At 62.0% G+C, this 57,671-nt stretch carries 45 protein-coding genes and 1 pseudogene (1 of these 46 running past the window's edge); 13 read left to right on the forward strand and 33 right to left on the reverse strand.

Translation table 11 applies throughout. The features are described from left to right. From gltB to hemE, 3 genes are all read left to right on the forward strand, one after another. Window positions 1-2,759, forward strand: the 3' portion of a protein-coding gene (gltB, locus tag ACP7CZ_RS09055) for a glutamate synthase large subunit (RefSeq protein WP_294183916.1). 1,687 nt of this gene lie to the left of the window's left edge; only the last 2,759 of its 4,446 coding nucleotides appear in the window; its start codon lies beyond the left edge, outside the window; its stop codon occupies window positions 2,757-2,759. A 32-nt stretch (window positions 2,760-2,791) separates the two neighbouring features. Then, window positions 2,792-4,210: an FAD-dependent oxidoreductase gene (locus tag ACP7CZ_RS09060; RefSeq protein ID WP_046070563.1), complete on the forward strand. Its 1,419-nt coding sequence runs from the start codon at window positions 2,792-2,794 to the stop codon at window positions 4,208-4,210. Between the two features lie 195 nt (window positions 4,211-4,405). Next, window positions 4,406-5,473, forward strand: a complete 1,068-nt coding sequence (gene hemE, locus ACP7CZ_RS09065; RefSeq protein WP_003187922.1) for a uroporphyrinogen decarboxylase — start codon at window positions 4,406-4,408, stop codon at window positions 5,471-5,473. A gap of 115 nt (window positions 5,474-5,588) precedes the next feature. Here the strand turns inward: hemE and ACP7CZ_RS09070 are convergent, their stop codons facing one another. Next, entirely contained in the window at window positions 5,589-6,806 is a 1,218-nt protein-coding gene (locus tag ACP7CZ_RS09070; RefSeq protein WP_426174206.1) for an MFS transporter, read from the reverse strand. Window positions 6,807-6,987: 181 nt separating this feature from the next. On the opposite strand from ACP7CZ_RS09070, the gene ACP7CZ_RS09075 reads away from it, so the two are divergent. Next, window positions 6,988-7,881: a LysR family transcriptional regulator gene (locus ACP7CZ_RS09075; RefSeq protein WP_089042096.1), complete on the forward strand. Its 894-nt coding sequence runs from the start codon at window positions 6,988-6,990 to the stop codon at window positions 7,879-7,881. Window positions 7,882-7,982: 101 nt separating this feature from the next. Here the strand turns inward: ACP7CZ_RS09075 and ACP7CZ_RS09080 are convergent, their stop codons facing one another. The 20 genes from ACP7CZ_RS09080 to ACP7CZ_RS09175 form a co-directional block, all read right to left on the reverse strand. After that, window positions 7,983-8,402, reverse strand: a complete 420-nt coding sequence (locus ACP7CZ_RS09080; protein ID WP_003187927.1) for a hypothetical protein — start codon at window positions 8,400-8,402, stop codon at window positions 7,983-7,985. Between the two features lie 26 nt (window positions 8,403-8,428). Beyond that, window positions 8,429-9,655: a beta-ketoacyl-ACP synthase gene (locus ACP7CZ_RS09085; RefSeq protein ID WP_032893933.1), complete on the reverse strand. Its 1,227-nt coding sequence runs from the start codon at window positions 9,653-9,655 to the stop codon at window positions 8,429-8,431. Then, complete coding sequence (gene fabG, locus ACP7CZ_RS09090; protein WP_200583270.1) at window positions 9,655-10,383, reverse strand: 3-oxoacyl-ACP reductase FabG; 729 nt, start codon at window positions 10,381-10,383, stop codon at window positions 9,655-9,657. Before fabG ends, ACP7CZ_RS09085 begins: the two co-directional genes overlap by 1 nt. Then, complete coding sequence (locus tag ACP7CZ_RS09095; RefSeq protein WP_054896211.1) at window positions 10,380-10,841, reverse strand: hotdog family protein; 462 nt, start codon at window positions 10,839-10,841, stop codon at window positions 10,380-10,382. The genes fabG and ACP7CZ_RS09095 overlap by 4 nt, the downstream gene beginning before the upstream one ends. Next, on the reverse strand, window positions 10,838-12,004 hold the full coding sequence (locus tag ACP7CZ_RS09100; protein WP_127880484.1) for a beta-ketoacyl-[acyl-carrier-protein] synthase family protein: 1,167 nt from the start codon (window positions 12,002-12,004) through the stop codon (window positions 10,838-10,840). The genes ACP7CZ_RS09095 and ACP7CZ_RS09100 overlap by 4 nt, the downstream gene beginning before the upstream one ends. Continuing rightward, window positions 12,001-12,483, reverse strand: coding sequence for a hypothetical protein (locus ACP7CZ_RS09105; RefSeq protein ID WP_034125586.1), 483 nt, complete (start codon window positions 12,481-12,483; stop codon window positions 12,001-12,003). Before ACP7CZ_RS09105 ends, ACP7CZ_RS09100 begins: the two co-directional genes overlap by 4 nt. Beyond that, window positions 12,480-13,229, reverse strand: a complete 750-nt coding sequence (locus ACP7CZ_RS09110) for a class I SAM-dependent methyltransferase (protein WP_014716593.1) — start codon at window positions 13,227-13,229, stop codon at window positions 12,480-12,482. The genes ACP7CZ_RS09105 and ACP7CZ_RS09110 overlap by 4 nt, the downstream gene beginning before the upstream one ends. Continuing rightward, window positions 13,226-14,473, reverse strand: coding sequence for an NAD(P)/FAD-dependent oxidoreductase (locus ACP7CZ_RS09115; RefSeq protein WP_034125588.1), 1,248 nt, complete (start codon window positions 14,471-14,473; stop codon window positions 13,226-13,228). Before ACP7CZ_RS09115 ends, ACP7CZ_RS09110 begins: the two co-directional genes overlap by 4 nt. Before the next feature lie 33 nt (window positions 14,474-14,506). Further along, window positions 14,507-16,837 carry an MMPL family transporter gene (locus ACP7CZ_RS09120; protein ID WP_294154233.1) on the reverse strand — a complete coding sequence of 777 codons (2,331 nt, stop codon included), beginning with the start codon at window positions 16,835-16,837 and terminating at the stop codon, window positions 14,507-14,509. Further along, window positions 16,809-17,492 (reverse strand): outer membrane lipoprotein carrier protein LolA, encoded by a 684-nt coding sequence (locus tag ACP7CZ_RS09125; protein WP_052199929.1) that lies wholly within the window; start codon window positions 17,490-17,492, stop codon window positions 16,809-16,811. The genes ACP7CZ_RS09120 and ACP7CZ_RS09125 overlap by 29 nt, the downstream gene beginning before the upstream one ends. Beyond that, on the reverse strand, window positions 17,489-17,914 hold the full coding sequence (locus tag ACP7CZ_RS09130) for an acyl-CoA thioesterase (protein ID WP_034125591.1): 426 nt from the start codon (window positions 17,912-17,914) through the stop codon (window positions 17,489-17,491). Before ACP7CZ_RS09130 ends, ACP7CZ_RS09125 begins: the two co-directional genes overlap by 4 nt. Beyond that, the gene (locus ACP7CZ_RS09135) at window positions 17,907-19,448 is read right to left on the reverse strand and encodes an HAL/PAL/TAL family ammonia-lyase (RefSeq protein ID WP_032893923.1); all 1,542 of its coding nucleotides are present in this window, start codon (window positions 19,446-19,448) and stop codon (window positions 17,907-17,909) included. The genes ACP7CZ_RS09130 and ACP7CZ_RS09135 overlap by 8 nt, the downstream gene beginning before the upstream one ends. Continuing rightward, window positions 19,432-20,367, reverse strand: coding sequence for a glycosyl transferase (locus ACP7CZ_RS09140; protein ID WP_054896220.1), 936 nt, complete (start codon window positions 20,365-20,367; stop codon window positions 19,432-19,434). Before ACP7CZ_RS09140 ends, ACP7CZ_RS09135 begins: the two co-directional genes overlap by 17 nt. Next, complete coding sequence (locus ACP7CZ_RS09145; RefSeq protein ID WP_072445835.1) at window positions 20,364-21,098, reverse strand: glycosyltransferase family 2 protein; 735 nt, start codon at window positions 21,096-21,098, stop codon at window positions 20,364-20,366. The genes ACP7CZ_RS09140 and ACP7CZ_RS09145 overlap by 4 nt, the downstream gene beginning before the upstream one ends. A gap of 161 nt (window positions 21,099-21,259) precedes the next feature. After that, window positions 21,260-22,930, reverse strand: a complete 1,671-nt coding sequence (locus tag ACP7CZ_RS09150) for an AMP-binding protein (protein ID WP_294362360.1) — start codon at window positions 22,928-22,930, stop codon at window positions 21,260-21,262. Continuing rightward, complete coding sequence (locus tag ACP7CZ_RS09155) at window positions 22,927-23,472, reverse strand: membrane protein (RefSeq protein WP_034125596.1); 546 nt, start codon at window positions 23,470-23,472, stop codon at window positions 22,927-22,929. Before ACP7CZ_RS09155 ends, ACP7CZ_RS09150 begins: the two co-directional genes overlap by 4 nt. Continuing rightward, window positions 23,469-23,723, reverse strand: a complete 255-nt coding sequence (locus ACP7CZ_RS09160) for an acyl carrier protein (protein WP_003187949.1) — start codon at window positions 23,721-23,723, stop codon at window positions 23,469-23,471. The genes ACP7CZ_RS09155 and ACP7CZ_RS09160 overlap by 4 nt, the downstream gene beginning before the upstream one ends. 9 nt (window positions 23,724-23,732) lie before the next feature. Beyond that, complete coding sequence (locus tag ACP7CZ_RS09165; RefSeq protein ID WP_034125597.1) at window positions 23,733-24,002, reverse strand: phosphopantetheine-binding protein; 270 nt, start codon at window positions 24,000-24,002, stop codon at window positions 23,733-23,735. Then, window positions 23,980-24,792, reverse strand: coding sequence for a lysophospholipid acyltransferase family protein (locus ACP7CZ_RS09170; RefSeq protein WP_294148379.1), 813 nt, complete (start codon window positions 24,790-24,792; stop codon window positions 23,980-23,982). Before ACP7CZ_RS09170 ends, ACP7CZ_RS09165 begins: the two co-directional genes overlap by 23 nt. Beyond that, window positions 24,768-25,487: a beta-ketoacyl synthase chain length factor gene (locus ACP7CZ_RS09175; protein WP_294148377.1), complete on the reverse strand. Its 720-nt coding sequence runs from the start codon at window positions 25,485-25,487 to the stop codon at window positions 24,768-24,770. Before ACP7CZ_RS09175 ends, ACP7CZ_RS09170 begins: the two co-directional genes overlap by 25 nt. Before the next feature lie 316 nt (window positions 25,488-25,803). On the opposite strand from ACP7CZ_RS09175, the gene ACP7CZ_RS09180 reads away from it, so the two are divergent. Beyond that, window positions 25,804-26,574, forward strand: coding sequence for a ParA family protein (locus tag ACP7CZ_RS09180; RefSeq protein ID WP_014716606.1), 771 nt, complete (start codon window positions 25,804-25,806; stop codon window positions 26,572-26,574). 205 nt (window positions 26,575-26,779) lie between these two features. Here the strand turns inward: ACP7CZ_RS09180 and trxC are convergent, their stop codons facing one another. Then, entirely contained in the window at window positions 26,780-27,214 is a 435-nt protein-coding gene (gene trxC / locus ACP7CZ_RS09185; protein ID WP_034125600.1) for a thioredoxin TrxC, read from the reverse strand. A 217-nt stretch (window positions 27,215-27,431) separates the two neighbouring features. Here trxC and ACP7CZ_RS09190 point away from each other — a divergent pair, with 217 nt between their 5' ends. Together ACP7CZ_RS09190 and ACP7CZ_RS09195 are read left to right on the forward strand one after the other, a co-directional pair. Beyond that, a complete protein-coding gene (locus ACP7CZ_RS09190) occupies window positions 27,432-27,728 on the forward strand; it encodes a type II toxin-antitoxin system HigB family toxin (RefSeq protein ID WP_426174119.1) in 297 nt (98 codons plus the stop codon). Further along, window positions 27,725-28,126, forward strand: coding sequence for a helix-turn-helix domain-containing protein (locus tag ACP7CZ_RS09195; RefSeq protein ID WP_034125602.1), 402 nt, complete (start codon window positions 27,725-27,727; stop codon window positions 28,124-28,126). Before ACP7CZ_RS09190 ends, ACP7CZ_RS09195 begins: the two co-directional genes overlap by 4 nt. 4 nt (window positions 28,127-28,130) lie before the next feature. On the opposite strand, the gene selO is transcribed toward ACP7CZ_RS09195, so the two are convergent. The 5 genes and pseudogenes from selO to ACP7CZ_RS09220 all read right to left on the reverse strand — a co-directional run. After that, window positions 28,131-29,594 (reverse strand): protein adenylyltransferase SelO, encoded by a 1,464-nt coding sequence (gene selO / locus ACP7CZ_RS09200; RefSeq protein ID WP_294148364.1) that lies wholly within the window; start codon window positions 29,592-29,594, stop codon window positions 28,131-28,133. 48 nt (window positions 29,595-29,642) lie between these two features. Beyond that, window positions 29,643-33,026, reverse strand: coding sequence for a mechanosensitive channel MscK (gene mscK, locus ACP7CZ_RS09205; RefSeq protein WP_054896228.1), 3,384 nt, complete (start codon window positions 33,024-33,026; stop codon window positions 29,643-29,645). Window positions 33,027-33,075: 49 nt separating this feature from the next. Then, complete coding sequence (locus tag ACP7CZ_RS09210; RefSeq protein WP_057975415.1) at window positions 33,076-34,818, reverse strand: potassium/proton antiporter; 1,743 nt, start codon at window positions 34,816-34,818, stop codon at window positions 33,076-33,078. 242 nt (window positions 34,819-35,060) lie between these two features. Then, window positions 35,061-35,933 (reverse strand): methyl-accepting chemotaxis protein, encoded by an 873-nt coding sequence (locus ACP7CZ_RS09215; RefSeq protein WP_370694794.1) that lies wholly within the window; start codon window positions 35,931-35,933, stop codon window positions 35,061-35,063. 30 nt (window positions 35,934-35,963) lie between these two features. After that, window positions 35,964-36,686, reverse strand: a pseudogene (locus ACP7CZ_RS09220) (MCP four helix bundle domain-containing protein); the annotation flags it as partial. Between the two features lie 277 nt (window positions 36,687-36,963). On the opposite strand from ACP7CZ_RS09220, the gene ACP7CZ_RS09225 reads away from it, so the two are divergent. Further along, the gene (locus ACP7CZ_RS09225; protein WP_003187970.1) at window positions 36,964-37,194 is read left to right on the forward strand and encodes a hypothetical protein; all 231 of its coding nucleotides are present in this window, start codon (window positions 36,964-36,966) and stop codon (window positions 37,192-37,194) included. Beyond that, on the forward strand, window positions 37,191-37,484 hold the full coding sequence (locus ACP7CZ_RS09230) for a cell division protein ZapA (RefSeq protein WP_003187971.1): 294 nt from the start codon (window positions 37,191-37,193) through the stop codon (window positions 37,482-37,484). Before ACP7CZ_RS09225 ends, ACP7CZ_RS09230 begins: the two co-directional genes overlap by 4 nt. On the opposite strand, the gene ACP7CZ_RS09235 is transcribed toward ACP7CZ_RS09230, so the two are convergent. Both ACP7CZ_RS09235 and putA read right to left on the reverse strand, forming a co-directional pair. Beyond that, the gene (locus ACP7CZ_RS09235; protein ID WP_198790491.1) at window positions 37,481-39,283 is read right to left on the reverse strand and encodes an acyl-CoA dehydrogenase; all 1,803 of its coding nucleotides are present in this window, start codon (window positions 39,281-39,283) and stop codon (window positions 37,481-37,483) included. The two genes, ACP7CZ_RS09230 and ACP7CZ_RS09235, sit on opposite strands and share 4 nt — an antisense overlap. A gap of 241 nt (window positions 39,284-39,524) precedes the next feature. Then, complete coding sequence (gene putA, locus ACP7CZ_RS09240) at window positions 39,525-43,478, reverse strand: trifunctional transcriptional regulator/proline dehydrogenase/L-glutamate gamma-semialdehyde dehydrogenase (protein ID WP_280089421.1); 3,954 nt, start codon at window positions 43,476-43,478, stop codon at window positions 39,525-39,527. Between the two features lie 461 nt (window positions 43,479-43,939). Between putA and putP the strand changes: the two genes are divergently transcribed. From putP to ACP7CZ_RS09260, 4 genes are all read left to right on the forward strand, one after another. Next, window positions 43,940-45,424, forward strand: a complete 1,485-nt coding sequence (gene putP / locus ACP7CZ_RS09245; RefSeq protein WP_034125609.1) for a sodium/proline symporter PutP — start codon at window positions 43,940-43,942, stop codon at window positions 45,422-45,424. Window positions 45,425-45,641: 217 nt separating this feature from the next. Beyond that, a complete protein-coding gene (locus ACP7CZ_RS09250; RefSeq protein WP_294148346.1) occupies window positions 45,642-47,663 on the forward strand; it encodes a type VI secretion system tip protein VgrG in 2,022 nt (673 codons plus the stop codon). Further along, on the forward strand, window positions 47,663-48,388 hold the full coding sequence (locus tag ACP7CZ_RS09255; protein ID WP_057975419.1) for a DUF4123 domain-containing protein: 726 nt from the start codon (window positions 47,663-47,665) through the stop codon (window positions 48,386-48,388). The genes ACP7CZ_RS09250 and ACP7CZ_RS09255 overlap by 1 nt, the downstream gene beginning before the upstream one ends. 97 nt (window positions 48,389-48,485) lie before the next feature. Beyond that, the gene (locus ACP7CZ_RS09260; protein ID WP_259038855.1) at window positions 48,486-49,322 is read left to right on the forward strand and encodes a 23S rRNA (adenine(2030)-N(6))-methyltransferase RlmJ; all 837 of its coding nucleotides are present in this window, start codon (window positions 48,486-48,488) and stop codon (window positions 49,320-49,322) included. Between the two features lie 127 nt (window positions 49,323-49,449). Here ACP7CZ_RS09260 and msrA read toward each other — a convergent pair whose 3' ends face one another. The 4 genes from msrA to aceE form a co-directional block, all read right to left on the reverse strand. Next, window positions 49,450-50,097 carry a peptide-methionine (S)-S-oxide reductase MsrA gene (gene msrA / locus ACP7CZ_RS09265; protein WP_014716620.1) on the reverse strand — a complete coding sequence of 216 codons (648 nt, stop codon included), beginning with the start codon at window positions 50,095-50,097 and terminating at the stop codon, window positions 49,450-49,452. 72 nt (window positions 50,098-50,169) lie between these two features. Continuing rightward, window positions 50,170-52,863 (reverse strand): putative bifunctional diguanylate cyclase/phosphodiesterase, encoded by a 2,694-nt coding sequence (locus ACP7CZ_RS09270; protein ID WP_034125612.1) that lies wholly within the window; start codon window positions 52,861-52,863, stop codon window positions 50,170-50,172. Between the two features lie 416 nt (window positions 52,864-53,279). Continuing rightward, window positions 53,280-54,926: a dihydrolipoyllysine-residue acetyltransferase gene (gene aceF, locus ACP7CZ_RS09275; RefSeq protein ID WP_054918893.1), complete on the reverse strand. Its 1,647-nt coding sequence runs from the start codon at window positions 54,924-54,926 to the stop codon at window positions 53,280-53,282. 11 nt (window positions 54,927-54,937) lie between these two features. Next, complete coding sequence (aceE, locus tag ACP7CZ_RS09280) at window positions 54,938-57,583, reverse strand: pyruvate dehydrogenase (acetyl-transferring), homodimeric type (protein WP_003187985.1); 2,646 nt, start codon at window positions 57,581-57,583, stop codon at window positions 54,938-54,940. Window positions 57,584-57,671: the final 88 nt, after the last annotated feature.

Below are 57,671 nucleotides of genomic sequence, written 5' to 3' on the forward strand. Positions count from 1 at the left end.
GCTCGCTGATGACCCTGGAGCGTCCGGGCTTCGATCGCCAGATCATCGACCTGAACTACGATGAGAGCCTGGGCCTTGAAGCCGCAGTGCGTAACGTTGCTGACCAGGCTGAAGAAGCCGTGCGTGCCGGTCGTACCCAGATCGTACTCACCGACCGCCACATTGCGCCTGGCAAGTTGCCGATCCACGCGTCCCTGGCGACCGGTGCGGTGCACCACCGCCTGACCGAAAAAGGCCTGCGCTGCGACTCCAACATCCTCGTGGAAACCGCCACCGCCCGCGACCCGCATCACTTTGCGGTGCTGATCGGTTTCGGCGCCTCGGCGGTGTACCCGTTCCTCGCGTACGAAGTGCTGGGTGACCTGATCCGTACCGGTGAAGTGCTGGGCGACCTCTATGAGGTGTTCAAGAACTACCGCAAGGGAATCACCAAGGGCCTGCTGAAGATCCTGTCGAAGATGGGCATCTCCACGGTCACCTCGTACCGTGGTGCTCAGTTGTTCGAAGCCATCGGCTTGTCCGAAGAAGTCTGCGAGCTGAGTTTCCGTGGCGTACCGAGCCGCATCAAGGGTGCGCGTTTCGTCGACATCGAAGCCGAGCAAAAAGCCCTGGCCTTGGAGGCCTGGAGCGCGCGCAAGCCGATCCAGCAAGGTGGCCTGCTCAAGTTCGTGCACGGTGGCGAATACCATGCCTACAACCCGGACGTGGTCAACACCCTGCAAGCCGCTGTGCAGCAGGGCGACTACGCCAAGTTCAAGGAATACACGAGCCTGGTGGACAACCGCCCGGTGTCGATGATCCGCGATCTGTTCAAGGTGAAAACTCTGGACACGCCGATGGACATCGCCGAAGTCGAGCCGCTGGAGTCGATCCTCAAGCGCTTCGACTCCGCCGGTATTTCCCTGGGCGCCTTGTCGCCGGAAGCTCACGAAGCCCTGGCCGAGGCCATGAACCGCCTGGGTGCGCGTTCCAACTCCGGCGAAGGCGGTGAAGACCCGGCGCGCTACGGCACGCTCAAAAGCTCGAAGATCAAGCAGGTGGCCACCGGCCGTTTCGGGGTGACCCCGGAGTACCTGGTGAATGCCGAGGTGCTGCAGATCAAGGTGGCCCAAGGCGCCAAGCCGGGTGAGGGTGGTCAATTGCCAGGCGGTAAGGTAAACGGTTTGATCGCCAAGCTGCGCTATGCGGTGCCGGGCGTGACGTTGATCTCGCCACCGCCGCACCACGACATTTACTCGATTGAAGACTTGTCGCAGCTGATTTTCGACTTGAAACAAGTCAACCCCCACGCCCTGGTCTCGGTGAAACTGGTGGCAGAAGCCGGCGTCGGCACCATCGCCGCCGGTGTGGCCAAGGCCTATGCCGACCTGATCACCATCTCCGGCTACGACGGCGGCACCGGCGCTTCGCCGCTGACCTCGATCAAGTACGCCGGTGCACCGTGGGAACTCGGCCTGGCCGAAACCCACCAGACCCTGCGCGGCAACGACCTGCGCGGCAAGGTGCGAGTACAGACCGACGGCGGCCTGAAAACCGGCCTCGATGTGATCAAGGCCGCGATCCTCGGCGCCGAAAGTTTTGGCTTCGGTACTGCGCCCATGATCGCCCTGGGCTGCAAATACCTGCGCATCTGCCACCTGAACAACTGCGCCACCGGCGTGGCGACTCAGAACGAGAAACTGCGCAAGGATCACTACATCGGCACCGTCGACATGGTGGTGAATTTCTTCACCTACGTCGCCGAAGAAACCCGTGAGTGGCTGGCCAAATTGGGCGTGCGTTCGCTGGAAGAGCTGATCGGTCGCACCGACCTGTTGGACATCCTCGAAGGCCAGACCGCCAAGCAACAACATCTGGACCTCACGCCGCTGTTGGGCAGCGATCACATCCCGGCAGACAAGCCACAATTCTGCCAGGTGGACCGCAACCCACCGTTCGACAAAGGCCTGCTGGCCGAGAAAATGGTCGAAATGGCCGGCTCCTCGATCAACGACGCCAGCGGTGGCGAGTTCGCCCTGGATATCTGCAACTGCGACCGTTCCATCGGCGCACGCATCTCCGGCGAAATCGCACGCAAGCACGGCAACCAGGGCATGGCGAAAGCGCCGATCACCTTCCGCTTCAAGGGCACTGCGGGCCAGAGCTTCGGCGTGTGGAACGCCGGCGGCCTGCACATGTACCTGGAAGGCGACGCCAACGACTACGTGGGCAAGGGCATGACTGGCGGTAAACTGGTCATCGTTCCACCGGCTGGCAGCGTGTACAAGACCCAGGACAGTGCCATCATCGGCAACACCTGCCTGTACGGCGCCACCGGTGGCAAGCTGTTTGCCGCAGGTACTGCCGGTGAGCGTTTCGCCGTGCGTAACTCCGGTGCTCACACCGTGGTGGAAGGCACTGGCGATCACTGCTGCGAGTACATGACCGGAGGCTTTGTCGCGGTACTGGGCAAGACCGGTTACAACTTCGGTTCGGGCATGACCGGCGGTTTCGCCTACGTGCTCGACCAGGACAACACCTTCGTCGACAAGGTCAACCACGAGTTGGTCGAGATCCAGCGTATCAGCGGCGAAGCCATGGAATCCTACCGGAACCACTTGCAGCACGTGCTGGACGAGTACGTCGAGGAAACCGGCAGCGAATGGGGTCGTAACCTCGCCGAAAACCTCGATGATTACCTGCGTCGTTTCTGGCTGGTCAAGCCCAAGGCTGCCAACCTGAAATCGTTGCTTTCCAGCATCCGTGCCAACCCGCAGTGATATGCGCCTGAACAGTTTGATGAGGTTTTAACATGGCTGAACGTCTGAATAACGACTTCCAGTTCATCGATGTCGGGCGCAAAGATCCGAAGAAGAAACTGTTGCGTCAACGCAAGAAAGAGTTCGTGGAAATCTACGAACCCTTCAAACCCCAGCACTCGGCCGACCAGGCCCACCGTTGCCTGGGGTGCGGTAACCCGTATTGCGAATGGAAGTGCCCGGTGCACAATTTCATTCCCAACTGGCTCAAACTGGTGGCTGAGGGCAATATCCTCGCCGCCGCCGAGCTGTCGCACCAGACCAACACCCTGCCGGAAGTCTGCGGCCGGGTGTGTCCGCAAGACCGTCTGTGTGAAGGTGCCTGCACCCTCAACGACGGCTTCGGCGCGGTGACCATCGGTTCGGTGGAGAAGTACATCACCGATACGGCGTTCGCCATGGGCTGGCGCCCGGACATGTCCAAAGTCAAGCCGACCGGCAAGCGCGTCGCGATCATCGGCGCGGGCCCTGCTGGCCTGGGGTGTGCCGACGTGCTGGTGCGTGGCGGCGTGACCCCGGTGGTGTTCGACAAGAATCCGGAAATCGGTGGCCTGCTGACCTTCGGTATCCCTGAATTCAAGCTGGAAAAAACCGTACTGAGCCACCGTCGTGAAGTGTTCACCGGCATGGGTATCGAGTTCCGCCTCAATACCGAAATCGGCAAAGACATCACCATGGAGCAACTGCTCGCCGAATACGATGCGGTGTTCATGGGCATGGGCACCTACACCTACATGAAGGGCGGCTTTGCCGGTGAGGACTTGCCCGGCGTGTATGACGCGCTCGACTTCCTGATCGCCAACGTCAACCGCAACCTGGGCTTTGAAAAGTCGCCGGAAGATTTCGTCGACATGAAGGGCAAGAAGGTCGTGGTGCTGGGCGGTGGCGACACCGCGATGGATTGCAACCGCACCTCGATCCGCCAGGGCGCCAAGTCGGTGACCTGCGCTTATCGCCGTGACGAAGCCAACATGCCCGGCTCGCGCAAAGAGGTGAAGAACGCCAAGGAAGAAGGCGTGAAATTCCTCTACAACCGCCAGCCGATCGCCATCGTCGGTGAAGACCGTGTGGAAGGTGTGAAGGTGGTCGAGACCCGTCTCGGCGAACCGGACGCCCGTGGCCGTCGCAGCCCCGAGCCGATCCCGGGTTCCGAAGAAATCATCCCGGCCGACGCCGTGGTCATCGCCTTCGGTTTCCGCCCAAGCCCGGCGTCGTGGTTCGAGCAGTTCGAAATCCAGACCGACAGCCAGGGCCGCGTCGTGGCCCCGGAACAAGGCCAGTACAAGCACCAGACCAGCAACCCGAAGATCTTCGCCGGTGGCGACATGGTGCGCGGGTCGGACCTGGTGGTCACCGCGATCTTCGAAGGCCGTAACGCCGCCGAAGGCATCCTGGACTACCTGCAAGTCTGATGATCGTTCCCACGCTCTGCGTGGGAATGCCGCCAGGACGCTCCGCGTCCCGAACAGCATGACGCGGAGCGTGGGAGCGATCCTGCGGCGGCATTGCCGCGACAAATTGACCCGATAGACAAAAGGCACGGTGCATTCCGTGCCTTTTGCGTCGCGCTCTGAGAAAATGCCCGCACTTTTTTTGCGGATGCCGACATGACTGCCCTCAAGAACGACCGTTTCCTTCGTGCCCTGCTCAAGCAACCCGTAGACGTCACCCCGGTGTGGATGATGCGTCAAGCCGGTCGCTATCTGCCGGAATACCGCGCCAGTCGCGCCAACGCCGGTGATTTCATGAGCCTGTGCATGAACCCGGAGTTCGCCTGCGAAGTCACGATGCAGCCGCTGGACCGCTACCCTCAACTGGATGCGGCCATCCTCTTCTCCGATATCCTCACCATCCCGGATGCCATGGGCCAAGGCCTGTACTTCGAAACCGGCGAAGGCCCGCGCTTCAAGAAAGTCGTCAGCACCCTGGCCGATATCGAAGCCCTGCCGATCCCTGACCCACACAAAGACCTGGGCTACGTGATGGATGCTGTGAGCACCATCCGCCGCGAGCTCAACGGCCGCGTGCCGCTGATCGGTTTCTCCGGCAGCCCCTGGACCCTGGCCACCTACATGGTTGAAGGCGGCTCGTCGAAAGACTTCCGCAAGACCAAAGCCATGCTCTACGACAACCCGCAAGCCATGCACCTGTTGCTGGACAAGCTGGCGCAGTCGGTCACGTCCTACCTCAACGGCCAGATCATGGCGGGTGCCCAAGCGGTACAGATTTTCGACACCTGGGGTGGCAACCTGTCGGCGGCGGCGTACCAGGAGTTCTCCCTGGCCTACATGCGCAAGATCGTCAGCGGCCTGATCCGTGAGCACGAAGGCCGCAAGGTTCCGGTGATCATGTTCACCAAAGGCGGCGGCCTGTGGCTGGAAAGCATCGCTGACGCGGGCGCCGATGCATTGGGCCTGGACTGGACCTGCGACCTCGGCGAAGCGCGCCGTCGCGTCGGCAACCAGGTTGCCCTGCAAGGCAACATGGACCCGACCGTGCTGTACGCCAAGCCAGAAGCGATCCGCGCCGAAGTCGGACGCATCCTGGCCAGCTATGGCAAGGGCAGTGGCCACGTGTTCAACCTTGGCCACGGCATCACACCGGAAGTGAACCCGGAGCACGCGGGTGCGTTCTTGCGCGCAGTGCACGAACTATCGGCGCAATACCACGAGTAAAACGCAAAACAAAATGTGGGAGCTGGCTTGTCGGGTCGCCGCATCGCTGCGATGGCGGCGGCGAATTCAACACCGCTATCGCAGGCAAGCCAGCTCCCACATAAAGCCAGTCGCCTCAGGCTTTCACATGGCCCAGTGGCGGCAACTTCGCCAGCTTCAACGCCACCAGCAACGCGCCAACCAACAGAGCGACGATGAACGCGCCAATCCCGTTCCACCCGGCAAAGTGCCAGAAAAACCCACCCGCCGTCCCGGCAATGCTCGACCCGACGTAATAGCAGAACAGGTACAGCGACGACGCCTGCCCCTTGGCCTTCACTGCGCGGCGGCCGATCCAGCTGCTGGCGACCGAGTGGGCGCCGAAGAAGCCGAAGGTGAACACCAGCATGCCCGGTACCACCAGCCACAAAGGCGTGAACAGCGTCAGGGCCATGCCGGCGAGCATCAGCACGATGGTGCCCCATAGTACGCGGCGGCGGCCGAGGCGGTCGGCCAGGGAGCCGATTTTCGCCGAGCTGTAGATGCCCGAGAGGTACACCACTGACAGCAAACCGACCACCGCCTGGCTCAACTCGTAGGGGGAGGCCAGCAGGCGATAGCCGATGTAGTTGAACATCGTCACGAACGCGCCCATCAGCAGGAAGGCTTCAAGGAACAGCCACGGCAGGCCGGCGTCCTGGAAGTGCATGACAAAGCCGTCCACCAGGCTGCGTGGCTTGAGGCTGCTGGCGCGGAAGTTGCGCGATTCGGGGAGGATCTTCCAGAACACCGTGGCAGCGATCAACGCCAGGGCGCCGATGATCAGCATTGCGGTGTGCCAGCTGACGAAGTCGATCAACACGCCGATGATCAGGCGCCCGCTCATGCCCCCAATCGCGTTGCCGCCGATGTACAGGCCCATGGCCAGGCCGATGTGCTGCGGGTGGATCTCTTCGCTGAGGTAGGTCATGGCCACGGCGGCCAGGCCGCTCAAGGACAAGCCCACCAGTGCACGCATCAACAGGATGCCCTCCCAGCTCGGCATCAAGCCGCTGGCGATGGTGGCCAGCGCCGCACAGAACAACGCAGCGACCATCACCGGCTTGCGCCCCAGCCTGTCGGATATCGGCCCGGTGATCAGCAGGCCGCAGGCGAGCATGGCGGTCGCGACGGACAAAATCAGGCTGCTTTGCGCCGCATTGATGGAAAACTCGTGGGACAGCGCCGGCATCATCGGCTGCACGCAATACAACAGCGCAAAGGTGGCGAAGCCGCCGGAGAACAGCGCCAGCACGGTGCGCATGAACATCGGCGTGCCTTTTTCGATGTACGCGTCGTTGAGCTGCGCCACCACGTCATCAAGGGCTGAGGGCGGGGTGTGTTGGGCAAGTGGAGCAACAGCAGGATTCACGAGGGACCTCGGGGAGGAAAGTCTGCCAGGACTGACAATACGAAAAAGCATATAGCTGGCTAATGATTCTTTCCAATATATTGTTCGACCTGTTTGATAGCTTTTACAACCTAATGAGGCTTGCATGGAATTTCGCCATTTGCGCTACTTCATCGCCGTTGCCGAAGAACTGCACTTCGGCCGCGCCGCGCAGGTGCTGGGCATCTCGCAGCCGCCCCTGAGCCAGCAGATCCAGGCGCTGGAACACGAGCTGGGCGCACGCTTGTTCGAGCGTACCAATCGTCGGGTCGAGCTGAGCGAGGCCGGGCGTTTGTTCTTGCAAGAGGCACGGTTGGTGCTGGCCCAGGTCGACAAGGCGGCAGATGTGGCGCGGCGTGCGCAGTTGGGGGAACTGGGTGAATTGAAGATCGGCTTCACCTCGTCTGCGCCGTTCAACGCCAGCATTCCCCAGGCGATCTTCGCCTTCCGCCAGGCATTCCCGGCGGTGCATCTGAACCTGCAAGAAATGAGCAGCACCCAAGTAGCCGAGTCGCTGGTGGACGAGTCGATTGAGGTTGGGTTGATGCGGCCTTTGCCCTTGCCCGACTCACTGAACGTGATCGAGTTGATGCGCGAACCCTTGGTCGCGGTATTGAGCGCCGGCCACCCGTTGGCGCAAGGCAGTGAGCGCGGCTTGCATCTGGAGCAATTGGCCGAGGAGCCTTTCGTGTTCTTCCCGCGCAGTTACGGCAGCGGCTTGTACGCGCAGTTGCTCAACCTCGCTCGCGACGCCGGGTTCAGCCCGCACTTTGCTCAGGAAGCAGGGGAAGCAATGACCATCATCGGCCTTGTGGCGGCGGGGTTGGGGGTGTCGGTGCTGCCGGCGTCTTACCAGCGCATCCGCATTGATGGCGTGGTCTATCGCACCTTGCTCGACCCGCAGGCAGTGACGGCGGTGTGGCTGGTGCAGCGCAAGGGCGCGCAAACGCCAATGGCGAAAGGGTTTGTGGAGTTGTTGACGCGTAAGGCCGCTCAATAACCTGTGGCGAGGGAGCTTGCTCCCGCTGGGTCGCGTAGCGGCCCTAAAAAATGGGCCTGCTGCGCAGTCCAGCGGGAGCAAGCTCCCTCGCCACAAGGGGGTCAGTTTTGGGGCGAAGTATTTGCTTCATTCACGCTGTAAGTCCGCAACCCCGCCAGAATATCCCGATCCAGCATGCTCACCCAACGGTTGTAGTTGCGATGGATCTTCCCGTCCTTGTAGCCCAGGTCGCGGCTGTCGCGGTAGGTGATGGCGTAGCTGTTGCGGGTGTAGCGGATGTCTATGGCGGCGTAGAACTGGCCGCGCACGGTGATCTCGGCCTGCACCAGTTGCGGGCTCAGGCGTTGTACCGTCCACTCGCGTTTTTGCAGGGCGGCGACGATCACCTGTTTCATTTTTTCCTCGCTGACCTGGCTCGTGGCCGGCAACTCGTGCTGGGTGTTGAGCACCGGTTTGCTGGTGCAGCCAGCCGTGGTCAGCAGGGCCAGGGTGATCAGGGTAGCGCGTAGCAGGGAAGACATTCCGTTTTCTCCAGTCGATTAAAAAGTCAGCTCCAGCGGCGGAAGATCAACGAGGTGTTGACGCCGCCGAAGGCAAAGTTGTTGTTCATCACGTAGTCGTTGTGCATCTGGCGAAAGCCACCTTGCAGGTAGTCCAGCTCGCCGCATTGCGGGTCGACCGCGTCCAGGTTGAAGGTGTGCACGTACTGGTCGCGGTTCATCATCTCGATGCTGAACCACGATTCCAGCGCGCCGCAGGCACCCAGGGTGTGGCCGAGGAAACTCTTCTGTGAACTGATCGGCATGCGGCTGCCAAACAGGCTGCTGGTGGCCAGGGTTTCAGCGATGTCGCCCTGATCGGTAGCCGTGCCGTGGCCGTTCACGTAGCCAATGGCGGACGGTTCAAGACCTGCGTCTTCCAGGGCCAGCTCCATGGCGCGGCGCATGGTTTTCTGTTCCGGGCGGGTGGTGTGCTGGCCGTCGGCGTTGCTGCCGAAGCCGACCAGCTCCGCATGAATATGCGCGCCTCGCGCGAGTGCGTGTTCCAACTCTTCGAGCACCAACATGCCGCCACCTTCACCGATCACCAGGCCATCGCGGCCGCTGTCGTAGGGGCGCGGGCTGGTTTGCGGCGCATCGTTTTTCAGGCTGGTGGCGTACAACGCATCGAACACCATGGCTTCGGTGGGGCACAGTTCTTCTGCGCCGCCCGCGAGCATCAACGGCAGGCGCCCGAACTTGATTGCCTCATAGGCGTAGCCGATGCCCTGGCTGCCGCTGGTGCAGGCGCTGGAGGTAGGAATCAGCCGGCCCGTGAGGCCAAAGAAGATACTGATATTTGCCGCCGTGGTGTGGGGCATCATGCGTACATAGGAATTGGCATTGAGCCCCTCGGCCACCGAATTGAGCAGCATATTGCCGAACGCCTTGATCTCATCGGTGCTGCCGGTGGACGAGCCACAGGCCACGCCCATGCGTCCGTCCTTGATCGACTCGTCACCGAGCAGGCCGGCGTCTTGCAACGCCTGCTCCGCCGCCCACACGGCCAGGCGCGAGACGCGGCCCATGCTGCGCAGTTGTTTGCGCGTCCAGTGAGCGGGCACGACGAAATCGTCGATAGGGCCGGCCAGGCGCGTGTTCAGTTCGGTGAAACGGTCCCACTCATCCATGCGCCGAATGCCGCTGCGGTTGGCGCGAAAATTGGCGGCGATGGTGTCCCAGTCGCTGCCCAGGGAGGTCACGCCGGCCATGCCGGTGACGACAACGCGCTTCATCAGCACAGGCCCCCGTTCACGGCCAGCACCTGGCGCGTGATGTAGCCGGCTTCGGCCGACATCAGGAAGTTCACGGCGCCGGCGACTTCTTCCGGCGTGCCCATGCGTTGGGCCGGGATCATTTTCATCAGTTCTTCTACCGGCACGTTTTCATCCAGCATCGCGGTGTCGATCAGGCCCGGCGCCACGCAGTTGACGGTGATCTTGCGCTTGCCCAGCTCGATGGCCAGCGCCTTGGCCGCGCCGATCAAGCCGGCTTTGGAGGCGCTGTAGTTGACCTGGCCGCGGTTGCCGATCAGCCCGGACACCGAGGTGATGCACACGATACGCCCGGCGGCGCGGCGCCGAATCATCGGCATCATCACCGGGTGCAGCACGTTGTAGAAACCATCCAGGTTGGTGCGCATCACCACATCCCAATCGTCTTCCGACAGAGCAGGAAAGGCGCCGTCGCGGGTCAGGCCGGCATTGAGCACCACGCCGTAATAGGCGCCATGCTGCTCCACATCGGCCTCAAGGATCTCTTTGCACGCAGCGCGATCCGCCACGTCGAACTGCAGCACGCGTGCCTCGCGCCCCAGGGCTTGGACCTCGAGCTGTACCGCGTCGGCTTCGGCACGACCGCTGCGGCAATGCAGCACGATGTCATGGCCGGCATGGGCCAGGCGCAGGGCAATGGCGCGGCCGATACCACGGCTGGAGCCGGTGACCAGTACGGATTCAGTCATGGCGTTTCGTCCTTCGATTCATCTAAATAGTTGGCCGCCTGGGGCGGTCGAAATACGTTCAGGCGCGCGCTGGCCTGGATACCGTCGCCGGTGAGGTGGCATTCGAAAACGCCCATGCCGTTGTCGTCTTCCAGGGAGCGCAGGCCGTGGATATGCAGCTCGGCACCGGCCGGGAAGTGCTCCACGTTGCACTCGAACTTACGTGTGCCCAACAGGAAACCGAGTTCCACGGCCTTGCCTTGCTGGCGTGCATGGCAACCGGCATACGCGGCGACGCTTTGCGCCATCAGCTCGATGCCGACCCAGGCTGGCAGGCTACCGTCAGCACGGTTGAACAGGCCGCCGGGCTTGACGGTGACGCGGGTGTGGATCTGCTCTTCATCGAACGACAGCACCTGGTCGATCAGGATCATGTCGCCCGCATGGGGCAGCAGTTCGGCGAGTGGCCAATCGATCATGGGGCCTCTGCGATTATCAGGCTGACATTGTTACCGCCGAAGGCAAACGAGTTGCTCATCAGGCAGGGTTTTTTCAAGCTGTCGCCGCTGCGCACCCATTGCAAGGCGGGCAGCGCCGGGTCGGGATGGCCGTCCCATACGTGGGGTGGCAGCAGGCGATGGGTCAGGCTCAGCCAGCAGAACGCGGCTTCCAGTGCCCCGGCAGCGCCGAGGGTGTGGCCGGTCATGGGCTTGGTCGATGAGCAGGCGACGCCGCCGGGAAACAGGCTGGCGACCGCCAGGCTTTCCATGGCGTCGTTGTGTTGGGTCGCGGTGCCGTGCAGGTTCAGGTAGCCGATCTGCTCGGGCGAAAGCTTTGCACTGGCCAGGGCCTTGCGCATGGCCAGCAACGCGCCCTTGCCGCTGGGCTCGGGCGCAGAGATATGGTGCGCGTCGCAACTGGCGCCGCTGCCCAGCAAGGCGATGGGGGCCGGCTCACGGCTCATCAGGAACAGCACCGCCGCTTCACCGATATTGATGCCGTTGCGGTTCACCGAGAACGGATTACAGCGCTCGGCAGACACTGCTTCCAGCGCGGTAAACCCGTTCAGCGTCAGCTTGCACAGGCTGTCCACGCCGCCGCAGATCACCGCATCGCACACCCCCAGGTCCAACAGACGCTGGGCGCTCATCAATGCTCGGGCGCTGGAGGTGCAGGCGGTGGAAATCACATAGGCCGGGCCGCTCACGTTCAACCAGTCGGCGAGGAAGTTGGCCGGGGCGCTGAGTTCCTGTTGCTGGTAATCGTAGTCAGCGGGGAACTGCGTGTTCTGCAGGTAATGGGCAATGCCACGGCTGGCTTCGTCAATGCCCGAGGTGCTGGTGCCCAGCACAACCCCGACCCGGTCAGCGCCGTAGGTTTGGATGGCCTGACGAATCTGATCTTCGATCTGCAGCGCCGCTTCCAACAGCAACTGGTTATTGCGACTGCTTTGCTGGGCCAGTTCCGGGGGCAGGCTCGCCAGTTCGCCGTATACGGCGGCCACCGGCACTACGCGTTCCGGCACCCAGCCGCTTTCGGCACGCATGCCCGAACAGTCGCCGGCAAACAGCTTGCGGCTGACTTGCGCCTGGCCACGGCCAAGGGCGCAGATCACGCCAAGGGCGTTGAGGTAGGCGGTCATCGGCTCACACCCAGCGGGCTGATGCGGTAACTCAGCGGCGGGTCGGCCATGTTCACGCTGAACACCTCCGAAGACTGGTAGACGATCTGCCAGTGGCCCGGCAGCGTGCGCGTCAGGTCCATGGCCTGGGCAGTGGGATACAACGCTGGTACGTCACCAGGCGCGGTCAGGGCAAACAGCAGCGCGGCAAATAGCGTGCGCGCCTGGGGGTTGGGCGGCAGCAAGCCGTCTGCCTGCCACTGCCCATCAAGCAGTTTTTGCCGGGCCAGCGGAATGCCCAGCGGGTCCATCATCGACCAGCGAATCGCGCGGCCTTCGCGCTGGATCACCAGCAGCCAGTCCTGGCTCTGGCTGTCCGCCAGGCGCTGCACATGCAATTGCATCGGCAAGGCCAGGGCCGGCATTTTTTCCGGCAGCGGCGCCTGGCTGGCACAGGCGCTGAGCAGCAACAGGCAACTTATCAACAGCAGGCGCATCATGGGGCCGCATTCTCCACAGGTTTACGGGCCACGCAGTTGACCAGGGTTTCCTCGCGCTGACCCACCGGCGGTGCCTTGCGCAGGCCCCAACGTTCCAGCAGGCCGAAGTCACTGGAACGGCTCCACCACAAGTAAGGGTACGAAATGTTCTGAGCAGCGAACTCAAAGCCCTGCTCGCGCAGCATCTCCAGGTACTCTTCGGCGCTTTTCTGCACATGCATCGGGTGGCGGAACAGCCAGCGAATCACCCAGGTGTCGATGTAGGCTTCGGTGGATTCGGCAAACAGCAGATAGCCGCCCGGCTTGAGCACCCGATAGAACTCCTTGAGTGCGCGATGTTGTTCCACCAGATGATGGAAGGTCTGGTGGCAGAACAGGATATCGACGCTGGCATCCGCTAGGTTGAGGGTCGCGCAGTCGCTGCCGATCAGCTCGACGTCCAGGCCCAGCCGCGCGGCTTCTTCACGGCTCAGTGCCAGGCTGTGAGGGTCGGCATCCAGGCCGATCAGGCGCGAAGGCGCGAACACCTGATGCAGCAACTGGAAGGATTTGCCCTGGCCGCAACCGGCATCCAGCAACACCGGCGCCACCGGCAGCGGCTCGCTGAACAGGCTGCGCAGGTCATTGATCGCCACGCGCAATACGTGATGCTGCCAGGTATGGCTGCGCAGGAACCAGAAGCCGAACTTGGTTTCTTCGACGTAGTTTTGACTCAGGTAGTTTTTTTCAACGCCAGGGCTGCTCATACCGCTTCACTCGCACAAATATCCGACAACATCCGCAAGCGCCGTTTCGGCTCGCTGACAAACGGGTTGCGTTCATCCCAGGCGTAACCGGCCAGGATAGAGCTGATCATGCGGCGAATCTCCGGTGAACTGCCAGGATGGAAAATCACGTCCTGGAACGTGCCCGCGTACCAGCCCTCGACGTAGCAACGGAAGGTATCGACACCGCGCTTGAGCGGTTCGGCGAACTCGGTTTGCCAGTCCACCGTTTCTCCGCTCAATTGGCGGTGCAGCACTCCTGCGGCCATGCTGGCCGAACGCATGGCAATGGTCACGCCGGAAGAGAACACCGGGTCGAGGAATTCCGCCGCATTGCCCAGTAGCGCAAAGCCTGGACCGTGCAGGGTTTTGACGTTGGCCGAGTAGCCGCCGATGGTGCGCGCCGGGGTATCCCAGACGGCATTTTGCAGCACGGCGGACAGGCTTGGGGTTTGCTCGATAAAGCCGCGCAGGCAGGCGTCGAGGTCGCTGTCGGCACCCTCGAAATGCTCTTTGGCTGCGACCACGCCTACCGAGCAACGGCCGTTACTGAACGGGATGGTCCAGAACCAGATATCGCGCTTGGTCGGGTGAGTGGTCACCAGGATTTTGCTGCGGTCAAAGCCTGGGTGTTCGATACGGTCTTCGACGTGGGTGAATACGGCCTGGCGCAGCGGGAAATTCGACGGTGCTTCCAGGTCCAGCAGGCGTGGCAACACACGGCCGTAGCCGCTGGCATCGAGCACGAACCTGGCCTTGAGGTGGTACTCGCTGCCATTCTGGCGGCGCACATGCAAATACCGGCTCTCGGCAGAAAAATCCACGCCGACAATGGTTTGGCCGTAGCGGATTTCCACGCCTTGCAACGCCGCCTGGTCGGCCAGCAATTTGTCGAACTCGCCGCGCTGCACCTGAAAGGTGGTGGGCTTGCCGTTGCTGAAGGTGTCGCTGAAATCAAAGGCACTGTAGCGCTCGCCCCAGGCGAAGGCCGCGCCGGTTTTTACCTGGAAGCCTGCAGCTTGCACAGCGTCGAGCATGCCGGCTTCTTCGATAAAGTCGATGCAGTGCGACAGCAGGCTTTCGCCAATCGAGAAACGCGGGAAATGCTCGCGCTCGATGATCAATACATCATGCCCTTTGCGCTTTAACAGCGCGGCCGCGATGGCACCGGAAGGCCCGGCACCGATCACCACCACCTGGCGACGTTCCATTTCAACTGTGGGCACGAGGGCTCCTTGCCGCATGGGCGCTAATCACATTCATAAGGCGTGTTTCTGGCGGCTGGCCCAGGGTGCCAGCATAAAGCTGAACGCCAGGCCCAGGCTGACCGACAAGCCGAAATTGCTCACGGCCGGTGTACTGGAGACCGCCAGCAGGCCGAACGACAACCAAGTCGTCAGTGCCGCCAGCAGTGTTCCCAACAGGCTGACGGCAGGGCCGCCGATCTGCTCGCGCATCAAAATCGCATAGTCGACGCTGATGGCCGTGACCAGCAGCAGGCCAAACAGGCTGAACAAAGTCAGCGGCTGGCCCAGCCAACCGAGGCTGGCCAGGCTGCACAACGCAGCCAGCAGCGGCAGGGCGACGATACGCAAGGCGCCGCCAAAGCCGAAGGGCGCAATCAGCAATAGCACGATCAGCACGCAAGACAGCAACTTCAATTCGGCAGCACTGATCTGCGTGTCGGCAAACACCCGGTTCAAGTCACCCAAGCGGTCCACCAACTGCACGCCGGGCAAGTCCAGCGCCTGCACCCGCAGCAGCGCCGGGTTGTTCAAGCCTTGCAGGCTGACCATGGCCGCCACGCCGCCATCCACCGGGCCCAGCCACAGCGTGCGCCAAGGCTCGGCCAGCGGGCCTTGCAGTGCGGCGTCGATGTCTGCGGTGGGCAGCGCCTGCAACTGCGCCACTTCGGCTTGCAGGGCGCTGAGGGGCACGCCGAGGTCCAGTAGCGGTTTCCAGTGTGGCGCCAGGTTGTTCAGCGCCTCGCGCAGCTGTTGTTGCTCGCCGGGAAGGTTGACCAGTTGATTGAGCGCCAGGTAGCCCTGGAGCTTGTCCATCTGCACCAACTGGTCCAAGCGTTTGCCCAAGGCGGCCTGGCGCTCCAGCAACTGCTGCTGATTGTCCGCTCGCACCAGGAAAAACTGGCTGGTGGGCTGGAACCCGGTGATGCGCGCCACGGCCTGGGCTTCCTGCAGCAACTGCGGCGGCGCACCGATCCATTGGCGGATATCGTTTTTAGTGTTCAGTTGCCACAGGCCCGCAGCGCAGAACAGCAGCACCCACACCAGCAGTACCGAACTGGGTACGCGTTTGAGCAGTGCCGTGCGCAGTTGCCATAGGCTTTGGGCGACACGCAGCGGCCATTGCGCCGGGCGCAGTTCCACGCCCTTGAGCAGCGCGGGCAACAGGCACACGGCGCACAAATAGGCACCGACCAAACCGGCAGCCGAGAACACCGCAATCTGGGTCAGCGCCGGGAAAGGCGTCCAGGCCAGCGCCAGGTAGCCGATAGCGCTGGTGGCCAGGCTCAGGCTTAGCCCTGGCAGGGTCAGGCGCAACGCCGGCCAACTGCGCCACGGCTGCAGGCTCCAGCTTTTGGACAGGTAATGCAGCGGGTAATCCACTGCCACGCCGATCAGGCTGGAACCCAGCACTAGGGTCATCACATGCATATGCCCAAACAGCGCCACACATGCCACCGCGCCAAACAGCATGCCCACCAGTACCGGCACGAATGCCAGCAACACCCGCCAGCGTCGGAACGCCAGCAGCAGCAATAACAGGGTGCCCAGGGTAGCGCCGCCGCCGACCCAGGTCATTTCCCGCGTGGCCTGCTGTTGCCCGTTGGCCGCATAGAGCAAACCGCTGGCGGCGAGCAGTTGCGCGCCGTGTGCGCTGGCTTGCTCGCGGTTGGCCTTCAGCAAGTCCGCCACTTGCAGCGGCAGCTTCATGTCGAAGGCGTTGCCGGTAGTGCGCGCTCGCAGTAGCACCCAACTCTTGCCGTCGGCATCGGCGATCAAGGCGCCGCTGCCGATGTCCATTTGCACCGCACCGTGTTGCGGCTGGCTGTTCTGGATGCGCCCGGTCAGGCCGAGCCAATCGTCCTGGCTTGGCACCAGGCTGAAGCCGGTGAAGGGGTCGAACAGCGATTGCACGCGTTGCTGGATGAACGCCTCAGGCTGCTGGATCAGTTGTTCGCGGTCCTTGGACGAGAGCATCGACAAACGCCCACGCAGCAGTTGTTCGCGCAACGCTGGCAAGTCGGCTTGCAGGTTCCACTGCACCTTTTCAAACAGGCCGCTGGCCTGCCAACGCTCACCCAGTTGCTGCGCCACGGCCACCGCTTGCTGGCGGTCGGCATGCCCCACCAGTACCAGCATTTCGCGGTTGAGCGGCTCTTGCATGCGCTGTTCGGCTTGCAGTTCCAAGGCGTCCGGCGTGCTGCCGGGCACCAGTTCCATCAGGTTGGCCGACAACGGCGCGCCATCACGCCACTGCCAGCCTGCCAGGGCCAGCACGGCCACCAGCAAGGTCAGGAACAGGCGCGGCAGCAGGCGCTCACTGGGCAAAGTCGTGTTGCTCCGCATTGCTCAACGGCTGGTCGGCGGTACTGTCCTGCATGCGCAACAGCGTGCTGTCGCCTTGGGTTTCCAGCAGTTCAATGGTGCGCACCAGTGCGCCGCCGTCGATATTGATCTGGGTGAACACTTGCTTGAGCAGCAGTGAGCGTGGGGTCAGCGTGAGCTTCCATTGTTGGGCCTCGCCTTGCAGTTGCAGGTCGAAGTCGCGCTGCAGGCCACTGCTGTCGCCCTGCAGTACTGCCAGGAACAAACGATTCTGTTCGGCGCCGGCACTCTTGTTTGGCAGTAGTTGCCAGCCATTGGCATCGCGGCGGGCAATGCCTTGGGAGGTGATGCGGTAGTCCTGTTGCAGCGGCGTTTTCAACAGCCACAGCAGGCCGTGATCCTTGGCGAGCACGAAGGTGCCTTTGCTCACCAATGGCTGGGGCAGGGCGCGCAGATGCTTTTCCTGGGTGAAGTTGCCGTGGATCACGGAGGGTTTGGCAAGCTGATCGCTCAACTGCTGCAAGTCAAAAGCCTGGGCGCTGAAGCTCAGCAACAACGCAGCCACCGTAGGAGCGAGCTTGCTCGCGAAAAACCTGAGGGCCCCACGGGGTGTCAGGCGCCCCGCGTTATCGTTGGCGATCTTCGCGAGCAAGCTCGCTCCTACAGGGGGTCTCATTCCAGGGCTCTCTCTACGGCGTCGGTAAAGACTTTGGGCGAGGCAAGCTGCATTTCGCGACTGGCGATTTGCACCGCCACTTGCACGGTGCTGGCGCGGGTCAAGCGCTCGCCGCTGGCCAGGTCGGTGATCAAATAATTGACCTTCAAACGATTCTCCCACTCCACCAGGCTGGCGCGCACATTGATGGTCTGGCCGAAGGTCGCGCCACGCACATAACGTAGCTGCATGTCGATCACCGGCCAGGCGTAGCCGGCTTCGAGCATCGCCGTATAGTTATGGCCGATCTTGTCCAGCAACGCACAGCGCGCCACTTCCAGGTACTTCACGTAATGCCCGTGCCACACCACGTTCATGGTGTCGATGTCGAAAAAAGGCACAAGGATTTCAGTGTCGCTGTGCAACACGCCGGGGCTACGCATGCAGCCTCCAGTGTTGCGCGGCGATACGTTGCAGGCACAGGCGCAGTTCGCCTTCCAGGGCGCGGTCTTCGATGACCGGCGCAAAGTCCTGGGCCAGTTCGGCGTGCATCGCGGCCAGTGCTGGTGGCAGTGGGCGGGCATCCTCGGCCTGGGCGCGCAGCCACACGCCTTGGTTGGCGGCGAGCAAGGTCGCGGCGGCGACCTGTTCGGTCAACTCCAGCACGCGGATCGCATCGCGGGCAGCGATGGTGCCCATGCTCACTTTGTCCTGGTTGTGGCACTCGGTGGAGCGCGAGAACACGCTGGCCGGCATGGTGTTTTTCAGCGCTTCGGCGGTCCAGGCGCTGGTGCCGATCTGCACGGCCTTGAAGCCGTGGTTGATCATGGCGCGGTCAGCCGGGGCGCCTGAGAGGTTGCTCGGCAGGCCATGGTTGTAGCGCACGTCCACCAACAGTGCGAGCTGGCGGTCGAGCAGGTCGGCAACGTTGGCGACCAGGGTCTTGAGGCTGTCCATGGCGAAGGCGATATGCCCGCCGTAGAAGTGCCCGCCATGCAGCACACGTTCTTCTTCGGCGTCGATGATCGGGTTGTCGTTGGCGCTGTTCAGTTCGATCTCGATGAACGAGCGCAGCCAGTTCAGGCTGTCCGCCAATACGCCGAGCACGTGGGGCGCGCAGCGCAACGAATAACGGTCTTGCAGGCGATGCAGGGGGGCGGTGGGCGCGTCGATGGCCAGGTCCTTGCGCAGCCACGCGGCGACTTGCATCTGCCCAGGGTGCGGCTTGGCGGCGAACAGGCGCTCGTCGAAGTGTTCCGGGTTGCCTTGCAGCGCCACCACGTTGAGCGCGGTGATGCGCGTGGCCAGTTGCAACAGGTAGTCGGCGCGGGCAAAGGCCAGGCAGGCCAGGCCAGTCATCACTGCGGTGCCGTTCATCAGTGCCAGGGCTTCCTTGGGCCGCAGTACCAGCGGCTCCCAGCCCAGCTCGCGGTGTACGTCGGCCGCCGGGCGGCGTTCGCCACGGAACAGCACTTCACGTTCGCCGGACAAGGTCGCAGCCACATAGGACAGCGGCGTCAGATCACCACTGGCGCCGACCGAGCCTTCTTCCGGGATCAGTGGCAACACATCGTTTTCGAGGAAGGCATGCAGGCGTTCCAGCAGTTCCACACGCACCCCGGACACGCCATGGCACAGCGACTGCAAACGCGCCGCCAGTACGGCGCGAGTAGCCTGGGCATCAAGCAATTTGCCCAGGCCGCAACCGTGAAAGGTGTACAGATGACGCGGCAAGGCTTCGACGTGCTCCAGCGGCACCGCCACTACGCAGGAGTCGCCGTAGCCGGTGGTCACGCCGTAGATCACGCCTTCCTTGTCCAGCAGCGAGTCGAGGAACTGCGCGCCCTTGGCGATGCGTTGGCGGTACGCGGCATCGTCCTGCAGGCGAGTGGGCACCTGGCGGTTGGCCAGGGCCAGCACGTCTTCGATGCGCAGGGGGCGTTCACCAAAGGTGATGGGCTCAAGAGGCGTCGTCATCGGTCTTCCAGAAAGGGTAAAAGTTGAACCATTGTTGGGGCGCTTGCAGGCAGAACTGGCCCAGGCGTGCGGCGTAGCGGGTGGTCCATTCGGCAATGACTTGCTCACGGGTGCTGCGCTTCCATTCGATCAAATCGGCAAAGGGCTCGATAGTCAGGCGATAGCGGCCCTGGTGCTTGAGACACATCAGCAGATTGACCGGGCACTTGAGCAAGCCCGCCAGCAGCCATGGGCCTTGGGGAAATGCCGCCGTGTGTCCGAGGAAGTCCACGCGCACCGTGCGCCCGCCGTGCAGCGGGATGCGGTCGCCGGCAATCGCCAGCCACTCGCCATCGTCCAGGCGCTGGCTGAGCAGCAGCATGGTGGCCGGGTCCAATTCGCTGACCTGGATCAGGCGCAAATGGGTCGCGCCGGCCTCGCCCAGCAGGCGGTTGAAACGCTCGGCGTGCTTGGTGTGCACCAGCACGTTCATGGTGACCTGTTCACCAATCTCCGCCAGGGCACGGCACACTTCCAGGTTACCCAGGTGCGCACCCACCAGCATCTGCCCGCGCTCGCCACGCAGTTGACTGCGCAACTGCGCCGGGTCGTTGATCTCGATTTGCTCCAGGCGCAGCTTGCCGTTCCACACGTCCAGCTTGTCGAGCAGCGAATCGGCGAAGGCCATGAACTGGGCAAAGACTGTGCGGTGGCTCGGCAGCAAGTCATTGCGCCCGCTCCATTGCGCCAGCCGCTGCTGGTATTGCCAGGCGCTGTGGCGTGCGGTGCGGCCGAACAGGAAGAAGTAAAAGACGATGCTGTAGAGCAACGGGCTCAATAGGCGACGGCCGAGGACTTTGACCGCGACCGCGGTGAATTTCATCAGCCAGAAGCTGCCGCGTTCCTCGCGGTCGGCCCAATGCTTGGTGCTGTCGTTCATGCTTGCCACCGTCGCCACAGGATCATCGGCGCGCGCACGAGCATGCCGAAGAACAACCGCGTGTGCATGGCGCTGATGCGCAGGTTGTCACGCAACAAGCGAAAGTGCGACAGGCCGTCGGTGGGGTAGTGCACCTGGGTGGGCAGCCAGCGCATCGGCTGGTTGCGCCAGGCCAGGCGTACCAGGATGTCCGAGTCGAAATCCATGTGCGTGCCAATGTAGGCCGAGTCCATCAGCGCCAGGGTCGGCGCCAGTGGGTACACGCGAAAGCCGCACATCGAGTCGCGAATCTCAAGCGACAGGGTATTGATCCACACCCACACGTGGGTCAGGTAACGTGCGTACAGGCGACCCTTGGGCACGCTGTCGTCGTATTCGGGGTAGCCGCAGATGACGGCCTCGGGGTGCTGGCGTGAGGTGTGGATAAAGGTCTGGACTTCGCGCAGGTCGTGCTGGCCATCGGCGTCCACTTGCAGAGCGTGGGTATAGCCCAGGCGCGCGGCTTCGCGAAAACCGGTCATCACGGCGGCGCCCTTGCCCTGGTTGCTGGGCAGGGTCAGCAGGGTGACGTTATCCAGCGTCGCCAACTGCGCCAGCACGGCTGCGCACGAGGCGCTGCTGCCATCGTCCACCAAGAGGCAGGGCAGGCCGCTCTTCAGCACACTGTGGACCACGGCCGGCACGGCGGCTTCGTGGTTGTATACCGGGATCAAAGCGCAGGGGTTATGCATATTCAAAGCCTGCGCAAACCCCGTGGCGAGGGAGCTTGCTCCCGCTGGGCTGCGAAGCAGCCCCAATGGAGGCGACCGAGATCATCCTGGGAGTGGGTGATGCCTGGGTTGGGAGCGCTTCGCACTCCAGCGGGAGCAAGCTCCCTCGCCACAAGAACAGGTTATGCATGCGCGGCCTCCAGCACGATCCGCCCGCTTGAGCACGCTGCAACCCCATTGCGATAGGCGAAGTACAGTTTGCTACGCTCCCGATCAAAGCGCAGATGCAATTCGATGTGATCGCCCGGGCGCACCAGTTGCTGGAACTTGAGCACTTCCATGCCGGCGAACCGGGTTGGCAGGTCGAGCAATTGTTGGCCCAGGTTGAACGCCCATTCCACCTGCACCACCCCCGGCAATACCGGGGTGACCGGGAAGTGCCCGCTGAAATAGGCCAGGTCCGGTGGGATGCTCAGTTGCAAGGTCCATTCACCTTCGGTTTCGATTTGTGCCAACACCTCAGGGCCCTTGGGGCGAGGCGCCAGTAGCAGAGCTTCGACATCGGCCTGGGGCAGCTTGCCCTGGCTGTTCAGCGGCAGTTGGCGCAACAAGCGCCAGCGGCGTGGCAAGGCCAGGGCTTCGCAATGTTGGCTCAGGTGCTGGCGCAGGGTCTGGGTGAGCGTGCGGCGTCCCTGGTTGCGCAAGGCATGCAGCCCCGCGTCGGTGAGCACCACCACGGCACCCAGGGACGCACGGTTTTCCTGCACCACGCCCAGGCGGGTGTCGCACACCCATTCATGGGCGATCAGCGCTTGTTCCAACATCGGCAGGGAGATGCGTTTTTCTTCCAGCTTGACGATACGGTCCAGGCGGCCCAGCAGTTCGAAGCGCCCATCGGCATGCAGGCGAACGGCGTCGGCTGTCTGTTCGACATGCCCTTCGGGCAAGTACTTTGAGGCGATGCGTAAAGCGCCGTCGGCATCCTGGCTCAGTTGCACGTCGGCAAACGGCTGCCAGGGTTGCGCACCCTGGCGCCAGGCGATGCCGCCGGTTTCCGAGCTGCCGAGGATTTCTGTGGGCCATTGCTGTAAACGGTCGTAGAGGCTGCCGGCCGCATCAACCGGTAACGCGCCACCGGAGGAAAATACCCTTGCAACCTGGCTCAGTGCCGGCCAGTCGAGGTTGTCGCCCATGCGCTTGAGCAGCGCCGGGCTGGCCACCCAGGCAAATTGCGGGTGCTCACGGCTGGCGCGCTGCATGTCTTCGGGGAACGCCAGTTGCTTGCGTACAAAGGTGCGGCCGGCACACAGCGGCCACAACACGCGAAACAGCAAGCCGTAGATATGCTGGGTAGCGACGCTGCCGATGATGCAGGCGTCCTTGAGATCTTTGCCCCACAGGGCTTCCAGCGCCTCTACTTCATTGGCCAACTGGCGCAGGGACTTGTCGATGCGCTTGGGCTCGCCGCTGGAGCCGGAGGTGCACAGGCTCAGTTGGCAGTTGTCCAGGTCGAGGGCGGCGGCACTCAAGGGCGCTTGATACAGCGCGTCCAGGTCGCTGGCTTCGACCAGCCAGGCATCCACGGCGTCGGCCCAGCGCTGGCGCGTCTGGGGTTGCAGGTCGGCGGGCAGCAGTACGCTCGCACCGGCCCGCCAGGCGCCCAGCAGCGCAATCGCCAGCAGGCCGGCGTCTTCCAGGTGCACGGCTAGGCGCCGGATACCCAGGGCCTTGAGGCCTGCGGCGAGGCTCAGGGAGTGCTCGCACAGTTGCGCGTGATTCATGAGGGGCTCGGCGGTCACCCCGCGATCTTGCAGTGGCTCAAGCAGCAAGTGCTCAAGTTTCAACCCTTTCATACGCGGCCTCGAACCCTTTGTCGTACCAGCCATTCCACGGCAAACAACAAGCCCATCAACCCGTAGGCGATCAGGCCGTTGTACAACGTCCACCAGCTCAGCGGCGCCCACAGGGTGAGCGCGGCGGCGAGCAGGCCATTACAGAGAAAAAACACACTCCACACCAGGGTGACCCGGCGGGTATACACCACCGCGTGGGGCGGCAGGTGCGGGTCGGTCATGCGTGCCAGGCGCTCGACTATCGGCGGGCCGTACTTCAGGCTCAGGCCGAACAGCGCCAGCATGAATCCGCTGACCAGGCTCGGGTACCAGCGCAGCCACTGGGGATTATCGAACCATGCCAGTGCCAGGCAAAACACGATCACCACCACCGCCATCCAACGGCTGCCCGGGCGCCGCGCAGCGGTGAGCGCGCGCAACAGCCACAGGCTGCCCAGCAGCAAGCCGAACTGCCAAGGTGCAAAATGCTCGGTGCCGTAATACACCGCGAAGGGGTACAGCAGCCCCGCCAATAACAGGCCAAGGCCGATCAACCGGCTCATGCGGCGGGCTGGACCAGACGGTACACCGCCTCTACCACGTCGTTCACCGTGCGTACCGCCTTGAACTCTTCGGCGGCGATTTTCTTGCCGGTCTGGCGCTTGATGTGGTCGATCAGGTCCACGGCGTCGATGCTGTCGATTTCCAGGTCCTGGTAAAGGTTGGCGTCGAGGGTGACGCGTTCCGGGGGCAGTTCAAACAGTTCCACCAAGGCGTCGCGCAGGGTGTTGAAGATATCGTCACGAGTTTGCATGGTACGGTCTCAAGCTGCCTGTCGGGCCGTGACGAACGCCGCAAGGCTGGCCACGTTGGTGAAGTGATTGCGGGTGTCCTTGGCGTCGGCATCGATTTTGATGCCGTATTTTTTCTGGATCGCCAGGCCCAATTCCAGCGCATCGACCGAATCCAGGCCCAGGCCTTCGCCAAACAGGGTCTGGTCGCTGCCAATATCGTCGGGGCTGATGTCTTCCAGGCCCAGGGCCTCGATGATCAGCGTCTTTATGTCGTGCTCAAGGCGGTGTTGGTCGCTCATCTTCGGCGAGCTCCTTAATGAAATAGTGATGCAGGTGATCGTTGAGCTTGCGTGAAGCCTGGGGCGCGGGCCCGACTGCGGCAAACGCTTGTGGCTCTATATCGGCGCCCACGCGCAAACTGAAGTGAAATCGACGGTGGGGGATGCGATACCAGGGTTCGGCCTTGGTCAGGGTGGTGGGGCTGACCGTGATCACCACTGGCGTGATGATTGTCGCACCACGCAGCGCAATGGCCGCACCGCCGCGATGAAAGGCCGGCGCCGCGCCCGGCGTGGTGCGGGTGCCTTCGGGAAAGATGATCAGCGTCTGGCCGGCGCGCAGGGCGTCGGCTGCGGCATCGAGCATGTCGGCACTGCCGTCGTTGCTGATATAGCCGGCATCGCGCACCGGGCTGCGGGTGAACGGGTTCTGGAACAGGCTCTGCTTGACCACGCAGTTGGTCTGGCGCATCAGGCCGATCAGGAACACCACGTCGATCAGTGACGGGTGGTTGGCGACGATCATCTGGCCAGCGCGGCCAAGCTTTTCGGCACCCTCGACGCTGTAGGTGAGAATGCCCAGGCCCTTCATCAGGCGAATGAAAAACCAAAACAGGCAACTGATGGTGTGGCGTGCGCGCCGTTGGTGCTGGGTGGCGTCGCCCGGCAGGCAACTGAGCAGCGGAAACACCAGCAAACGCAGGCACAGCCCGCCGATGCCGAACAGGCAAAAGCTGAGGGCCGTGGCGAACAGGCGCCAATAATAGGCCTGCCGTGGCTTGTGGGTCAGGGCTTGCGTTGCCAGTTCCATACTCGGTTCTTCCAGGCATGTTGGCAGGCGCCCTGTTCGGTCAGCAGGGTGCGCAGCAGGTTCAGGGCGTGGGGCCACTGGGTTTGAGTGAGTTGGACAGTGCCGGTGGTGAGTTCCAGTTGCCACTCGTCGCCCGGCGTGAGCAACAGGCCGAGGGCATAGGGGAAGGGCACATCCGTAATCCAGCTGGCGTAGGCGTGGGGCGGTTGTTCTTCGGTGATCACCAGCAATACGGCGGCGGCGCCCTCGTTGAGCAACGCGGCGGCTTCGAGCAGGCCGTGTTCGAGGCCATCGCCGGCGGCGGCGAGGGCGGTCATCTCGCTGGTTTCATTGCGCAGGATCGACCACAGGCCAATTACCGCGTTATGCACCGACAGGCTGAACTGAGTCGGCGACAGCGGCTGCTCGTTGGCCAGGTCGCTGAGGATGTCCAGCGTACGCGGGGTTTCGCCGTGGCGGGAAATAAACACCAGTGGCAGGTCTTGAAGGCCCTCGGCCAGCGGCCAGCCGACGCTGAACGCCATGCGCGCCAGCCGGCTCAGACGGCGGCGCTGCATGGCTGGCAAAAATGACACATCGGGGGACGCTTCGCTGACAGGCGGCAACACCGGGTCCCGGCACCAGGCGTACCAGTCGTCCGCACTCGCAAGGCCAGGAGCCCAGGCGCGCCATTGGGCGATGTTGAAGTTGATCACTGAGAAGTTATCCCGCCCCTGCGGGCTTCCATGTGCGGCCAATGGCCCCGGATTCCGGGACAGGAAGCAATGGCCGTATGGCGCGCATTATCCCGGTGCCGTGGGGTTCTAGCAAATAGTGGTGAAAGTTTGTTCACTATTGATCACAAATAAGTTGGAAGAATTTACAGATTATCGGCGAGCGAAGGCCGGACTCGATCGGTGCGCGGTTTCCATTCATTTGTGAGCCAGGCAGCGCGTAAGGATGAACGAGGTAGCTAACCGGCGCTTTTGCGCTCTACACTCGGGGGATTCATTGATACACGGAGGTTTTTCCATGCGGCGCGTGGTGTTCAATCAAAAAGGCGGCGTGGGCAAGTCCAGCATCGCCTGCAACCTGGCGGCGGTCAGCGCCAGCGAAGGTTATCGAACCCTGTTGGTGGACCTCGATGCACAGGCCAACTCAACCCAGTACCTCACCGGGCTGACGGGCGACGACATCCCCATGGGAATCGCGGATTTTTTCAAGCAGACGTTGTCTTCCGGGCCGTTTTCGAAGAAGAACAAGGTGGATATCTACGAAACGCCGTTCGACAACCTGCACGTGATCACCGCCACCGCCGAGCTGGCCGACCTGCAGCCCAAGCTTGAGGCCAAGCACAAGATCAACAAGCTGCGAAAGCTACTGGATGAACTGAGCGAAGATTACGACCGAATCTACCTGGATACGCCTCCAGCGCTGAATTTTTACGCAGTTTCGGCGCTGATTGCGGCTGATCGCGTACTGATCCCCTTTGATTGCGACAGTTTCTCGCGCCAGGCCCTGTATGGCCTGCTGGCCGAGATCGAAGAATTGAAGGACGACCATAACGAAGGCCTGGAAGTGGAAGGCATCGTGGTCAACCAATTCCAGGCACGGGCGAGCTTGCCGCAACAGATTCTCGATGAGTTGATTGCCGAAGGGTTGCCGGTACTGCCGGTGTACCTGGCCAGCTCCGTGCGTATGCGCGAGTCGCACCAGGAGAGCAAGCCGCTGATCCACCTGGACCCACGGCATAAGCTGACGCAGCAGTTCGTAGACCTGCACAACCTGCTGGAAAACGCCTGACCCAACAGGCAACACCGAACACGGTGGGAGCCGGGCTTGCCGGTTACGGCCTGACAGCCCACGCTGATCGAGATGAGGCACCGCGATCCAAATGTGGGAGCTGGCTTGCCTGCGAAGATATCGACTCGGTGTGCCTGAATCACCGAGTTGACTGCATCGCAGGCAAGCCAGCTCCCACATTGACCGAGTTGATTGAGGGGGATGTTTACACCCCCTGGCTGCTCAACCAACTCATCAACTGCGGCAACGGGAATGCCCCGCTCTGGCGCGCCACTTCGCGGCCGTTCTTGAACAGAATCAAACTGGGAATCGAGCGAATCCCCAATTGCGCCGACAGCTGCTGGTTAGCCTCGCTGTCCAGCTTCGCCAGCCGGCACTTGCCTTCCAACTGCCCGGCGGCCTGTTCGAATACCGGCGCAAACGACTTGCACGGCCCGCACCAGTCGGCCCACACATCGACCAGGAGCGGCAGGTCGCCCTTGATCTGGTTGGCATAGTCACCCTGTTTCAAATCAAAGGGTTTGTTCAGCAACACCGACTGCTTGCAGCGCCCGCACTTGGGCGCATCACCCAGGCGTTCGCCGGGGATGCGGTTGAGGCCGTTGCAATGAGGGCAGGGGATGACAAGAGGTTCGGACATCGGAGGCTCCTGGGGTTTGGCCAGTTGGGTATTTGGTGTCGAGACAGAGGTTTATCAAGGATATAGATACTTATTCGCTCACATTTTCGTCCTCGCCAGCGTGAACGGTGTGGCTAGGCTTTTTGTTGTGCACCACCGGTCTGTTTGCAGCTATAGCAAATTGCGATAGTTCGAATTCAGGTTTAACCTTCATAGCAAGATGCGATAAGGACGTTGCATGCGAGTCATCAGTGAAAGCAGGATCTGGGAAGCAAAAGGAAAATGGCCGCGCTCTGCAACAGCTCTGGATCAGTGGTATCGCGTGATCAAGCGCAACGCCCCCAAGGACTTTGCCGCAATGAAAGCCATGTTTCCCGACACCGACAAGGTAGGTGAATTTCATCTATTTGATATTGGCGGTAACAAGCTGAGGTTGATTGCGTCGGTGCAGTATCGAATGCAGCGCGTTTACATCAAACACCTGCTTGACCACCGTGATTATGAGAAAAACAAATGGAAGGAAAAAATCAGATGAGCGCACTTATGCGAGTGGCGGCAGAGCACTGGCAGTTCGTTTCGCCTGTGCTGCGCAAGCCGGAAAACGAGGCAGACTACGACGCATTGGTATGCGGTTTGGATGAGCTATTGAGTCTGGTGGGTGAAGACGAGGACAGCCCGCTGATGAGCCTGGTCGACATTCTGAGCGACTGGATCGAAGCTTATGATCGTGAGCATCGCCCAATGCCCGTAGCCAGCGGGGTCGATGTGCTGCGCTACATGATGCGCGAGCACAATCTTACCCAGAGTGACCTTCCTGGCGTTGGGGCGCAATCGGTTGTCTCGGAGATACTGAGCGGAAAACGCCAGCTCAACGTGCGCCAGATTCGTTGGCTGGCCGAGCGTTTCGGGGTGTCGGTGGAGACCTTTATCTAAGGGGTCACGACGAACAACTAATCTCCAAATGCTTACCCCAATCCGGGGGCCGTTGCGCGTACTGCTCCATGCCCGCTTGTTCCTCAAACGGCCTGGTCAGCACGTCATGCAGCCGCCGCACTTCGCTGTAGTCGCCTGATTCGGCGGCGGTGATGGCGTTTTGGGCCAGGTAGTTACGCAGGATATATAGCGGGTTGACCGCGTGCATGCGCTCACGGCGCTGTTCCTGGGTGTAATCCCCATCCCGTGCAACACGGGCCTTGTACCGCTCGGCCCAGGCATCAAACCCGGCCATGTCGACAAAGTCATCACGCAACCGCGCCACGGCTAACGTCGCCGATTCGTCGCCCAGGCGGCGGAAGAACAGCGTGTAGTCCACACCGCTGTTCTGCATCAGCTTGAGCAAACCCTTCACCAGCGTCTGGTCGTCTTCTTCGGCGGTGGTCAGCCCCAGCCGGCGGCGCATCAGGTCCAGGTAGTGCGCTTGATACAGCGGCAGGTACAGGCCGAGGGCTTCTTTCAGTGCGTCAACGCTGATGAACGGTGTAAGCGCCTGGGCCAAGGCGCTGAGGTTCCACTGCCCGATCGGCACCTGGTTGCTGAAGGAGTAGCGCCCTTCATGGTCGGAATGATTGCAGATGAAGTGCGCGTCAAAATCATCGAGAAACGCGAAGGGCCCGAAGTCGAAGGTAATGCCCAGGATCGACATGTTGTCGGTGTTCATCACGCCGTGGCAAAAACCATAAGCCTGCCATTTGGCGATCATTTCGGCGTTGCGCTCGACGATCTCGCGGAACATCGCCAGGTAAGGCTCGGGTTGCTCGCGGCATTCGGGGTAGTGCAGGTTCAGCACGTGCTCGGCGAGTTCGGCCTGCTGCTCAGGCTTCTTGGTGTAGTAGAAATATTCGAAGTGTCCGAAGCGAATATGGCTGTGGGCCAGGCGTAAAACCATCGCCCCGCGTTCCTGTTTCTCCCGCCATACCGGCGTGCTGGAACCGATCACGCACAGGGCGCGGCTGGTGGGGATGCCTAGCGCATGCAGGGCCTCGGAGGCGAGGAATTCACGAATCGAAGAGCGCAACACGGCACGCCCGTCGCCCATGCGCGAGTAAGGCGTCATCCCGGCGCCCTTGAGGTGTAAATCCCAATGCTCGCCGGCCTCGTTATAGACCTCGCCCAGCAATAACCCGCGGCCATCGCCCAACTGCGGGGTGTAGCCGCCGAATTGATGCCCGGAATACACCATCGCCCGTGGTTCTGCCTCGGCCCACAGCTTGTGGCCGCCGAACAGCTCGGCAAATACCGGGGTTTCGGCCACGGCCGGGTCGAGGTCAAGCAGGGCCATGGCGGCCTTGCTCGCGACGACCAGGCGCGGCTCATCGAGGGGCTCTGGCAGTACGTGGGTCGAAAATGCGTCGCCCAGGCGTGCGAAGCGGTTGTCGAAGGTCAGTTCGTCGAGGGCTTTCACCGGCCATCTCCAGCAGAATGTCCGAGCATTCTGCTGGGGATAGGGCGTTTAGTCGAGTTTGCTGGGTGGCGGCTCCGGCGCATCCACGACTTTGCCTGCAGGAGGCTCGGGGGCGTCGGGCTTGTCGAGCGGCTCGGCAATGGTCTTGCGCTCGTCTTCGGCCGGCACCAATTTGTATTCCTGGCCGTGAAGATTCTTCAGGTAGATTTCCATCTGCCGGAACGAGATGTTGATGTGCTGTTTCTTGAACTCACGATTGATGTAGCGGTTGACCTCGTCCAACACCGGGTTGCGATCGCCCAGGTCGCGAACATGCATGCGCAGTTCGTGGTCGAGGGTGCTTTCGCCGAAGTTGAGGAAATACACGTGGGGTTCCGGCTCTTTGAGTACCCGTGGGTTTTCTCGCGCCGCCTTGAGTAGCAATTCCTTCACCAGGTCCAGGTCGGAGCCATAGTCCACGCCCAGTTTCAGGGTGACACGGGTGATGGTGTCGGTCAGCGACCAGTTGATCAGTTGCCCGGTGATGAAGGTCTTGTTGGGGACGATGATGTCCTTGTTGTCGAAGTCGGTGATGGTGGTGGCACGAATGCGGATCTTGCTTACCGTACCCGACAGGTTGCCGATGGTAATGGTGTCGCCGATGCGCACCGGGCGTTCGAACAAAATCATGATGCCGGAGATGAAGTTGGCGAAGATCTCCTGCATGCCGAAACCCAGGCCCACCGACAGCGCGGCCACCAGCCATTGCAGCTTGTCCCAGCTCACACCGAGGGTGGAAAGGGTGGTGACAAAGCCCACGCCGGCAATGATGTAGGACAGCAAGGTGGTGGTGGCGTAGGCGCTGCCTTGGGCCAGGTCGAGCTTGGACAGCACCAGGACTTCGAGCAGGCCGGGCAGGTTGCGCGCCAGGGCGAAGGTGATACCGATGATGATCGACGCGCCCAGCAGGTCGCCGATGCTGATGGGCACCATGCTGATATTTGCACCTGTGCCGCTGGTGTATTCGTACAGGGTGACGTTGTCCAGGTAGGAAAATACCGAGATCAGGTCCGACCACACCCAGTACAGCGCCGCGATAAAGCCGCCGAGCAGGGCCAGGCGGATCAGGCGCATGGACTGTTCGTTGACCTGCTCGATGTCCAGGGTCGGCTCTTCGATCACCGCTTCGCCGTCACCGGCCTCCTTGGCTGCCTGGCGTTTGGCCAGGGCCCGGGCGTAGGCCAGGCGCCGTGCGGCAACACCCAGGCCGCGCACGAAGGTGGCTTCGATCACCAGCCAGAACATCAGCAGGTACAGGGTATTGATCAGCCGGTCGCTGAGTTTCAGTGCGGTGTAGTAATAGCCAAAGCACACGGCAATAAACAGTGCGATGGGCAGGGCGGTGAACACCACGCCGATAGCTTTGCGAAACAACGAGGCCTTTTCGTGGGTCGGGCTGTTCAGCAGCAGGCGGCCCAGCAGCCAGGCCATCAGCCCGTAGCAGGTCAGTACCACGGCGATACCCAGCACGTCGTCAGCCAGCGCGGCCGGTTGATGTTCGGCAATCGCGACCACGGCCACCAGCGCCAGTACCACCAGCCCGAGCTTGCGTATCCAGCCTTGCAGGAATTCGACCTGCGGCCTCTCCCAGCGAAAGTGCAGCTCCGCCACGCCGCCCGGCGCGAGGATGCGGTAGGCGGTGTAGAACACCAGCCAGGCTTGGGCGATCTGCAGCAAGGCCGCGCCCAGGTTGGCGTTTTGCCCGCGGGCGTCGATCTGCAACGCGTAGCCGCACAGCGCCAGGCCCAAGGCCACGGGCATTGCCAGGAGGATGTTGATCAGGATGGCCTGCGGCGTATGCCACTGGCTGTCGCGCTTGAAGTGGCCGATGTCCTGGTGAACCTTTTTCAGGCGCACATACAGCGCATTGCGTCGCCACAACAGCGCGCCGATCAGCAACAGCAACGGCAGGAACAGCAGTGGGCGTTGGGTCAGGCCGTCATACAGCTCACTGACGCTGGACGCCCAAGGCAGGGTGGTGACCTGTTTGCTCAGATGCGCCGGTACGGTTTCCAGCCATTCAGTGTCCAGCGGCTTGTTGCTGGGGATCCAGAACATTTGCTCGTCGAGCGTGGCCCGCAGGGTGCTGGCGGTGCTGAGCAGTTGTTTCTGGTTCAGTTGCAGGGTGATGGATTCGTTGAGCAGTGCACTCAGCTCGCGGCTCAGACGCTCCAACAGGTCGCTGCGGGTGATCGCCACTTCCAGCAAGGTGCGGCGCAGTTGCGGGGTGACCTCATCCGGTGGCTGGTTCGCCAGCAGGTTGTCCACATAGGCGCTTGGGGAACTGATCAGCTCACGCTGTTGGTTGACCTCGAACTGATACAGGCGAATGTTGGCGATGTCGTCGGCCAGGTCTTTGTCCACGGTGAGACGCGGCAGGGCCTGCTTTTGTTTATAGAGAATCTTGGACAGCAGCAGGCTGCCCTTGAGCACGTTGATCTGCTCGTCCAGGGCCGAATCGCTTTGGGTCACGGTGTCCAGTTGCTGCTTGGTCTGCAGGTTTTTCTGGGTCAGGTCGTTGAGGCGGTCGGTGCTTTTGAGCAGGTAGTCGGACAGCTTCAGGTTGTCTGCGCTTTCCTTGGCAAGGATGCTACTGCCGCCGGCTTTCTGCGCTTCGATGGACTGTTGGGTCACTGTCTGCTGGGACTGGGCCAGGCGTTTCTGGTTGATCAGGGTTTGCAGGTCCTGGATTTCTTGCTCCAGGCGTGCGGTTTTTTCCTGAATCAGGTCGTGCTGGCTGTTGCCCAGGTCTTGCAGCTGGCTGTTGCCGGCCAATTCCTGGCGGCGCAGGGGAATCAAGGCATTCAGGGCCGCCAGTTCGGCGTTGAGCTGGTTGCGCTGGTCGCCGCTGAGAGGTTTGCCATTGTCTTTGCCAAGCTTGAGCGTCGCGTTGATTTGCTGGATGCGCGTCTGACTGCTGCTGATCTCGGTCTGGGCGCGCTCAGGGCGGGTCTGGGCGGCGATGGTCAGGCTGTTGGCGTCGGCCAGTTCTTTTTGCAGGTCGCCTTGCTGGGTGCTGCGTTGCACCAATAACTGCTCAAGCTGCGGCACCGGCAGGCTGGCGTAGCGTTGGGCCACCGGAATGATTTTGGTGGCCTTGAGGCGCGCCAGCTCACGCTGGTTCTCATTGGTCTGGCGCGGGGCCTCTTCCAGCTGGCGCTTGAGGTCGGCCAGGCGCTGCTCGTAGTCCTGCTGATTGCCCAGGTAGGTCAGGGTCTGTTGCAGGGTCGCCTGCAGCGCCTTCATGTCGGCGTCAGGCAGCTTGCGGTCGGGCAGTTTATCCAGGCTTTGCTGGACGGCTTCGGCGCTGGGCGGGTCGGCGGCGTATACGCTGCCAACACAAAGGGTCAGGCCCAGCAGGGCAGTGGCGAGAAAAGTACGCAGGGTTGGCATAGAGACCGGTCTTGCAAAGTGAAGAATCGGGGCGTCGTTGTCCCGCAGTTTAGAGGAAGAGTCCGGGGCCCGGGCGACTTCCTTCGGGGAATCTGACGCCGACTTTGCCAATCTTGTTCCCGTCCATGACGGCGACGGTCCAGATGGTGTTGTTCCACTCCACCTGGTCGCCGACTACCGGTGCACCGCCAACCTTCTGGGTAATGAAGCGGCTCAACGGCATGTCCGGGTCGATACCTTCAAGCTTGAGCCCGTACAAGGCGGAAACCGCGCCCAGCTGGGCGTCGCCTTCGAGTACGAAGTCGCCGAAGAAGCGCAAATCGAGGCCCCGTTGCGGCGCCTGGCTGAACAATTTGCCCAGGGCCGGCAGGTTGTGTTCGTGGCCGATCACACAGAGCAAATCGCCGACTTCCAGCACCGTACTACCCGACGGATGGAGCAGTTGCTGGCCACGAAACAGCGCGGCGATGCGCGTGCCTTCGGGCATTTTCAGCTCGCGCAGGGCCGCGCCGATGCACCATTTTTCGGCGCCCAGGCGGTAGACGAACAACTCCCACTCGCTGGTAACGTGCACTTCCAGGGCCGCGCGGGAGATCGGCGCCGGGTCTGGCGGTACGGTGACTTTGAGCAACTTGGCCACCCACGGCAGGCTGGTGCCCTGCACCAACAGCGAGACCAGCACGATAAAGAATGCCAGGTTGAAGTACAGCTGCGCATGGGGCAGGCCGGCCATCAGCGGGAACACCGCGAGGATGATCGGTACCGCGCCGCGCAGGCCCACCCAGGCTATAAAGGCTTTTTCGCGCCCGTGGAACGCCTTGAATGGCAGCAGGCCAACCATCACCGACAGCGGCCGGGCAAACAGGATCATCCACAGCGCCAGGCCCAGGGCGGGCAGGGCGATGGGCAGCAAATCGTGAGGCGTGACCAGCAGGCCCAGCACCAAGAACATCCCGATCTGCGCCAGCCAGGCCATGCCGTCGAGCATATGCAAAATGCCATGCCGGCTGCGCACCGGGCGGTTGCCGATGACCAACCCGCACAGGTACACGGCGAGGAAGCCGCTGCCGTGCAGGGCGTTGGTCAGGGCGAATACGAATAGGCCACCGGCGATCACAAGGATCGGGTACAGGCCGTTGGCCAGGTTGATGCGGTTGACCAGTTGCAACATCAGCCAGCCGCCGCCCAGGCCTACCAGGCCACCGATGCCGAATTCGCGGATCAGGTGCGTGAGCAGGCTCCAGTGCAGGCCGGTCTGGCCGCTGGCGAGCATGTCGATCAGGGTGACGGTGAGGAACACCGCCATCGGGTCGTTGCTGCCGGATTCGATTTCCAGGCTGGCGCTGACCCGCTCGTTGAGGCCCTTGCCGCCCAGCAGCGAGAATACCGCCGCGGCGTCCGTGGAGCCGACGATGGCGCCGATCAGCAAGCCTTGGATGATGTTGAGGTCGAACAGCCAGGCCGCCGCCATGCCCGTGAGGCCTGTGGTAATCAACACCCCCACCGTGGCCAGGGACAAGGCCGGCCACAGCGCCACGCGGAAACTCGCCACCCGGGTGCGCAAACCGCCGTCGAGCAGGATCACGGCGAGGGCGAGGTTACCCACCAGATAGGCGGTGGGGTAGTTATCGAAAATGATGCCACCGCCATCGACCCCGGCGGTCATGCCCACGGCCAGGATAATCACCAGGATAGGGATACCCAGGCGTGACGAAAGCGAACTCACCAGAATGCTCGCAGTCACCAGCAACGCGCCGATCAAGAACAGGCTGTTGATGGTCGTCGCATTCAAAGGCAGTACTCCAGGGCAGGGGGAAGACAGGACGCAAACTGACCATGCAGTCTGCGTGCCAGGGATTCTAACCTGTTGAATTGCTGCGCTGTCAAAAAGCTTTTGTGGCTGCACATCGCTCAAATGTAGGAGCTGGCTTGCCTGCGATTGCGGTGTGCCAGGCGCTATGGGCGTTAGCTGACAGATTGCTATCGCAGGCAAGCCAGCTCCCACAAGGTATGCGGTGTGAGCAAAGGCTTATTTCAGAGGCGGAACCTTCCGACCATCCCATTCAGATCCACCGCCAAGCGCGACAACTCACCGCTCGCCGCGCTGGTCTGGCTGGCGCCTGTTGCCGATTGCACCGACAGGTCACGGATATTCACCAGGTTGCGGTCCACTTCCCGCGCCACCTGGGCCTGTTCTTCCGCCGCACTGGCGATCACCAGGTTGCGCTCGTTGATTTCCACAATCGCCGTGTTGATGGTGTCCAGCGACAGGCCCGCGCCTCGGGCGATGTTGAGTGTCGATTCGGCGCGCTCGGTGCTGTTGCGCATCGAATCTACCGCGTGTTCAGTGCCTGTCTGGATGCTGCCGATCATGCGCTCGATTTCGCTGGTGGACTGCTGGGTGCGATGGGCCAACGCCCGCACTTCATCGGCCACCACGGCGAAACCACGCCCGGCTTCCCCGGCTCGCGCTGCTTCGATCGCGGCGTTCAGGGCCAGCAGGTTGGTCTGGTCAGCCAGGCCACGGATCACGTCCAGCACTTTACCGATATCCCTCGATTCATTGGCCAGGTCGCCAATCAGGGAAGCGGTGGCCTGCACGTCGGTACTCATGCGTTCGATAGCGCTAACGGTTTCCTGCACCAGGTCGCGACCGTCACCGGCGGAGGTGGTGGCATTGCGCGAGGCTTCGGAGGTGCTCACCGCGTTGCGTGCGACTTCTTCCACCGCGCTGGTCATCTCGTTGACGGCAGTGGCGGCCTGTTCGATTTCGTTGTTCTGCTGGGTCAGGCCACGGGCGCTTTCGTCGGTGACCGCATTCAGCTCTTCAGCGGCAGACGCCAGCTGGGTAGCGGAGCCGGCGATACGTTGCAGGGTGTCGCGCAGTTTGTGTTGCATCTTGGCCATGGCCGCGAGCAGGCGCCCGGCTTCGTCGTTGCCGTCCACACTGATCGGGCGCGTCAGGTTGCCTTCGGCCACTTCTTCGGCGGCTTCTAGCGCCTGGGCGATGGGCAGGGTGATGCTGCGGGTCAGCAACCAGGCAAACAGCAAGGTCAGCGCCGTGGCAATCACCAGCAGGCCTACCACCAGGTCAAAGGCCATGTCGTATTGGTCTTTGGCGCGCTGGTTGGTGGCGTTGGCGTCGTCGTTATTGATATCCAGCAAGCGGGTCAAGACCGCATTGACCTGCTCGGAGTTGTCCAGCAACTCGGTGTTGAGCAGGCTGCGCAGCTCGTTGACCTGATTGGCGCGAGACAGGCTCTTCATGCGCTCTTCAATCTGGCGGTACTGGCCCAGCAAGCGGACGTACTCGCTGTAGACGTTGCGCTCTTCGGTGCTGGTGATCAGTTTTTCGTAGATGTCCTGGGCTGTGCGAATCTGCTGATTGCGCAGTTCAAAGGCTTCCAGGGTCTTTTGCTGTACATCCGGCTCGCGGTTGGTCAGCAAGCGGTACGACAGCACGCGCAGGCGCAGGGTCAGTTGGGTGAATTCATCCAGGGCGCGAATGCTGGGCACGCTGGCCGAGGTGATGTCTTCGGTGGCTGCACGAATTTTGCTCATCTGGTTCAGGGCGAACACACCGAGCAACAACATCAAGGCGCCAATAAACGCGAAGCCGAGAAAGGCCCTCGGGGCGATATTCATATTACGAAGAGACATGCTGGAGTCCTGGGGGAGGCGCTATCCATGCGGCCATGAGACGAGGTGTGCCCGCCTTATCGGCCATGCGACTAAAGTCTTAAGGGGGCGCGCGCTTTTGTCGCATCGGACCAGGGGTTGGGTGAGTTCAGGAACCAGATCGGGTAAATGCAGTCACTAAGGCTCGAAAGTGCGGCCCGGCCTTGCATCATCGGGCTGCGCGGCCAGGGATAACCCTGGCATCCGAGGTGAATTTTCTTTATCGTCACCGCCCTTTTTAAAAGCCCGAGAAATCAAAATGTTAGAAGCATCCCTCAGCCAATTGGAACAACTGGTCAGCGACCTCGTACAGCAGAATCAAGAATTGCTGGGCAGCAACGAATCCCTCAAGGCCGAGCTGGCCCGCGCCAAGGACGAAAACGACAGCCTGCAACTGAACCTGATGGAACAGGAAGAAAAGCACGGCGCCACCGCCGCCCGCATCCAGGCGCTGGTTGAGCGTGTAAGTGCAGGGCCTGTCAGCGCATGAGTGAGGGCATAAAGGTCGTTTCGATTCTCGGAGAGGATTACTCGATCAAGGCACCGGCCGGCGAAGATCAGACCCTGATGCATGCCGTGACCATGCTCAAGGCCTCCCTGGCGGTTACCAAGAAAAAGTACCCGACCCTGATCGGTGACAAGCTATTGGTACTGGCCGCGCTGAACCTGTGCGCCGAGCAGATTGAAATGCAACAGGCGCACCAGCAGGAACTCGACCGTTACCAAGAGCAAGTCAGCGCCACGGTCGATGTGATTTCCAAGGTGATCGGTCAGCCTTAGAACCACTCGTCTTGCATGCCCAGGCACGTATCGTCGCGTGCTTCCAGAATCGCCAGTTCATGATGGCAGCTCGGTATTTCCCAGGTCAGGAAGTACCGGGCGGCCTGGAGCTTGCCCTTATAAAAGGCCGCGTCAGCCGCGTCACCCTTGGCCAGCCCTTCTTCGGCGCGGATCGCCTGTTCCAGCCAGCGCCAGCCAATCACCGTGTGCCCGAACACTTTCAAGTACAGCGCCGAGTTCGCCAGGCTGCTGTTGACCTTGCCTTGGGCGAGATCGGTCAGCAGGCCAATCGTGACGCTTTGCAGCCGGTTTACCAGTTGCTCCAGAGGCTCTCGCAGTGCCGTGAGTGAAGGGTGCTTTTGCGCCCGGGCTCCGGTTTCAGCGATCAGGCGAATCAATTGCTTCAAGCCGGCACCACCATTCTGCGCCAATTTGCGCCCGAGCAGGTCCAGGGACTGGATGCCGTGGGTGCCTTCATGGATGGGGTTCAGGCGGTTGTCGCGGTAGTACTGCTCCACCGGGTATTCGCGGGTGTAGCCGTGGCCGCCGAGAATCTGGATCGCCAGCTCGTTGGCCTTGAGGCAGAACTCCGACGGCCAGGATTTGACGATGGGCGTGAGCAGGTCGAGCAATTCGTGGGCTTGCTTGCGTTCGGTGTCGGTTTGCAGGGTGGTGGTGTCGTCGAATAGCCGCGCCGCGTAGAGGCCGAGGTCAAAGGCGCCTTCCACATAGGCTTTCTGGGTCAGCAGCATGCGCTTGATGTCGGCATGCTGGATGATCGCCACCGGTGCGGTGCTCGGATCTTTGCTATCAGGCAGGCGCCCCTGGGGCCGTTCGCGGGCGTAGTCCAGCGAGTAAAGGTAGCCGGCGTAACCGAGCATTACCGCGCCCATGCCTACGCCGATGCGTGCCTCGTTCATCATCTGGAACATGCAGCTCAGCCCCTGGTGCGGCTTGCCCACCAGGTAGCCGACACAGTTGCCGTTATCGCCAAAGTTAAGCGCCGTGGACGTGGTGCCGCGCCAGCCCATCTTGTGGAACAGCCCCGCCAGCAGCACATCGTTGCGAGCGCCCAGGCTGCCGTCATCGTTGACCAGGAACTTGGGCACGATAAACAGCGAAATGCCCTTCACGCCTGCGGGAGCGTCCGGCAATTTGGCCAGCACCATGTGCACGATGTTTTCCGACAGCGAATGGTCGCCACCGGAGATAAAGATCTTGTTGCCCTTGAGCCGATAACTGCCGTCAGCCGCGGGTTCTGCACGGGTCCGAATGTCCGACAGGGAGGAACCTGCATGGGGCTCGGTCAGGGCCATGGTGCCGAAGAAGCGCCCGTCGATCATTGGCTGCAGGAAGCGTTGTTTCTGCTCCTCGGTGCCGAAGCTCTCAATGAGGTTGGCGGCGCCCATGGTCAGGAACGGGTAGGACGTCGAGGCGGCGTTGGCCGATTGGAAGTGCGCGAAACAAGCCTGGGACAACAGGGTCGGCAGTTGCATGCCGCCTGCTTCAAAGCTACGTGCTGCGTTGAGGAAGCCGGCTTCAAGGAAGGCGTCCACGGCGGGTTTGACCTCCGGGATCAGGATCGCCTGGCCGTTTTCATAGCGCGGTTCGTTTTCGTCGTTCTTGCGGTTGTGAGGGGCGAAGTACTTTTCTGCGATGTTGCGCGCCGTGCTGATCGCGGCATCGAAGGTTTCGCGGTTGTGTTCGGCAAACCGCTCGCGCTGGGTCAGGCCCTCGGCATCGAGGACTTCGTACAGCTCGAAAGCCAGATTGCGGGAACTGAGCAGCGTCTCGGACATGGCGGCGTACCTTTGAAGGAATTGGCCTGAGTCTAAGTCCGCGAATGGAGGGTGGATAGCAAGATTGATTTAAGTGATAGAAGGGCAGAACGCTGGCGAGGCATCGAGATCGTTCCCACGCTCTGCGTGGGAACGCCTCTTTTGACGCTCCGCGTCACGCTTCTGGACGCAGAGCGTCCTTGAGCTGCATTCCCACGCGGAGCGTGGGAACGATCAGCCGCGATCAGCCGCGTTGTATCAGTTAGCCGATGGTCATCAGGCTGGCGTTACCACCCGCTGCAGCAGTGTTAACGCTCAACGCACGCTCGATCACCAGACGCTCCAGCGCAATCGCCGTTTCGCCTTGCGACATGCCATGCACCCCGACAATTGCCCCACCGCGCTGCGCCACTTGCTGGCACACCGCACGCAGTTGGTCGGAATCACCGTGATGCAGCACAGCGTCAAACACCACGTCGTCCTTGGACCAGTCGGCCACGCGCTTGATCTTCGCCTGAATCTCTTTAGGCAGGCGTGGGAACAAGGCCTTGGTCAGCTCGGTTTCCGGCCATACCGCCGAACCACCGACGGCCAATACCGCCGCCAGTTGGGTCAGCAGGTCGCCTTCCACTTCGGCCAGGCACAGCACGTGCTCGCGCGGCAGGATGGCGTAGCTGTTGCGCTCGCCAGTCGGGCCGGCCAGTTGGCGGGTGATACCGCTCTGCGATTGGGCGGCGAACTGCGTGCACAACGCGCTCAGTTCGCTGAACTTATTGCCGTCGGCCCAGGTTTTCAGGGCGGTCAGCGATTGGCTCATGGCATCACGCAGGCGCACATCCGGCGCGGCCAGCTTGTCGCCCCGTACGAAGGATTGCTCGATCGCATCGGTAGGACGAGTCGACAGCAAGCGGTACAGGTACAGCGGGCCACCGGCTTTCGGGCCAGTGCCGGACAGGCCTTCGCCGCCGAACGGCTGCACGCCGACCACGGCGCCAACAATGTTGCGGTTGACGTAGACGTTACCGGCATTGACGTTGTCGATCACCTTGGCGATGGTCTCGTCGATGCGGGTGTGCACGCCCAGGGTCAGGCCGTAGCCGGAAGCGTTGATCTGGCCGATGAGCTGGTCGATCTCTTTGCGCTTGTAGCGCACTACGTGCAATACCGGGCCGAAGATCTCGCGTTGCAGTTCGTCGAAGCTTTCCAGCTCGATCAGGGTCGGCATCACGAAGGTGCCGCGCTTGATCTCTTCACCGTCGGCAATCGCCACCTGGTAAACGTTGCGGCCTTTGTCGCGCATGGCCTGGATGTGTTTCTCGATACCGGCCTTGGCTTCGGCGTCGATCACCGGGCCGATGTCGACCGACAGGCGTTCCGGGTTACCCAGGCGGCATTCAGCCATGGCGCCCTTGAGCATTTCGACCACACGGTCTGCCGAATCTTCCTGCAGGCACAGTACGCGCAGGGCCGAACAACGTTGACCGGCGCTGTCGAAGGCCGACGATACGACGTCGATCACCACTTGTTCGGTCAGCGCCGAGGAATCGACGATCATCGCGTTCTGGCCACCGGTTTCGGCGATCAGCGGAATCGGGCGACCCTGGGCATCCAGGCGACCGGCGACATTGCGTTGCAGCAGGCGCGCCACTTCGGTGGAACCGGTGAACATCACGCCTTTGACGCGATCATCACCCACCAGACGGGCACCGACGCTTTCGCCCTGGCCTGGCAGCAATTGCAGCACACCTTCCGGAATGCCGGCTTCAAGCAGGATGCGTACGGCCTGGGCAGCCACCAGCGGCGTCTGCTCGGCAGGCTTGGCCAGCACCGGGTTACCGGCAGCCAGCGCTGCAGCTACCTGGCCGCTGAAGATGGCGAGCGGGAAGTTCCACGGGCTGATGCACACCACTGGGCCCAATGGGCGGTGGGCGTCATTGGTGAAGTCGTTGCGCGCCTGCACTGCGTAGTAGCGCAGGAAGTCCACGGCTTCACGCACTTCCGCGATGGCGTTGGCGAAGGTCTTGCCGGCTTCACGGGCCAGCAGGCCCATCAGCGGCTGGATCTCGCCTTCCATCAGGTCGGCGGCGCGTTCCAGGATGGCAGCGCGTTCGGCGGGCGGGGTGGCCTGCCAGATCGGTGCGGCGCTGATGGCGCACTGGATGGCGTTGTCGACGTCTTCGACGGTGGCTTCCTGTACCTGGCCGACCACATCACGCAGGTCGGACGGGTTCAGCACCGGTTGAGCCGTTTCATTGCTGGCGGCGCAACCGAGCATCGGTGCGGCCTTCCAGTTGTTGTGAGCGGTGGCCAGCAGGGCGCAGGACAGCGAGGCCAGACGATGTTCGTTGGCCAGGTCGATACCGGCCGAGTTGGCGCGGTCGCTGCCGTACAGGTCACGCGGCAAAGGGATGCGCGGGTGTGGCAGGCCGAAACCGCCTTCCTGGGTTGCCATTTGCTCGATGCTGGCCACCGGGTCGGCTACCAATTCCTGGATCGAGATGGACTGGTCAGCGATACGGTTGACGAACGAGGTGTTGGCACCGTTTTCCAGCAGGCGGCGTACCAGATAGGCCAGCAGTGTTTCGTGGGTACCAACCGGTGCGTATACACGGCACGGACGGTTCAGCTTGCCTTCGGAAACCTTGCCTACAACCTGTTCGTACAGCGGTTCACCCATGCCGTGCAGGCACTGGAACTCGTACTGGCCGGGGTAATAGTTCTGACCGGCGATGTGGTAGATAGCCGACAGGGTGTGGGCGTTGTGCGTGGCGAACTGCGGGTAGATGACTTCCGGCACCGACAGCAGTTTGCGTGCGCAGGCAATGTAGGAAACGTCGGTGTATACCTTGCGGGTGTAGACCGGGTAGCCTTCCAGGCCTTCGACCTGGGCGCGCTTGATTTCGCTGTCCCAGTACGCGCCTTTTACCAGGCGGATCATCAGGCGATGGCGGCTGCGGCGGGCCAGGTCGATGACGTAGTCGATCACATACGGGCAACGCTTCTGGTACGCCTGGATCACAAAGCCGATGCCGTTCCAGCCAGTCAATTGCGGCTCGAAGCACAGGCGCTCGAGCAGGTCCAGGGACAGCTCCAGGCGGTCGGCTTCTTCGGCGTCGATGTTCAAGCCGATGTCGTACTGCTTGGCCAGCAAAGTCAGCGACAGCAGGCGCGGGTACAGCTCATCCATCACACGCTCGTACTGCGCACGGCTGTAGCGCGGGTGCAGGGCGGAGAGTTTGATGGAGATGCCCGGGCCTTCATAGATCCCACGGCCATGGGAGGCTTTGCCGATGGAATGAATGGCTTGTTCGTACGAGGCCAGGTACTTCTGGGCGTCGTGTTCGGTGAGTGCGGCTTCACCGAGCATGTCGTAGGAATAGCGGAAGCCCTTGGCTTCGAATTTGCTCGCATTGGCCAAGGCTTCGGCGATGGTTTCGCCGGTGACGAACTGCTCGCCCATCAGGCGCATGGCCATGTCGACGCCCTTGCGGATCATCGGCTCGCCGCTCTTGCCGATGATGCGGCTCAGGGACGAGGTCAGCCCTGCTTCGTTGTGGGTGGACACCAGCTTGCCAGTCAGCAGCAGGCCCCAGGTAGCGGCGTTGACGAACAGCGATGGGCTGTTGCCCAAATGCGGCTGCCAGTTGCCGGTGCTGATCTTGTCGCGGATCAGTGCATCGCGGGTGCCTTTGTCCGGGATGCGCAGCAGCGCTTCGGCCAGGCACATCAGCGCCACGCCTTCCTGGGACGACAGGGAGAATTCTTGCAGCAGGCCCTGAACAATACCGGCACGGCCGCCGGCACTCTTCTGATTGCGCAGTTTTTCGGCAATGCTCGCGGCCAGCTTGTTGGTGGCTTCGGCCATCGGTGCCGGCAGGCGCGCCTGTTCGATCAGCATCGGTACCACTTCCGGCTCGGGGCGGCGGTAAGCGGCGGTGATTGCGGCACGCAATACCGATTGCGGCAGGATGCTCTCGGCGAACTCAAGGAAGCACTGGTGGGCGTGGTCGGCCTGGACCTCGCCGGCATCATCGGCCTCCTTGGTGCTCAAGCCATTGAGCTCGGACAGGGTTGCACCACCCTCGAGTTTCTCCAGGTAATTGAAAATCGCCTGCTTGATCAGCCAGTGCGGCGTGCGATCAATGGAGGTCGCGGCGGCCTTCAGGCGTTCGCGGGTCGGGTCGTCGAGTTTGACCCCAAGGGTGGTCGTTGCCATTTTTTTATCCTCATGGGTGCCACTACCGAGTGGCATCTGCTGGCGGCAAGATTAGCTTTGCCCATCCTGAGGTGCAACCGGGTGCAACCCTTTTGTTGGTTAAATATTCGACGCTTGATCGGAAAAAAATAAACACACGACCGAATCCGCTTCGCGCTGGTGCATTTGCTTCTGAGATCGGCTGTTCTTGCTCCGAAAAGGAGCAAAAAAAGCGCGTTTGTCCTAAAACACACTTGGGTGCAACTTAATCGGCAGAAACTGGTTGCACCTTATTTGCTTTGTTGAATAGCATTCGCGCACCAAGGTGCAACCAACCCTCTGGGTGGGTTCATCGGCTGGCGGCTTTCCTGGGGAAACGCCAGTCATAAATGCGCGGCATGCAGGTTCGTCTATCCGGTTATCCACGGGTGGCCGTCCCCATGACCGTCGCTACATAAAAACAAAGCCAGGGCGTCACTCCTATGAGCGTTAGTAATCCAACCCTGATCACGTTCGTGATCTACATCGCAGCAATGGTGCTGATCGGCCTGATGGCCTATCGCTCCACCAACAACCTTTCCGATTACATCCTGGGCGGTCGCAGCCTCGGTAGCGTGGTGACAGCCTTGTCCGCCGGTGCTTCCGACATGAGCGGCTGGCTGTTGATGGGCTTGCCGGGCGCGATCTACATGTCCGGTCTGTCGGAAAGCTGGATTGCCATCGGCCTGATCGTCGGTGCCTACCTCAACTGGTTGTTCGTGGCCGGCCGCCTGCGCGTGCAGACCGAACACAACGGCGACGCCCTGACCCTGCCGGATTACTTCTCCAGCCGCTTCGAAGATAAAAGCGGCCTGCTGCGGATCATCTCCGCCGTGGTGATCCTGGTGTTCTTCACCATCTACTGCGCCTCCGGCATCGTCGCCGGCGCCCGCCTGTTCGAAAGCACCTTCGGCATGTCCTACGAGACCGCGCTGTGGGCCGGTGCTGCGGCGACTATTGCCTACACCTTCATCGGTGGTTTCCTGGCAGTCAGCTGGACCGACACCGTGCAAGCCACGCTGATGATCTTCGCGCTGATCCTCACGCCGATTATCGTGCTGCTGGCCACCGGCGGCGTAGACACCACCTTCCTGGCCATTGAAGCCAAGGACCCGACCAGCTTCGACATGCTGAAAAACACCACCTTCATCGGCGTTATCTCGTTGATGGGCTGGGGCCTGGGCTACTTCGGCCAGCCGCACATCCTCGCGCGCTTCATGGCGGCGGACTCGGTTAAGTCGATCGCCAAGGCGCGTCGCATCTCCATGACCTGGATGATCCTGTGCTTGGGCGGCACCGTGGCGGTGGGCTTCTTCGGTATCGCTTACTTCTCGGCGCACCCGGAAGTGGCGGGCCCGGTGACTGAAAACCCAGAGCGTGTGTTTATCGAGCTGGCCAAAATCCTGTTCAACCCATGGGTTGCCGGTGTGTTGCTGTCGGCCATTCTGGCGGCTGTGATGAGCACCCTGAGCTGCCAACTGCTGGTGTGCTCCAGCGCCCTGACGGAAGACTTCTACAAGGCGTTCCTGCGCAAAGGCGCTTCCCAGCTTGAGCTGGTATGGGTCGGTCGCATCATGGTGCTGGTAGTGGCCTTGATCGCCATCGCCATGGCCGCCAACCCGGAAAACCGCGTACTGGGCCTGGTCAGCTACGCCTGGGCCGGTTTCGGTGCAGCCTTCGGCCCCGTGGTACTGATCTCGGTCATCTGGAAACACATGACCCGCAACGGCGCCCTGGCCGGCATCCTGGTCGGCGCGATCACCGTGATCGTGTGGAAGCACTTCGAATTGCTGGGCCTGTACGAAATCATCCCAGGCTTCATCTTCGCCAGCCTGGCGATCTACTTCGTGAGCAAGATGGGCGCACCGACGGTGGGCATGGTCGAGCGTTTTGATGCTGCGGAAAAAGATTACAACTTGAACAAGTAATTCGCTGGGCGTTTAACGCCTGCTGAACGAACAAGAAAGGCCCACGTCCGAAGGACACTGGGCCTTTTTTTGTGTGGGCTGATTGGTGCAATTGCCGTCGATGCTCGTGGGTTCCAGCGGTGCTCACGTAGGACCTTACTTATTTGCCGAGGCAGCGCTCGGCAAGGCGAACGGCTGGTGCAGAATCGACCGCCCACCCTTCGCAGAGAAACACCGGATGTTCGCTCCTGCCAACCAACCTGCATTTACCCTGGCCCTGGATGGGGCGCCGAGTGATTTCGAGGTGTTCGCGTTCGACGGCACCGAGGCCATCAGCCAGCCCTATCGTTTTGAACTTGAGCTGGTCAGCGAGCAGCCGGATATCGACCTGGAGGGCTTGCTGCATCGCCAGGTGTACTTGGGCTTCGACGATCAGGGGCATGGCGTTCACGGCCTGGTGTATCGGGTTGCCCAGGGCGACTCGGGCCGGCGCCTGACGCGCTACCAGCTCAGCCTTGCGCCGCATCTGGCGTACCTGGCACACAGCAGCCACCAGCGCATTTTTCAGCATAAGACGGTGCCGCAGATTGTTGCCCAAGTGCTGGCCGGGCAGGGGATTCACAGTGACCGCTTCGAGTTCCGGTTGAGCGGTGATTACCCTGAGCGTGAATATTGCGTGCAGTTCGGCGAGAGCGACCTGGCGTTCATCCAGCGCCTGTGTGCCGAGCTGGGTATTCACTATCACTTCCAGCATTCCCCCGCAGGGCATCTGCTGGTGTTTGGCGATGACCAGACCGTATTTGCCCAGGCAGATCAGCCCACGCCGTACCGGCCTGGTTCGGGAATGGTCGCCGCTAACCCTGCGATCAAGCGCTTCACCTTGCAATTGGCGACCTGCACCACGGCGTTGAATCTTCGCGATTACGACTTTCGCAAACCCCATGTCGAGCTGGAAAGCGCAGCCGTCGACAAGTCATTGCCCAAGCTTGAAGCGCAGCACTACCCCGGCAAGTTTTCCGACCGAGCCCAAGGCAGATGCCTCGCCCAGCGTGGCCTGGAGCGGTACCGCAGCGACTATCGTAGTGCCCATGGCCAGGGCGATGAGCCTGCGTTGGCCAGTGGCCGGTTTCTGCAGTTGCGTGAGCACCCCCGTGAGGACTGGAACGACCTGTGGCTGGTGACGCAGGTGCGCCATGAAGGCAAGCAGCCTCAGGTGCTGGAGGAAGCGGTCACCGAGGAGGACGGAGGGGAACTGCGCCAAGGGTATCGCAACGCATTTGTCGCCGCGCCATGGGATGCGGTGTTTCGTCCGCCCTTGCCGGAGCAGCCGCGCCCGACGGTATCGGGATATCAAAGTGCAGTGGTCACCGGCCCGGTTGACAGTGAGGTTCACTGTGACGAATACGGCCGGGTCAAGGTGCAACTGGCCTGGGATCGTGTCGGCGAGCACAACGACCATTCCAGTTGCTGGCTGCGGGTCGCCAGTGGCTGGGCCCATGACCGTTATGGCGTGGTGCTGATACCCCGGGTTGGCATGGAAGTGCTGGTGGGGTTCGTCAATGGCGACATGGATATGCCGCTGGTGGTGGGGTGCCTGCCCAACGCCGCCACGCCTGTGCCCCTCGACCTGCCCGCGGACAAGACCCGTAGTCTCTGGCGTAGCCAGAGCAGCCCTGGCGGTGGTGGCTACAACGAACTGCGTATCGAGGACCGCAAGGGTGCCGAGGAAATCTACCTGCGCGCCCAGCGGGACTGGACCCAGCATGTGTTGCACGACCAACAGGTACAGGTCGATAACCAGCGTCGCGTGCAGGTGGGCGGCGAGTCGCGCCATGAGTTGCAGGGCCAGGAGCAGCGCATCACCCACGGCAACCGTTTGACCGAGCTCAAGCAGGATGACCATCTGGTGGTTGGCGGTTCGCAGCACATGCGTGCCGGGCAAATCATTGCGCTGGGGGCCGGGCAAAGCATCATCATTGATGCGGGTGCCAGCGTGACGATCCAGGCGGGCGGGCAGTCGATCACATTGTCAGCGGGCGGGATTTTCAGCAGTGTGCCGATCCAGCTCGGCAGCGCGCCTGCCCCGACGCCGGCGCCGTTAATGTCTGGGTTGAAAGAGGCTGTATCGACAGTGATTCCCGCACCGTTAAGCCGTGCACAAGTGTTCAGCCTCAAACGCAGCGCGCCGTTCTGCGAAGAATGCGAGCGCTGCAAGAACGGCCAGTGCGACATCGACGCCCATACACGGAGTGCGTCCTGATGCCCGCGCTCTTGACGCCCAATGCCTGGCTGGCGCAATACCCGTTGCAGCCTGATGAACAGCTGTACGCCGTGCTGGGCAATGCCAGCGACGCCAAGCCGCTCGCCGCCTGGCAAGCCACGGCCGCTGCAAAGATGCCGCGACCGATCTGGGCGGGCACGGCCTACGCTGACTGGGATGAGGTCATGCCCTACGTTGGCGTCGTTGAGCCGAGCAGTGCCTTTCTCGATTGGATAGCCACCACCCAAGCGTCGGATTGGGGCTGGCTGGCGGTCTCGTCCAGCCCGCTGGAGGTGGTGATCGCGCATTTCAAGGGTTTGACCCAGGTGTACCTCTCTGAAAACCAGCCGGTGTTTTTGCGTTTCTGGGATGGCGCGCACCTTTTGCCGATGTTGCAGTCATTAGGCGACGAGGCCGGGCGCGTGTTGCCAGTGTTCCAGCGCTACTTGATCAACGGCCAGCCGCTGTCGGTGGCGGCCAAACCAGTCACTGCGGCCCCAGCCAGCCCCTGGTGGCAGGTGCCGGAATCGTTGCTCAAGCATATGGCGCAGCAGTCACCGCAGGTGCTGGTCGACAACCTGCTGCAATGGCTCCAAGAGCAGCGTCCTGACCTCTATACCGCGTTTACGCCAGCAACCTTGCAGCATAAAGTCGCCTACTTCGCACGCAGGCCGCAAATCAGCCATGGTGCACTGGCTGATTACCTTGCCTCGCAGCTCAGTTGAGCCCCTGGCGATAGCGTCACTTCCGTGCCGCCCGCCATGCGGCCCTGCACCTTTGCACCGGTAGAAGGTAAACTTCGCCCCCTGCGCAGGAGCAACCATGAATTATCGTCACGCCTTTCACGCCGGCAACCATGCCGATGTCTTCAAACACCTGACCTTGACCCGGCTCATCGCCCTGATGTCGCGCAAGGAACAGCCGTTCGCCTACCTCGACACTCACGCAGGCATTGGCTTGTATGACTTGCAGGGCGACCAGGCCAACCGCACCGGTGAGTACCTGGAAGGCATTGCCCGCCTGTGGGGCGCAAGCGACCTGCCGCCGCTCACCGCCGACTACATGCGCGTGCTGCACGATATGAACCCAGATGGCCAGTTGCGCTACTACCCGGGCTCGCCGGAACTGGCGCGCCGCCTCACGCGGCCCCAGGACCGTGTGTTGCTCAACGAGAAGCACCCTGAAGATGGCGTGCTGCTCAAGGACAACATGAAGGGTGATCGCCGCGTCAAAGTGCACCTGGGCGAAGGCTGGCACGTGCCACGGGCCTTGCTGCCAGTGCCGGAAAAGCGCGCGCTGATGCTGATCGACCCGCCGTTTGAAAAACTCGACGAAATGCAGCGTTGCGCCGCGTCCCTCAAGGAGGCTGTTAGCCGTATGCGCCAGACGGTGGCGGCGATCTGGTACCCGGTGAAAGACCAGCGCATGTTGCGCCGTTTCTATCAGGACCTGGCCGGTACCGGTGCGCCGAAGCTGCTGCGTGTGGAGTTGCTGGTGCATCCGCTGGACACGCCCAATACCCTTATCGGCTCGGGCCTGGCGATTGCCAACCCGCCGTGGGGCCTGGAAGAGGAATTGCGTGAGTTGCTGCCATGGTTGTCCAAGCAACTGGGCCAGACCCAGGGTGGCTGGCAGATGGATTGGCTGATCGCCGAGTAACCGATCGTTCCCGCGCTCCGCGTGGTAACGCAGCCTGTGACGCTCCGCGTCACGATGTTAAAAGCGGACGCGGAGCATCCAGTACGGCATTCCCACGCGGAGCGTGGGAATGATCATGGCACAGGGGTCAGATCGGGCAGGTCACGCCCGTGCCGCCGATCCCGCAGTAGCCCTGGGGGTTCTTCGCCAGGTACTGCTGGTGATACGCCTCGGCGAAGTACACCGTCGGGGCCTCTTCGATTTCCGTGGTGATCTCACCCAGGCCGGCCTTGCTCAGCTCTTGCTGATACGCCTCGGCACTGGCCTTGGCTGCCGCCAGTTGCTCAGGCGTGGTGGCGTAGATCACCGAACGGTACTGGCTGCCGATGTCGTTGCCCTGGCGCATGCCCTGGGTCGGGTTGTGCAGTTCCCAGAACATTTTCAGCAGGTCTTCGTATTTCACCTTGGCCTGGTCATACACCACCAGCACCACTTCGCTATGGCCGGTCAGGCCCGAGCAGACTTCTTCATAAGTCGGGTTGGGCGTAAAGCCGCCGGCGTAGCCAACCACGGTGCTGACCACGCCGTCGCGCTGCCAGAACTTGCGTTCTGCGCCCCAGAAGCAGCCCAGGCCGAAGATCGCAAAGCCGACGTCATCCAGGAACGGGCCCAGCAGTGGGTTGCCGTTGACGAAGTGCGTTTCGGGCAACTTCATCGGGGTTTCACGACCAGGCAACGCTTGTTCTTGAGTAGGCAGCACGTTTTTGTTCACCAGAATTTCCGAGCGCAAGACCATGATCAGTCCTCTCGTCAGGTTGAGTAACAGTAAATTGTCAGACAGCCAGTGTGCCCGAGTGTTACAGCGCTGTCAGGCGATTGGCCCGCGCGGGTAGCGTTTAAGCCTCTGCATCAGCTCGGCACCCGGGATCGGGCGGTCGAACAGGTAGCCCTGGCCCACGTCGCAACGGTGCCGGCGCAGGAACGCCAACTGCTCAGCGGTTTCGATGCCTTCGGCCACGACCTTGAGTTTGAGGTTGTGGGCCATGGCGATCACCGCCGAGGTGATTTCCATGTCGTCCTGGTTGTCCGGGATTTCATGGATAAAGCTGCGATCAATCTTAATGATGTCGATGGGGAATTTTTTCAAGTAGCTCAGCGACGAGTAACCGGTACCGAAGTCGTCCATCGCCAGGGTCAGGCCGAAGCTCTTGAGCTGGTCCAGTTGCAGGCGCGTATCTTCAGTGGCTTCCAGCAGCAAGCCTTCGGTCAGCTCCAGCTCCAGCAGGTTGGCCGGCAGCTGTTCCTCCTTGAGGATGGTGGCAATCGAGGCCACCAGGTCCGGGTCGGAAAATTGCTTGGGCGACAGGTTGATGGCCACCTGCAAGTTGCCCAGGCCTGCGGCCGTCAATTGCCGGCTCATGCGGCAGGCCTGGCGCGCGATCCATTTGCCGATGGGGATAATCAGCCCGGTTTCTTCAGCCACGCTGATGAACTGGTCGGGGCGGATCATGCCTTTTTCCGGGTGGTTCCAGCGCAACAGCGCTTCCATGCCCAGCAGGCGACCGCTGCGCAGGCATAGCTTGGGCTGGTAGAACACGTCCAGCTCGTTCTGGGTCAGGGCACGGCGCAGGTTGTTTTCCACGAACAGCTTGTAGCTGGCCTCGGCATTCAGCGCTTCGGTAAACACTTGCACCTGGTGCTTACCGTTGGCTTTGGCCTTGTGCAGGGCCAGGCCGGCGTTGCGCATCAGGGTCTGCGGGTCGCGGCCATGCAGCGGCGCGCAGGCCAGGCCCACGGAACCGGTTACGCTGATCAACTGGTTGTCGACGAACATCGGCTTGTCGAGGGTGGTCAGCAACTGGCTGGCCACCTGCTGGCCGGTCTCAAGGTCGGCATCGTCCAACAGCACCGCGAATTCGTTACTGGCAAAACGCGCCAGGCTGCCGCCGCTGCTCAAGCTGTTGCGCAGGCGGCGCGCCAGGCTGATCAACAACTTGTCGCCAGTCTGGTGGCCGAGGCTGTCGTTGATGCGCTTGAAGTTGTCGATGTCGACCAACAGCAGGCTGATCGGGCTGTCGCTGTCGCGGGCAAAGCGCTCGTCGAGGTTGCGAATGAACGCGGGGCGATTGCCCAGGTTGGTCAGGTTGTCGGTGTAGGCCAGGCGTTCGATGCGCTGTTGCGCCAGCTTGGTCTGGGTGATGTCTTCGTAGATGCCGATGTAGTGGGTCAGCTCGCGGTTGTCGCCATACACCTTGGAAATCGACAGCTGGCCCCAGTACGGTTCCAGGTTCTTGCGGCGGCTCTTGAACTCGCCTTGCCAGCTGTTGCTTTTGGCCAGGGCCGAAGGCGCGTCGAACAGCAATTCGCTGAGGTTCTCCAGAGCTGGCAGTTGGGCCAGGCGATGGCCGTGGACTTCTTCGGCGCTGTATTGGGTAATCGCGGTGAAGCTGGGGTTGACGTACTCCACCACGCCGTCGCAATTGACCAGCAAAAACGCGTTGGCGCTTTGCTCCACGGCGCGCTGGAACAAGTGCAGGGCGCTGGTGGCAGTGCGGCGGTTGTGGTTGTTGATGACCTGGGCGAACTGGTCTGCCAGCTCGCCGGCGAATGCGATCTCATCGGACTGCCAGGCGCGCGGGCTGCCACCTTGCTCCAGGCACAGCACGCCGACGACCTGGCCGTCGACACGGATGCTGGCGTCGAGCATCGCGTGGATGTCCTTGGCGCGCAGGCTTTCGGCCATTTCCCGGGTGCGTGGGTCGCGCAGGGCGTGGGTGGCGTCGATGGCGCGGCTGGAGTGCAGGGCCTCCAGATAATCCGGGAAGCCGCTGGCATCAATGGCTTCGGGCAGATGGTGTTGTTGATCGGCGCGGTGATAGGCGGAGATCGGTACCAGATGATGGCCTTCGAGGTTCCAGATGCTGGCGCAGTCGATCTGGTAAATGTCGCAGGCGCTGCGCGTGATCAGTTCAGCGGCTTCTTGCAGGGAATTTGGCGTTGTGTAGCGTTGGCGCGCCAGCAGCAGGATCAGTTCTTGCTGGGCGCGCACTCGCTCCAGGTGTTGCAACTGCTCCTGCTGCGCTCGCTGGTTGAGCTCCAGGGCGATTTGCAGGCGGCTGTTCTGGTTTTCCAGGTCGACCGTCGGGGCGGGTGCGCTGGTCTCGCTGAACAGCCCCTCGACCACCATCAGGTAGCCGCGCACCAGGTGGCGGTTATGTTGTTTGTAGGCCTCGCCCATCTCCAGCACGCTCAGCGGGCCGTCATGGGTGTGCAGGTTGTAGCGCACCAGATAATGGGGGCTGTGGGCCAGTTGCTGCTGGATCGCATCGTGCAACTGGTAGCGCGCCTGGGGTTCCATCAGGCTGGCGTAGGGCGTGCCGATCAAGGCGCAGAGTTCAACCGCCGGCAGGCCGAACTGGCGTTCGCAATTGGGATCGAGGTAGAGCAGGGCCCAGCTTGCCTCATTAAGCCGCTCGAAACGCAGCATACCGAGGCGCGAAGGCACCGGTAATTGCGTCACTACCTCGGCCGCCATACGGGCGACATCGGGTTGGCTTTTCATGGGGAAACTCGCTTGGGAAAATGCGCACTGCGCTGGGCTCACGCCCTCTTGACTGTCGACTGCGGCAAGGTTGCATCATGCAGGACGCAGTGACAAGAGAGGATGAAGGCTAAGTGCTATAAGCCTGTTATCGGCCGCGCGAGGGATTTCTGTAATTGGGGTGATCGATGGTGCGTTGACGCAGGTAGGGTGCTTGCGTGTGGCGAGCAAGCTTGCTTGCGCTGGGCTGCGCAGCGGCCCCAAAATCTTGGGAGCGCTTCGCACTCCAGCGGGAGCAAGCTCCCTCGCCACAGCAAGCTCGCTCCTACAAAAGACAGGCAAAAAAAGCCCCGCCAAGTGGCGGGGTTGAGGTACGAGCGTGGCGCTCGGAAATCGGTGTGGCAAGGGCCTTCCAGGTAACGGGAAGGCCCTGCGACTTACAGCAGGATGGTGCGGATGTCGTTCAGCAGCTGGCTCAGGCGCTGGGTGAAGCGCGCAGCCGCAGCACCGTTGATCACACGGTGATCGTAGGACAGCGACAGTGGCAGCATCAGCTTGGGTTGGAACGCTTTACCGTCCCACACAGGCTGGATGGTGGCCTTGGACACACCCAGGATCGCCACTTCCGGCGCGTTGACGATTGGCGTGAAGCCAGTGCCGCCAATGTGGCCGAGGCTGGAGATGGTGAAGCAAGCGCCCTGCATGTCGTCCGGGGTGAGCTTCTTGTCGCGGGCCTTGGCAGCCAGCGCAGCCGCTTCGCCAGCGAGTTGCAGGAGGCTCTTCTGATCGACGTTCTTGATGACCGGTACCAGCAGGCCATCCGGGGTGTCGACCGCAAAGCCGATGTGCACGTACTTCTTGCGAATGATCGCCTTGCCGCTTGGCGCCAGCGAGCTGTTGAAGTCCGGCAGTTCCTTGAGCAGGTGTGCACAGGCCTTGAGCAGCAGTGGCAGCACGGTCAGCTTCACGCCGGCCTTCTCGGCCACGGCTTTCTGCGCAACGCGGAACGCTTCCAGGTCGGTGATATCGGCCTGGTCGAACTGAGTCACGTGCGGGATGTTCAGCCAGCTGGCGTGCAGGCCTGCCGCGCCGATTTGCATCAGGCGGGTCATCGGCACTTCTTCGATTTCGCCGAAACGGCTGAAATCCACGGTGCGGATCGGCGGAATGCCCGAACCACCGGTAGCGCCGCCGGCAGCCGGAGCTTCCTTGGCTTTTTGCATCATGGCTTTGACGTAAACCTGCACGTCTTCCTTCAGCACACGGCCGTGAGGGCCGCTGGCTGCAACAGCGCTCAGCTCGACGCCAAATTCACGGGCCAGCTGACGCACGGCTGGGCCGGCGTGAACCTTGGCACCGCTTGGCGCAGGCGCAGCAGCCGCAGGGGCTGGCGCAGCTTCGGCTTTTGCGGCCGGAGCAGGGGCAGCAGCGGCAGGTGCCGCTTCAGCCTTGGCAGCCGGAGCAGCAGCCGGTGCTGGTGCGGCGGCTGGCGCAGCACCTTGTACTTTGAGCTTGAGGATGAAGTCACCGGTGCCGACTTCGTCTTCCAGCTTGACCGCGATGCTTTCCACCACGCCGGCAGCCGGCGATGGGATTTCCATGGAAGCCTTGTCGGACTCCAGGGTGATCAGCGACTGGTCGGCTTCGACGGTGTCGCCGACCTTGACCAGCAGCTCGATGATCTTGGCCTTGCCCGACGAACCGATGTCCGGGACGTGAATGTCCTGGACGGTCGCGGCGGCAGGTGCAGCGGCCGGGGCTGGAGCAGCCTCGGCAGCGGCAGGCTTTTCAGCAGCAGGTGCAGGTGCAGCGGCGGCCGGAGCCGCGGCCGCAGGGGCTGCATCAGCAGCGCCTTCGATTTCCAGCTCCAGCAGTTCGTCGCCTTCTTTCAGGCGGTCGCCCAGCTTCACTTTCAGGCTTTTGACCACGCCGGCCTTGGGAGCAGGGATTTCCATGCTCGCCTTGTCCGACTCGAGGGTCAGGATGCTCTGGTCGGCTTCGACGGTGTCGCCGACCTTCACAAACAGCTCGATTACTTCACCTTCACCGCTGCCGATGTCAGGTACGCGAATGAGTTCGCTCACAAAAAATCTCCTCAGCAGTCCAGTGGGTTGCGTTTTTCCGGGTTGATCCCGAACTTGACGATGGCGTCAGCCACCACCTTGGGTTCGATCTCACCACGGTCAGCCAAGGCTTCCAGGGCTGCCAACACCACGAAGTGACGGTCGACTTCGAAGAAGTGACGCAGCTTCTTGCGGCTGTCACTGCGGCCGAAACCATCGGTGCCCAGGACTTTGAATTCCTTGGACGGGACCCACTGGCGAATTTGTTCAGCAAACAGTTTCATGTAGTCGGTAGAGGCAATGACTGGACCCTTACGGCCGGCCAGGCACTCTTCGACGTAGCTCTTGGCTGGCTTCTGGCCAGGGTGCAGACGGTTGCTGCGCTCTACGGCCAGGCCATCGCGACGCAGTTCGTTGAAGCTGGTGACGCTCCATACGTCGGCACCGACGTTGAACTCGTCGCGCAGGATCTTCGCCGCTTCACGTACTTCACGCAGGATAGTGCCGGAGCCCATCAGCTGTACGTGGTGCGCCGCTTCTTTGGTGTCTTCTTCGAGCAGGTACATGCCCTTGATGATGCCTTCTTCCACACCGGCCGGCATGGCTGGCTGCTGGTAGGACTCGTTCATCACGGTGATGTAGTAGAAAACGTCCTGCTGCTCTTCGGTCATCTTCTTCATGCCGTCCTGGATGATCACCGCCAGCTCATAGCCGTAGGTTGGATCAAAGGTGCGGCAGTTCGGGATGGTGGCAGCCAGGATGTGGCTGTGACCGTCTTCGTGTTGCAGGCCTTCGCCGTTCAGCGTGGTGCGGCCGGCGGTGCCGCCGATCAGGAAGCCACGGGTGCGGCTGTCGCCAGCGGCCCAAGCCAGGTCGCCGATACGCTGGAAGCCGAACATCGAGTAGAAGATGTAGAACGGCAGCATTGGCTGGTTGTGGCTGGAGTACGAAGTACCGGCAGCGATGAAGGAGCTCATGGCGCCCGCTTCGTTGATGCCTTCTTCGAGGATCTGGCCCTTCTTGTCTTCCTTGTAGAACATCACCTGGTCTTTATCGACTGGCTCGTAGAGCTGGCCGACGGAGGAGTAGATGCCCAACTGACGGAACATGCCTTCCATACCGAAGGTACGGGCTTCGTCCGGGATGATCGGGACGATGCGCGGGCCGATGTCCTTGTCCTTGACCAGCTGCGCCAGGATGCGCACGAAGGCCATGGTGGTGGAGATTTCACGGTCGCCCGAGCCGTCAAGGATAGCCTTGAGGGTGCTCAGGTCTGGCGTCGGTACGCTGAAGCTGTTGGCGCGGCGCTGTGGCACGAAGCCGCCCAGTGCGCTGCGACGCTCGCTCAGGTAGCGGGCTTCGGCGCTGTTTGGCTCTGGCTTGAAGAACGGCAGGTTCTCCAGCTCTTCGTCCTTGACCGGGATGTCGAAGCGGTCGCGGAACAACTTCAGGCTGTCGACATCGACTTTCTTGGTGTTGTGCGCGGTGTTCTTCGCTTCGCCGGCACCGGTGCCATAACCCTTGATGGTCTTGGCCAGGATGACGGTGGGTTGTTCTTTGTGGTTGACCGCTTCGTGGTACGCCGCGTAAACCTTGTACGGGTCGTGGCCGCCACGGTTGAGCTTCCAGATTTCGTCGTCGGACAGGTCGGCAACCATGGCCTTGAGTTCAGGCGTGTTGAAAAAGTGCTCGCGAACGAACGCGCCGTCTTTGGCCTTGTAGTTCTGGTACTCGCCGTCGATGACTTCGTCCATGCGACGTTGCAGGATACCGTCGACGTCCTTGGCCAGCAGTGGGTCCCAGAAACGGCCCCAGATGACTTTGGTCACGTTCCACTGAGCACCGCGGAACACGCCTTCGAGTTCCTGGATGATCTTGCCGTTGCCGCGAACCGGGCCGTCGAGGCGCTGCAGGTTGCAGTTGATGACGAAGATCAGGTTGTCGAGCTTCTCGCGGCCGGCCAGGGAGATGGCGCCCAGGGATTCCGGTTCGTCGCACTCGCCGTCGCCGAGGAAGCACCAGACTTTCTGCTTGCCTTCAGGGATGAAGCCACGGGCTTCCAGGTACTTCATGAAGCGTGCCTGGTAGATCGCCTGGATCGGGCCAAGGCCCATGGAAACGGTCGGGAACTGCCAGAAATCAGGCATCAGCCAAGGGTGCGGGTAGGACGACAGGCCCTGACCGTCGACTTCCTGGCGGAAGTTGTTCATTTGTTCTTCGCTGATGCGACCTTCCATGAACGCACGGGCGTAGACGCCTGGCGAGGTGTGGCCCTGGAAGTAGATCAGGTCGCCGCCGTGTTCGTCGGTCGGGGCCTGGAAGAAGTAGTTGAAGCCGATGTCATACAGGGTTGCGCTGGAAGCGAAGCTGGAGATGTGACCGCCCAGGTCCGAATCTTTCAAGTTCGTGCGCATTACCATCGCCATGGCGTTCCAACGTACCAGCGAGCGAATGCGGCGTTCCATGAACAGGTCGCCAGGCATGCGTGCTTCGTGGGTAACGGGGATGGTGTTGCGGTATGGCGTAGTGATGGCGTAAGGCAGTTGCGAGCCGCTGCGGGTCGCGAGTTCGCCCATACGGGTCATCAGGTAGTGAGCACGGTCTTCGCCTTCTTTGTCGAGAACCGATTCCAGGGCGTCCAGCCATTCCTGGGTTTCGACGGGATCGAGGTCTTGCATGGCTTGCTCCAGGGCGGAAAGGCTACCAGAATCGGTTGCCTGAAGTTTGCGACTGGCCTTGTGGGCAGACGACATAAATTCTTGGATG

Origin of the sequence: Pseudomonas sp. DWP2-2 (genome assembly GCF_049897065.1) — a bacterium.
Lineage (GTDB): Bacteria > Pseudomonadota > Gammaproteobacteria > Pseudomonadales > Pseudomonadaceae > Aquipseudomonas > Aquipseudomonas paracarnis.

Coding starts and splice junctions, on each gene's coding strand:
- ACP7CZ_RS09145 (WP_072445835.1), bottom strand. CDS start 21,098: ATGCATAACCCCTGCGCTTTGATCCCGGTATACAACCACGAAGCCGCC.
- hemE (WP_003187922.1), top strand. CDS start 4,406: ATGACTGCCCTCAAGAACGACCGTTTCCTTCGTGCCCTGCTCAAGCAA.
- ACP7CZ_RS09085 (WP_032893933.1), bottom strand. CDS start 9,655: ATGAAGCGCGTTGTCGTCACCGGCATGGCCGGCGTGACCTCCCTGGGC.
- ACP7CZ_RS09155 (WP_034125596.1), bottom strand. CDS start 23,472: ATGAGCCGGTTGATCGGCCTTGGCCTGTTATTGGCGGGGCTGCTGTAC.
- ACP7CZ_RS09230 (WP_003187971.1), top strand. CDS start 37,191: ATGAGTGAGGGCATAAAGGTCGTTTCGATTCTCGGAGAGGATTACTCG.
- mscK (WP_054896228.1), bottom strand. CDS start 33,026: ATGCCAACCCTGCGTACTTTTCTCGCCACTGCCCTGCTGGGCCTGACC.
- putP (WP_034125609.1), top strand. CDS start 43,940: ATGAGCGTTAGTAATCCAACCCTGATCACGTTCGTGATCTACATCGCA.
- ACP7CZ_RS09190 (WP_426174119.1), top strand. CDS start 27,432: ATGCGAGTCATCAGTGAAAGCAGGATCTGGGAAGCAAAAGGAAAATGG.
- ACP7CZ_RS09215 (WP_370694794.1), bottom strand. CDS start 35,933: ATGGCCAAGATGCAACACAAACTGCGCGACACCCTGCAACGTATCGCC.
- ACP7CZ_RS09195 (WP_034125602.1), top strand. CDS start 27,725: ATGAGCGCACTTATGCGAGTGGCGGCAGAGCACTGGCAGTTCGTTTCG.
- ACP7CZ_RS09060 (WP_046070563.1), top strand. CDS start 2,792: ATGGCTGAACGTCTGAATAACGACTTCCAGTTCATCGATGTCGGGCGC.
- ACP7CZ_RS09165 (WP_034125597.1), bottom strand. CDS start 24,002: ATGAGCGACCAACACCGCCTTGAGCACGACATAAAGACGCTGATCATC.
- ACP7CZ_RS09130 (WP_034125591.1), bottom strand. CDS start 17,914: ATGCGTAGCCCCGGCGTGTTGCACAGCGACACTGAAATCCTTGTGCCT.
- ACP7CZ_RS09095 (WP_054896211.1), bottom strand. CDS start 10,841: ATGATCGATTGGCCACTCGCCGAACTGCTGCCCCATGCGGGCGACATG.
- trxC (WP_034125600.1), bottom strand. CDS start 27,214: ATGTCCGAACCTCTTGTCATCCCCTGCCCTCATTGCAACGGCCTCAAC.
- ACP7CZ_RS09250 (WP_294148346.1), top strand. CDS start 45,642: ATGTTCGCTCCTGCCAACCAACCTGCATTTACCCTGGCCCTGGATGGG.
- ACP7CZ_RS09260 (WP_259038855.1), top strand. CDS start 48,486: ATGAATTATCGTCACGCCTTTCACGCCGGCAACCATGCCGATGTCTTC.
- ACP7CZ_RS09125 (WP_052199929.1), bottom strand. CDS start 17,492: ATGAGACCCCCTGTAGGAGCGAGCTTGCTCGCGAAGATCGCCAACGAT.
- aceE (WP_003187985.1), bottom strand. CDS start 57,583: ATGCAAGACCTCGATCCCGTCGAAACCCAGGAATGGCTGGACGCCCTG.
- ACP7CZ_RS09110 (WP_014716593.1), bottom strand. CDS start 13,229: ATGAGCAGCCCTGGCGTTGAAAAAAACTACCTGAGTCAAAACTACGTC.
- ACP7CZ_RS09075 (WP_089042096.1), top strand. CDS start 6,988: ATGGAATTTCGCCATTTGCGCTACTTCATCGCCGTTGCCGAAGAACTG.
- ACP7CZ_RS09105 (WP_034125586.1), bottom strand. CDS start 12,483: ATGATGCGCCTGCTGTTGATAAGTTGCCTGTTGCTGCTCAGCGCCTGT.
- ACP7CZ_RS09255 (WP_057975419.1), top strand. CDS start 47,663: ATGCCCGCGCTCTTGACGCCCAATGCCTGGCTGGCGCAATACCCGTTG.
- msrA (WP_014716620.1), bottom strand. CDS start 50,097: ATGGTCTTGCGCTCGGAAATTCTGGTGAACAAAAACGTGCTGCCTACT.
- ACP7CZ_RS09140 (WP_054896220.1), bottom strand. CDS start 20,367: ATGAACGACAGCACCAAGCATTGGGCCGACCGCGAGGAACGCGGCAGC.
- ACP7CZ_RS09160 (WP_003187949.1), bottom strand. CDS start 23,723: ATGCAAACTCGTGACGATATCTTCAACACCCTGCGCGACGCCTTGGTG.
- putA (WP_280089421.1), bottom strand. CDS start 43,478: ATGGCAACGACCACCCTTGGGGTCAAACTCGACGACCCGACCCGCGAA.
- ACP7CZ_RS09180 (WP_014716606.1), top strand. CDS start 25,804: ATGCGGCGCGTGGTGTTCAATCAAAAAGGCGGCGTGGGCAAGTCCAGC.
- ACP7CZ_RS09225 (WP_003187970.1), top strand. CDS start 36,964: ATGTTAGAAGCATCCCTCAGCCAATTGGAACAACTGGTCAGCGACCTC.
- fabG (WP_200583270.1), bottom strand. CDS start 10,383: ATGACTGAATCCGTACTGGTCACCGGCTCCAGCCGTGGTATCGGCCGC.
- ACP7CZ_RS09100 (WP_127880484.1), bottom strand. CDS start 12,004: ATGACCGCCTACCTCAACGCCCTTGGCGTGATCTGCGCCCTTGGCCGT.
- ACP7CZ_RS09150 (WP_294362360.1), bottom strand. CDS start 22,930: ATGAAAGGGTTGAAACTTGAGCACTTGCTGCTTGAGCCACTGCAAGAT.
- ACP7CZ_RS09080 (WP_003187927.1), bottom strand. CDS start 8,402: ATGTCTTCCCTGCTACGCGCTACCCTGATCACCCTGGCCCTGCTGACC.
- ACP7CZ_RS09235 (WP_198790491.1), bottom strand. CDS start 39,283: ATGTCCGAGACGCTGCTCAGTTCCCGCAATCTGGCTTTCGAGCTGTAC.
- ACP7CZ_RS09135 (WP_032893923.1), bottom strand. CDS start 19,448: ATGACGACGCCTCTTGAGCCCATCACCTTTGGTGAACGCCCCCTGCGC.
- ACP7CZ_RS09170 (WP_294148379.1), bottom strand. CDS start 24,792: ATGGAACTGGCAACGCAAGCCCTGACCCACAAGCCACGGCAGGCCTAT.
- ACP7CZ_RS09120 (WP_294154233.1), bottom strand. CDS start 16,837: ATGCGGAGCAACACGACTTTGCCCAGTGAGCGCCTGCTGCCGCGCCTG.
- ACP7CZ_RS09270 (WP_034125612.1), bottom strand. CDS start 52,863: ATGAAAAGCCAACCCGATGTCGCCCGTATGGCGGCCGAGGTAGTGACG.